At 71.1% G+C, this 57,671-nt stretch carries 48 protein-coding genes and 1 pseudogene (2 of these 49 only partly in view); 7 read left to right on the top strand and 42 right to left on the bottom strand.

Features of this window, described 5'->3' with window-relative positions:
- The 5 genes from ACZ56E_RS21850 to rpe form a co-directional block, all read right to left on the bottom strand.
- Positions 1-1,351, bottom strand: partial view of a GuaB1 family IMP dehydrogenase-related protein gene (locus ACZ56E_RS21850; protein WP_471216378.1) — the 5' portion only. Its footprint begins 92 nt before the window's first position; only the first 1,351 of its 1,443 coding nucleotides appear in the window; its start codon is at positions 1,349-1,351; its stop codon lies off the left edge, out of view.
- 174 nt (positions 1,352-1,525) lie between these two features.
- Complete coding sequence (locus ACZ56E_RS21845) at positions 1,526-1,948, bottom strand: barstar family protein (RefSeq protein WP_471216376.1); 423 nt, start codon at positions 1,946-1,948, stop codon at positions 1,526-1,528.
- Entirely contained in the window at positions 1,948-2,334 is a 387-nt protein-coding gene (locus ACZ56E_RS21840) for a guanyl-specific ribonuclease (protein ID WP_471216374.1), read from the bottom strand. The genes ACZ56E_RS21845 and ACZ56E_RS21840 overlap by 1 nt, the downstream gene beginning before the upstream one ends.
- Positions 2,335-2,432: 98 nt before the next feature.
- A complete protein-coding gene (locus ACZ56E_RS21835; protein ID WP_150165561.1) occupies positions 2,433-3,485 on the bottom strand; it encodes a sugar-binding transcriptional regulator in 1,053 nt (350 codons plus the stop codon).
- Between the two features lie 78 nt (positions 3,486-3,563).
- Positions 3,564-4,250, bottom strand: coding sequence for a ribulose-phosphate 3-epimerase (rpe, locus tag ACZ56E_RS21830; RefSeq protein ID WP_468612920.1), 687 nt, complete (start codon positions 4,248-4,250; stop codon positions 3,564-3,566).
- A 134-nt stretch (positions 4,251-4,384) separates the two neighbouring features.
- Here rpe and ACZ56E_RS21825 point away from each other — a divergent pair, with 134 nt between their 5' ends.
- Entirely contained in the window at positions 4,385-6,550 is a 2,166-nt protein-coding gene (locus ACZ56E_RS21825; protein WP_471216372.1) for an MMPL family transporter, read from the top strand.
- 110 nt (positions 6,551-6,660) lie between these two features.
- Positions 6,661-9,294 carry an ATP-binding protein gene (locus ACZ56E_RS21820; protein WP_471216370.1) on the top strand — a complete coding sequence of 878 codons (2,634 nt, stop codon included), beginning with the start codon at positions 6,661-6,663 and terminating at the stop codon, positions 9,292-9,294.
- A gap of 4 nt (positions 9,295-9,298) precedes the next feature.
- On the opposite strand, the gene ACZ56E_RS21815 is transcribed toward ACZ56E_RS21820, so the two are convergent.
- Together ACZ56E_RS21815 and fmt are read right to left on the bottom strand one after the other, a co-directional pair.
- Positions 9,299-10,798: an RsmB/NOP family class I SAM-dependent RNA methyltransferase gene (locus ACZ56E_RS21815; protein WP_471216369.1), complete on the bottom strand. Its 1,500-nt coding sequence runs from the start codon at positions 10,796-10,798 to the stop codon at positions 9,299-9,301.
- A gap of 34 nt (positions 10,799-10,832) precedes the next feature.
- A complete protein-coding gene (gene fmt, locus ACZ56E_RS21810; RefSeq protein ID WP_471216367.1) occupies positions 10,833-11,777 on the bottom strand; it encodes a methionyl-tRNA formyltransferase in 945 nt (314 codons plus the stop codon).
- 296 nt (positions 11,778-12,073) lie between these two features.
- On the opposite strand from fmt, the gene ACZ56E_RS21805 reads away from it, so the two are divergent.
- Complete coding sequence (locus tag ACZ56E_RS21805) at positions 12,074-12,652, top strand: hypothetical protein (protein ID WP_468611545.1); 579 nt, start codon at positions 12,074-12,076, stop codon at positions 12,650-12,652.
- Between the two features lie 120 nt (positions 12,653-12,772).
- On the opposite strand, the gene ACZ56E_RS21800 is transcribed toward ACZ56E_RS21805, so the two are convergent.
- The 14 genes from ACZ56E_RS21800 to pyrR form a co-directional block, all read right to left on the bottom strand.
- The gene (locus ACZ56E_RS21800; protein WP_471216365.1) at positions 12,773-14,959 is read right to left on the bottom strand and encodes a primosomal protein N'; all 2,187 of its coding nucleotides are present in this window, start codon (positions 14,957-14,959) and stop codon (positions 12,773-12,775) included.
- A gap of 100 nt (positions 14,960-15,059) precedes the next feature.
- Positions 15,060-16,268 (bottom strand): methionine adenosyltransferase, encoded by a 1,209-nt coding sequence (gene metK / locus ACZ56E_RS21795; protein ID WP_055564207.1) that lies wholly within the window; start codon positions 16,266-16,268, stop codon positions 15,060-15,062.
- A gap of 326 nt (positions 16,269-16,594) precedes the next feature.
- Positions 16,595-17,800 carry a bifunctional phosphopantothenoylcysteine decarboxylase/phosphopantothenate--cysteine ligase CoaBC gene (gene coaBC, locus ACZ56E_RS21790; protein WP_468611547.1) on the bottom strand — a complete coding sequence of 402 codons (1,206 nt, stop codon included), beginning with the start codon at positions 17,798-17,800 and terminating at the stop codon, positions 16,595-16,597.
- 122 nt (positions 17,801-17,922) lie between these two features.
- Positions 17,923-18,195 carry a DNA-directed RNA polymerase subunit omega gene (gene rpoZ, locus ACZ56E_RS21785; protein ID WP_005319902.1) on the bottom strand — a complete coding sequence of 91 codons (273 nt, stop codon included), beginning with the start codon at positions 18,193-18,195 and terminating at the stop codon, positions 17,923-17,925.
- Positions 18,196-18,247: 52 nt separating this feature from the next.
- Complete coding sequence (gene gmk / locus ACZ56E_RS21780; protein WP_468611548.1) at positions 18,248-18,841, bottom strand: guanylate kinase; 594 nt, start codon at positions 18,839-18,841, stop codon at positions 18,248-18,250.
- A gap of 38 nt (positions 18,842-18,879) precedes the next feature.
- A complete protein-coding gene (locus ACZ56E_RS21775; RefSeq protein WP_055564204.1) occupies positions 18,880-19,206 on the bottom strand; it encodes an integration host factor in 327 nt (108 codons plus the stop codon).
- Between the two features lie 223 nt (positions 19,207-19,429).
- The gene (gene pyrF / locus ACZ56E_RS21770; protein ID WP_471216362.1) at positions 19,430-20,275 is read right to left on the bottom strand and encodes an orotidine-5'-phosphate decarboxylase; all 846 of its coding nucleotides are present in this window, start codon (positions 20,273-20,275) and stop codon (positions 19,430-19,432) included.
- Complete coding sequence (locus tag ACZ56E_RS21765; protein ID WP_471216360.1) at positions 20,272-21,387, bottom strand: quinone-dependent dihydroorotate dehydrogenase; 1,116 nt, start codon at positions 21,385-21,387, stop codon at positions 20,272-20,274. The genes pyrF and ACZ56E_RS21765 overlap by 4 nt, the downstream gene beginning before the upstream one ends.
- 84 nt (positions 21,388-21,471) lie before the next feature.
- Positions 21,472-24,780, bottom strand: a complete 3,309-nt coding sequence (gene carB / locus ACZ56E_RS21760) for a carbamoyl-phosphate synthase large subunit (RefSeq protein WP_471216358.1) — start codon at positions 24,778-24,780, stop codon at positions 21,472-21,474.
- Positions 24,773-25,915, bottom strand: a complete 1,143-nt coding sequence (carA, locus tag ACZ56E_RS21755; protein WP_471216356.1) for a glutamine-hydrolyzing carbamoyl-phosphate synthase small subunit — start codon at positions 25,913-25,915, stop codon at positions 24,773-24,775. The genes carB and carA overlap by 8 nt, the downstream gene beginning before the upstream one ends.
- Positions 25,912-26,484 (bottom strand): PH-like domain-containing protein, encoded by a 573-nt coding sequence (locus tag ACZ56E_RS21750; RefSeq protein WP_471216435.1) that lies wholly within the window; start codon positions 26,482-26,484, stop codon positions 25,912-25,914. Before ACZ56E_RS21750 ends, carA begins: the two co-directional genes overlap by 4 nt.
- 5 nt (positions 26,485-26,489) lie before the next feature.
- Positions 26,490-27,776, bottom strand: coding sequence for a dihydroorotase (locus tag ACZ56E_RS21745; protein ID WP_468092858.1), 1,287 nt, complete (start codon positions 27,774-27,776; stop codon positions 26,490-26,492).
- Positions 27,777-27,781: 5 nt separating this feature from the next.
- Positions 27,782-28,768 carry an aspartate carbamoyltransferase catalytic subunit gene (locus tag ACZ56E_RS21740; protein WP_468611553.1) on the bottom strand — a complete coding sequence of 329 codons (987 nt, stop codon included), beginning with the start codon at positions 28,766-28,768 and terminating at the stop codon, positions 27,782-27,784.
- 85 nt (positions 28,769-28,853) lie between these two features.
- Complete coding sequence (gene pyrR / locus ACZ56E_RS21735) at positions 28,854-29,426, bottom strand: bifunctional pyr operon transcriptional regulator/uracil phosphoribosyltransferase PyrR (protein WP_362994752.1); 573 nt, start codon at positions 29,424-29,426, stop codon at positions 28,854-28,856.
- 224 nt (positions 29,427-29,650) lie between these two features.
- Here pyrR and bldD point away from each other — a divergent pair, with 224 nt between their 5' ends.
- Entirely contained in the window at positions 29,651-30,151 is a 501-nt protein-coding gene (gene bldD / locus ACZ56E_RS21730) for a transcriptional regulator BldD (RefSeq protein WP_030787240.1), read from the top strand.
- A gap of 218 nt (positions 30,152-30,369) precedes the next feature.
- Here the strand turns inward: bldD and nusB are convergent, their stop codons facing one another.
- The 13 genes from nusB to ACZ56E_RS21665 all read right to left on the bottom strand — a co-directional run bounded on the left by nusB (position 30,370) and on the right by ACZ56E_RS21665 (position 43,425).
- On the bottom strand, positions 30,370-30,804 hold the full coding sequence (nusB, locus tag ACZ56E_RS21725; protein WP_468611554.1) for a transcription antitermination factor NusB: 435 nt from the start codon (positions 30,802-30,804) through the stop codon (positions 30,370-30,372).
- A gap of 2 nt (positions 30,805-30,806) precedes the next feature.
- Complete coding sequence (gene efp / locus ACZ56E_RS21720) at positions 30,807-31,373, bottom strand: elongation factor P (protein WP_468611555.1); 567 nt, start codon at positions 31,371-31,373, stop codon at positions 30,807-30,809.
- 57 nt (positions 31,374-31,430) lie between these two features.
- Complete coding sequence (locus ACZ56E_RS21715; protein ID WP_468611556.1) at positions 31,431-32,537, bottom strand: M24 family metallopeptidase; 1,107 nt, start codon at positions 32,535-32,537, stop codon at positions 31,431-31,433.
- Between the two features lie 88 nt (positions 32,538-32,625).
- Positions 32,626-33,591: a Pro-rich N-terminal domain-containing protein gene (locus tag ACZ56E_RS21710; protein WP_471216353.1), complete on the bottom strand. Its 966-nt coding sequence runs from the start codon at positions 33,589-33,591 to the stop codon at positions 32,626-32,628.
- A 161-nt stretch (positions 33,592-33,752) separates the two neighbouring features.
- Positions 33,753-34,850: a 3-dehydroquinate synthase gene (gene aroB / locus ACZ56E_RS21705; RefSeq protein WP_471216351.1), complete on the bottom strand. Its 1,098-nt coding sequence runs from the start codon at positions 34,848-34,850 to the stop codon at positions 33,753-33,755.
- Complete coding sequence (locus ACZ56E_RS21700) at positions 34,847-35,329, bottom strand: shikimate kinase (RefSeq protein ID WP_471216433.1); 483 nt, start codon at positions 35,327-35,329, stop codon at positions 34,847-34,849. The genes aroB and ACZ56E_RS21700 overlap by 4 nt, the downstream gene beginning before the upstream one ends.
- A 29-nt stretch (positions 35,330-35,358) precedes the next feature.
- Complete coding sequence (gene aroC / locus ACZ56E_RS21695) at positions 35,359-36,543, bottom strand: chorismate synthase (protein WP_471216349.1); 1,185 nt, start codon at positions 36,541-36,543, stop codon at positions 35,359-35,361.
- 181 nt (positions 36,544-36,724) lie between these two features.
- Positions 36,725-37,555, bottom strand: coding sequence for a shikimate dehydrogenase (locus tag ACZ56E_RS21690; RefSeq protein WP_471216347.1), 831 nt, complete (start codon positions 37,553-37,555; stop codon positions 36,725-36,727).
- Positions 37,552-39,324: an endolytic transglycosylase MltG gene (gene mltG / locus ACZ56E_RS21685; RefSeq protein ID WP_471216345.1), complete on the bottom strand. Its 1,773-nt coding sequence runs from the start codon at positions 39,322-39,324 to the stop codon at positions 37,552-37,554. Before mltG ends, ACZ56E_RS21690 begins: the two co-directional genes overlap by 4 nt.
- Before the next feature lie 124 nt (positions 39,325-39,448).
- Positions 39,449-39,943 (bottom strand): Holliday junction resolvase RuvX, encoded by a 495-nt coding sequence (gene ruvX, locus ACZ56E_RS21680; RefSeq protein ID WP_468611562.1) that lies wholly within the window; start codon positions 39,941-39,943, stop codon positions 39,449-39,451.
- The gene (gene alaS / locus ACZ56E_RS21675) at positions 39,943-42,612 is read right to left on the bottom strand and encodes an alanine--tRNA ligase (protein ID WP_468611563.1); all 2,670 of its coding nucleotides are present in this window, start codon (positions 42,610-42,612) and stop codon (positions 39,943-39,945) included. Before alaS ends, ruvX begins: the two co-directional genes overlap by 1 nt.
- Positions 42,612-42,959 carry a DUF6167 family protein gene (locus ACZ56E_RS21670; protein ID WP_398310836.1) on the bottom strand — a complete coding sequence of 116 codons (348 nt, stop codon included), beginning with the start codon at positions 42,957-42,959 and terminating at the stop codon, positions 42,612-42,614. The genes alaS and ACZ56E_RS21670 overlap by 1 nt, the downstream gene beginning before the upstream one ends.
- A gap of 7 nt (positions 42,960-42,966) precedes the next feature.
- The gene (locus ACZ56E_RS21665) at positions 42,967-43,425 is read right to left on the bottom strand and encodes a DUF948 domain-containing protein (RefSeq protein WP_468327092.1); all 459 of its coding nucleotides are present in this window, start codon (positions 43,423-43,425) and stop codon (positions 42,967-42,969) included.
- A gap of 174 nt (positions 43,426-43,599) precedes the next feature.
- Here ACZ56E_RS21665 and ACZ56E_RS21660 point away from each other — a divergent pair.
- Positions 43,600-45,694: pseudogene (locus tag ACZ56E_RS21660) on the top strand (ATP-binding protein); the annotation flags it as partial.
- Positions 45,695-45,719: 25 nt separating this feature from the next.
- Here the strand turns inward: ACZ56E_RS21660 and rpsD are convergent.
- The 5 genes from rpsD to ACZ56E_RS21635 all read right to left on the bottom strand — a co-directional run bounded on the left by rpsD (position 45,720) and on the right by ACZ56E_RS21635 (position 50,884).
- Entirely contained in the window at positions 45,720-46,334 is a 615-nt protein-coding gene (gene rpsD / locus ACZ56E_RS21655; protein ID WP_125511570.1) for a 30S ribosomal protein S4, read from the bottom strand.
- Positions 46,335-46,675: 341 nt separating this feature from the next.
- Positions 46,676-48,037, bottom strand: a complete 1,362-nt coding sequence (locus ACZ56E_RS21650; RefSeq protein ID WP_468611564.1) for a replication-associated recombination protein A — start codon at positions 48,035-48,037, stop codon at positions 46,676-46,678.
- Positions 48,038-48,083: 46 nt separating this feature from the next.
- Positions 48,084-48,725 carry a vitamin K epoxide reductase family protein gene (locus ACZ56E_RS21645; protein ID WP_471216340.1) on the bottom strand — a complete coding sequence of 214 codons (642 nt, stop codon included), beginning with the start codon at positions 48,723-48,725 and terminating at the stop codon, positions 48,084-48,086.
- 166 nt (positions 48,726-48,891) lie between these two features.
- A complete protein-coding gene (gene hisS, locus ACZ56E_RS21640; protein ID WP_471216337.1) occupies positions 48,892-50,157 on the bottom strand; it encodes a histidine--tRNA ligase in 1,266 nt (421 codons plus the stop codon).
- A 13-nt stretch (positions 50,158-50,170) separates the two neighbouring features.
- Positions 50,171-50,884, bottom strand: coding sequence for an MBL fold metallo-hydrolase (locus ACZ56E_RS21635; RefSeq protein ID WP_471216335.1), 714 nt, complete (start codon positions 50,882-50,884; stop codon positions 50,171-50,173).
- A 167-nt stretch (positions 50,885-51,051) separates the two neighbouring features.
- On the opposite strand from ACZ56E_RS21635, the gene ACZ56E_RS21630 reads away from it, so the two are divergent.
- Together ACZ56E_RS21630 and ACZ56E_RS21625 are read left to right on the top strand one after the other, a co-directional pair.
- Positions 51,052-51,873, top strand: coding sequence for a peptidylprolyl isomerase (locus ACZ56E_RS21630; protein WP_471216332.1), 822 nt, complete (start codon positions 51,052-51,054; stop codon positions 51,871-51,873).
- 134 nt (positions 51,874-52,007) lie between these two features.
- Positions 52,008-53,240 carry a DUF349 domain-containing protein gene (locus ACZ56E_RS21625; RefSeq protein WP_471216329.1) on the top strand — a complete coding sequence of 411 codons (1,233 nt, stop codon included), beginning with the start codon at positions 52,008-52,010 and terminating at the stop codon, positions 53,238-53,240.
- Between the two features lie 69 nt (positions 53,241-53,309).
- On the opposite strand, the gene ACZ56E_RS21620 is transcribed toward ACZ56E_RS21625, so the two are convergent.
- The 3 genes from ACZ56E_RS21620 to secF all read right to left on the bottom strand — a co-directional run.
- Positions 53,310-55,850 (bottom strand): RelA/SpoT family protein, encoded by a 2,541-nt coding sequence (locus ACZ56E_RS21620; RefSeq protein ID WP_471216325.1) that lies wholly within the window; start codon positions 55,848-55,850, stop codon positions 53,310-53,312.
- A 228-nt stretch (positions 55,851-56,078) separates the two neighbouring features.
- Positions 56,079-56,627, bottom strand: coding sequence for an adenine phosphoribosyltransferase (locus ACZ56E_RS21615; RefSeq protein ID WP_468611570.1), 549 nt, complete (start codon positions 56,625-56,627; stop codon positions 56,079-56,081).
- A protein-coding gene (gene secF, locus ACZ56E_RS21610; protein ID WP_471216321.1) for a protein translocase subunit SecF crosses the window boundary here: on the bottom strand, positions 56,624-57,671 show its 3' portion. The gene runs 77 nt beyond the window's last position; the window shows 1,048 of its 1,125 coding nt (coding positions 78-1,125); its start codon lies off the right edge, out of view; it ends in the stop codon at positions 56,624-56,626. The genes ACZ56E_RS21615 and secF overlap by 4 nt, the downstream gene beginning before the upstream one ends.

The raw sequence follows: 57,671 nt of genomic DNA, 5'->3' as shown, positions 1-57,671 counted from the left end.
ACGCCGCACCCGCGTAGGTGCAGGAGGAGCGGACGCCCGCGATGATCGAGTCGATCAGGTCCTCGACGCCCGGACGGGTCGGGTCGAGGAACATGCGGGAGGTCGAGATGCCCTCCTCGAAGAGCGCCTTGCGGGCACGGTCGTACGCGGACTCCTCGGACGTGCGGTTGCGCACCGCACGGGCGGAGGCCATGCCGAAGGACTCCTTGTACGCACGGCCCTGGGCGTCGTGCTGGAGGTCGCCCGGGGACTCGTACGTCCCCGCGAACCAGGAGCCGATCATGACGTTCGACGCGCCGGCGGCGAGCGCCATGGCGACGTCGCGCGGGTGGCGGACACCGCCGTCGGCCCAGACGTGCTTGCCGAACTTCTTGGCCTCGGCGGCGCATTCGAGCACCGCGGAGAACTGCGGGCGGCCGACGCCGGTCATCATGCGCGTGGTGCACATGGCGCCGGGACCGACACCCACCTTGATGATGTCGGCGCCGGCCTCGATGAGGTCGCGCACACCCTCGGCGGCGACGATGTTGCCCGCGACGATCGGCACCTGCGGGTCGAGCGCGCGCACGGCCCTGACCGCGGAGATCATCGACTCCTGGTGGCCGTGCGCGGTGTCCACGACGAGCGTGTCGACGCCCGCGTCGAGGAGCTGCTTGGCCTTGCCCGCCACGTCGCCGTTGATGCCGACGGCGGCGGCGATGCGCAGGCCGCCCTTGGCGTCGACCGCGGGGGTGTAGAGCGTCGCGCGGAGGGCGCCCGTGCGGGTGAGGATGCCCGCGAGGCGGCCGTCCTTGTCCACGGCCGGGGCGTACCGGCGGTTGGCGTGGTCCAGCTTGTTGAAGGCGTCGCGCGGGTCGATGTCGGCGTCCAGGAGCAGCAGGTCCCTGGACATGACCTCGGAGAGCTGCGTGAAGCGGTCGACGCCGCTCAGGTCGGTGTCCGTGACGACGCCGATGGGCTTCTGGTCGGCGTCGACGACGACGCCCGCGTTGTGCGCGCGCTTGGGCAGGAGGGCCAGCGCGTCGGCGACGGTCTGCGACGGGGCCAGGACGATCGGGGTGTCCAGGACGTGGTGGCGCGTCTTGACCCAGGAGATGACGTCGGTGACGACCTCCATCGGGATGTCCTGCGGAATGACGACGAGGCCGCCGCGGCGGGCGACGGTCTCGGCCATGCGCCGGCCGGCGATCGCGGTCATGTTGGCGACGACCAGCGGGATCGTGGTGCCGGTGCCGTCGGGCGAGGAGAGGTCCACGGCCTGGCGGGAGCCGACGGCGGAGCGCCTCGGGACCATGAAGACGTCGTCGTACGTCAGGTCGTACGCAGGCTGGATGTCATTGAGGAAGCGCACGTGCTGCTCATCCCAGTCGATCAGAGGTGGCCCCCGGACAGTTAGGCCGAGGGAAAAGCACGTACTTCATTCTCCCATGCCGACCGGGATGTGCCGCCTGGGACGATCACCCAGGGGGGCCGTACGGGCGGTGGTCGGATCATCCAAGCCCCGGCCGGAAGCGGAACAGTCCGTTCAGGACTCGGCACGCTCTGTGTCGGCAGGGTCGGGGGCGGGTGCGGGGGCCGGTCCGAGCGCGAGGACGATCTCCAGACCGGTCTCCGCGTCCCGCCAGTGCTCGACGGCCGCGGAGAACACCTCCTGCGCGATCCGCCACTCCCCCGGCGCCCCCCGCGCGTACTCCTGCCACCCGGAGACGACGAGCAGCCGTCCCCGCGCGGCGGGCGCCCACGACAGGTCGGTGAGGCAGTCGGCGAGGGCGTCCCAGTTGTGCCCGAACCAGTCGGGCAGGCCGAGACCGCGGGCGCAGCGCTCCATGAACGCGGCCTTGTCCGTCACGCCCGCCAGGGAGAGCGTCGCGGTGGTCCAGCCCGCGCCGCGCGCCGCGTCGAGCACGGGGGCGAGGGGGTGGGATGAGCTGTCAGTACCGTCGGGCATTACCTCAGCACCGCCTTGAAGGACGCGTAGTGGTCGTCGGTGTAGTAGATCTCGCCCCCGCCGCCGGTGACGATCCGCCGGGCCCCGCGGTCGCGCTCACCGGGCGTGCGGACGGTGTACTCGCGGTAGTAACCGCGCTTCTCGCGCGGCAGCTCCCGCTCGAAGTTCCCGAAGACGGCGCCGTCCTTCTCGTACGGGAAGGGCCCCCCGTCATCGATGCGCCGCAGCGTGCGCCGCGCCTCGGCAGGCAGCCGGTCGGCCTGTACGGTCTCCATGCCGCGCGCCCAGCCGGGGACATCCCTCCCGGCATCCGACGAACACCCGCTCACCAGTACGACGAGACAGACCAGCACCGCCAACACGCGGGGCACAAACCGGTTCGCCATGCATCAGACCCTGCCATAGCGCCCCTTGAGGGGCGCGGGGCTGTGGCATATGCGGCTCCGCCGCGCGGGCGCGACCAGCCCCCACGGCCCGCAGAAACTCAGCTACCGTCCGGGTCCGCCCGATTGAGCGCGGGCCGAGGCGCAGCCCCGGCGACGAGCAGCTGATCGGCCGCCGCCGTGTCCGTCACCAGGCTGGTGACGAGCCCGGACCGCAACACCGCGTCGATGGCGGCAGCCTTCCGCTGCCCACCCGCGATGGCGACGACCTCAGGAATCCGTCGCAGCCGATCCGCTTCGACGGTGATGCACCGCTCCCCGAGGTCCCGCCCGACCCGACGCCCCTCGGCGTCGAACAGGTGCGCGGACATCTCGGCGGCCACGCCCAGCGAGGCGTAGTGCGCGCGCTCCTCGTCGCTGAGCATGTCGTGGACGGTGGAGATGCCCGGCTCCCAGGAGCCGATGGAGACGCAGGCGACCGTGACCTTGTCGAAGTACTCGAAGGCGCGGGCGATACCGGTCTGGTTGCGCAGCGCCGCCGCGGTCGCGGGGTCCGGGAGCAGCATCGGCGCGTAGATGGGGTGGGCCTCGCCGCCGGAGACCTGGGCGGCACGGCGGACGGCCTCGACGGAGCCGCGCTCCGCGGTACCCGCGTCGTACACCCCCGTCAGCTGCACGACCGTGCAGGGCGGCAGCTGGTCGAGCGCGGCCGCCATGTGGATCGTGGAGCGGCCCCAGGCAAGGCCGAGGACATCGCCCTCGTTGACGAGCTCGCCGAGCAGATCCGCCGCGACCTCGCCGAGGTTCTCGGGGTCGGGCGAGTCCTCGATCTCGTCGGTGGGCGCCGGGGACTCCACGACGACCGCGTGCCGCAGACCGTAGCGGGCGCGCAGCGCGTCCGAGCGCTCGGCGTCCAGTTCCGCTGGGACCCGGATCTCGATGCGCACGAGATCCCGCTCGAGGGCGGTCTCCAGGACCCGGGCCACCTTGAAGCGGCTGACGCCGAACTCCTCGGCGATCTGGATCTTGGACTTGCCCTCGAGGTAGAAGCGGCGGGCCATGGCCGCCGCCTGCACCAGCTCCGCGGGTCCCATCCGCATGGCTGACCGACCCGCCGACATGGCCGACACGGCGCTCTCCTCACTGCTGTTCACAAACTGGGTTCGCCGTTCATCCTTGCAGATCCGGCCTAGTCGATCAGCCCTGAGGGACTGCGTTCACGTTCCCGTGGCTCAGTGGTCGCACGCCCAGCCGCTTGACGCGGTCTTTGCCTGCGCTTGGGCGCGCAATGAACGTACCGCTTCCGCCGGATCCTTGGCGCCGTAGACGGCCGAGCCCGCGACGAAGACATCGGCGCCGGCCTCGGCGCAGCGCTCGATCGTCTCGGCCGAGACACCGCCGTCGACCTGCAGCCACATCTCCAGGCCGTGCTTGGCGATGAGCTCACGGGTGCGGCGGATCTTGGGCAGCATGATGTCCAGGAACGCCTGGCCGCCGAAGCCCGGCTCGACCGTCATGATCAGCAGCATGTCGAGCTCGGGGAGCAGGTCCTCGAACGGCTCGATGGGCGTCGCCGGCTTCAGTGCCATGGAGGCGCGGGCACCCTTGGCACGGATCTCGCGGGCGAGACGGACCGGCGCGGCGGCGGCCTCGGCGTGGAAGGTGACCGATCCGGCACCCGCCTCGACGTACTGCGGAGCCCAGCGATCGGCGTCCTCGATCATCAGGTGGCAGTCCAGAGGCGTGTCCGTCGCACGGGCCAGTGACTCTACGATCGGCACACCGAGCGTCAGGTTCGGGACGAAGTGGTTGTCCATCACGTCGACATGGAGCCAGTCGGCGCCTTCGACGGCCTTTGCCTCCTCGGCAAGACGGGCGAAGTCCGCGGACAGGATGCTGGGGTTGATCTGCACGGCCATGCCCCAAGCCTGCCATGCCCGGGGCCCGCCGCTGACCGCAGTCCACCGCATGGGCACAGCGGCTGCCGCGCGCGCCCGCCGAGTGCCATGCTGGACGGTCCGACGGCACCGCGCACGGCGAGCGGGGGGAAGCCATGGCGGACGAACGGCGGCAGGAGCGGCGCGGGGTCGCGTGGCTGGTGTGCGGGCGGCGCACCAAGTGGCTGGTGGTGCTGTTCTGGCTGCTGGTGCTGATCGTCGCCGCGCCGCTCGCCCAGAAGCTCACCGACGCCCAGGAGAACGACGCGGAGTCCTGGCTGCCCGGCTCCGCGGAATCGACCCAAGTCCTGGACGTCTCCGCCGACTTCAGGCCCGAGGTGATCCCGGTCGTCGTCGTGTACGCCCGCGAAGGCGGCCTCACCGCGGCGGACCGCGCACAGATCGCCGAGGACGTACGGCAGGCGAAGGCGCTGCGCGACCACGGGACCCGGGGCGCGGAGACCCGCGGCCCCGTCTACGACAAGAAGTCGGGCGCCGAGGCGGCCCAGGTCTTCGTCCCCGTCACCATGGACGCGGAGGGCTGGGAGCGCATCGGTCCGGCCGTCGACGCCGTCCGGGAGCGGGTCGGCGAAGGCGGCGGCGGGCTGGCCGTGCACGTCACCGGCCCTGGTGGCACGGCCGCCGACTCCGCAGAGGCCTTCGAGGGCATCGACTCGACGCTGCTGCTCGCGGCGGCGGGGATCGTCGTCGTGATCCTGCTGTTCACCTATCGCAGCCCGACGCTGCTCCTGGCGCCGCTGCTCGCCGTGATCACCGCGCTGTTCACGGCCCAGGCCTTCATCTATCTGCTCGCCGAGCACGCGGACCTCACCGTGAACGGCCAGAGCGCGGGCATTCTGACGGTGCTCGTGTTCGGCGCGGGGACCGACTACGCGCTGCTTCTTGTCGCTCGCTATCGCGAAGAACTGCGCCGCCACGAGGACCGCCACGAGGCGATGGCGCTCGCCCTGCACCGGGCCGGGCCCGCGGTCCTCGCGTCGGGCGCGACCGTCGTCCTGAGCATGCTGGTGCTGCTCGCCGCCGAGATGAACTCGACGAGCGGTCTCGGCCCGGTCGCCGCGATCGGCGTCGCCGTGGGGCTGCTCGCGATGCTGTCGCTCTTCCCGGCCCTCCTGGTGATCTTCGGCCGGTGGTTCTTCTGGCCGCTCGTCCCGCACGTCGGCTCCGCCGAACCGACCGAGCGCGGCGTGTGGGCCCGCACGGGCCGGCGCATCGACCGCCGCCCGCGGCTGATCTGGGGCGTCACGGCGGCGGCCCTCGCCCTGCTCTCGCTGGGGCTGCTGCAGCTGCGGGCCGAGGGGCTGAGCAACGCCGACGCGTTCACCGACAAGCCGGACTCGATCACCGGCCAGGAGGTGCAGGCGAGGTACTTCCCCGCGGGCTCCGGCGACCCGCTGGTCGTCGTGGCGGCCGCGGCGCGGGGCAACGAGGTCGCCGAGGCCGTCCGGGAGACCCGGGGCGTGGTGCCCGACAGCGTCGCCCGCCCACCGGGGGCCAAGGCCGAGCACGACGGCAAGGTGCTGTTCGAGGCGACGGCGACCGACCCGCCCGACAGCGCGGCCGCCAAGGAGACCGTGGAGCGGGTGCGCGACGCCGTCCACGCCGTCCCGGACGCGGACGCGCGGGTGGGCGGCGGCACGGCGGCCCTGCTCGACATGGACCGCGCCACGGCCCACGACAACAAGCTGATCATCCCGCTGGTCCTGGTCGTGGTCCTGCTGATCCTCGCCGTGCTGCTGCGCGCGGTGGTGGCCCCGCTCCTCCTGATCGCCACGGTGGTCCTGTCCTTCGCCACCGCGCTCGGCCTGAGCGCGCTCGCCTTCCGCCACCTCTTCGACTACGCGGGCGAGCCGACCGACTTCCCGCTCTTCGTCTTCGTGTTCCTGGTGGCGCTCGGCATCGACTACAACATCTTTCTGTCGACCCGCATCCGCGAGGAAGCGGGCCACCAGGGCACCCGCGCGGGCGTCCTGACGGGCCTCGCCGCGACCGGCGCGGTGATCACCTCGGCAGGCCTGGTCCTCGCAGGCACGTTCGCCGCACTCGGCACACTCCCGATGGTGGCCTTCACCGAGATCGGCTTCGCGGTGGCCCTCGGCGTCCTGCTCGACACGTTCGTCGTACGGTCGGTCCTGGTCACGTCACTGTTCCTGGACGTGGGGCCGAAGGTGTGGTGGCCCCACCCATTGGCGAGGCGTCCGGAACCGGCCGCTCCACCCTCGGACGCCACCATCCGGGCGCCCCAACTCCCGCACGACTAGAACCTGTTGAGGCAGATGGCGTCCTTCCACTGCCCCGGCGGGCGGCCGCGGCCTATCCTGCCGAAGGCAGCGGGGCAGGGTGACACGGGGGTGAGGCAGGTGGGCCGTCAGTGACGCCGGCACGCGGTCCGGAGCAGCCGGCCGTCCGTCAGAGCGCCTCCGCCGCCACGGGCGGAAGAAACCTCCAGGCAGGCCGCGACCTGACCGTCCACGAGGTGCACCACCACCGGGGGGCCACCGAGACGGCCGTCCTGGTGGAGCCCGTCCTGCCGACGGCGGAGACGGTGTCGGAGGTCTTCGTCGGCCGTGACGCCGAGGTGGACGCGGTGCTCGCGATCCTGGCCCCTGACACGGACACCTCCGGCATGGTCGTCGTCTCGGCGGTGGCCGGGCTCGCCGGCATCGGCAAGACGGCACTCGCCCGGGTGGGTGCCGCCGAGGCGGTCGCCCGGGGCTGGTTCCGTGGCGGCGCCGTCTTCGTGGACCTCAACGGCTACGCACCCGACCCGGACAACCGGATCCGCCCCCACCAGGTGTACACGCCCCTGCTCCACGCCCTGGGCCGGGAAGGCCCGCTCGACGCGGTCCCGCAGGGACAGGCGGCGCAGTACCACCGCTTCCTCGCGGACCTGGCCGCCAAGGACCGCCCGGTCCTGCTCGTCCTGGACAACGCCTCCACCACCGACCAGATCGCCGACCTGCTCCCCCGCTCCCGCAAGCACCGCGTGGTGGTGACCTCACGGCACACCCTGGCGGCGCGCGGCTCGCGCACCCTCGACCTCGGAACGCTCGCGTCGGGCGACTCGGCGTCCCTGATCGGCGACCAACTGGACCTCCTGTCGGCACAGGACACCCGTCTACGCGACGACCCGGAGGGCACGGGGCGCCTGTGCGAACTCTGCGGACACCTCCCCCTGGCCCTGCACATCGTCACGGCCCTGCTGGCCCGCGACCCCGGCCTCACACCGACCGAACTCGCCGACGACCTCGCGCGGGCCCGCCACAGGCTCGACCTCCTGAACGACGGAGAGCGAGCGGTACGCGCCGCGTTCGACCTCTCGTACCAACGCCTGACCGAGGACCAGGCGCGCCTCTTCCGCCTCCTGCCGATCAACCCCGGACCCCACTTCGGCGCCCTGACCGCAGCCCGCCTGCTGAACGTGGCCCCGCGCTACGCGAGGCCGCTCCTGCACGAGCTGGCCCGCGCCCATGTGATCGAACAGGCGGGCCCCGGCAGATGGCGCCAGCACGACCTGATCCGCGCGTACGCCATCGAACACCTCGGCAAGCACGGGGACAGCCAGGCGGAGCCCGCCGGACGGCTACTGAGCTCGTACGCGCGCGAGGGCGGGCGTGCCGGGGAAGTACTGCGCGCCGCCGGGCGCGACCGGTCCACGGACCCGGCCGCCGTCCGGCAGGCCCTTAACTGGTTCGACCAGGAGCAGCCCAATCTGCAGGCCGCGATCGCGATGGGCCTGACCTTCGGCGACACGGGCAACGTCCTGCCGATGCTGGAGGCACTGGTCAGGTACCACCGTTGGCTGCGGCAGACCACCGAGCTGATCGAGACCTGCCGCAAGGTCATGACGGTCGCCACGGGCGCCGAGGGCGACGAGAGGACGTCGTGGGTTCTGCTGGGTCTGGCCTGGACGCTGGGGGCGCTCGACGGTGAGCGGAGTGGACCGCCGGGGCGCGTGGGGCTCGATCACCTGCTCGATGTCGGCGCGACGCCTGCCGGCTCCGGTCGTCTCCCGCCGGAGCTGACGCTGTGGAACCTGCTGGGTGCCGTACGGAAGTACGCCGAGTCACCGCCGTCCGCGGACGGGCTCACCGCCGTCCCCCTGCTGCACGAGATCGCCCGTACGGCCGCCCTGACGGACACCGACAACACGACGGGCATACAAGCCCTCCTCACGGCTGTCCGCATCAGCGACCTCCACGGTGCCGCCCACCTGCTCACGCTGTCCTGGGCCCTGCTGGGTAGGGAACGGCTGCGCCTGGACCGTCGGCCCGCCGCCGAGAGGTCCCTCGGGCAGGCGTTCCGCTCTCTGGAGAAATCCTGCGATCCGCGATCCGCCGACTGGCGGGAGACGTGCGCCCTCGTGGTCTCCCTGGCGACCGACATCGCGACACCGTACGCGCAGCGGATCTCCGGCGAGGCGCGGGTGCTCGCGGGCAACCCCGACGACCTCGCGGCGTCTCGGGACGCCCTGGGCACCGCACGCTACGAAGCGGAGGACTATCCGGCGGCGGTCGCGCATCACCAGCACGCCCTGCGGCTCCGCGAGCAGCATCGGGCGGATGACCGGGAGGCCATCGGCCACACGCTCGTCAAGTTGTCCCTGGCCCACTTCGGCGTCGGCGACCAGCGGGCAGCGGCCGCCGCGGCCGAACGCGCCGTCGGCATCCTCGACGAGGAGGGCGTGGAGCAGGCCGCGGCGCGCGCCCGCGAGCTGCTCGTCTACGCCCTGCTCGGTCTGCGCCGCGCCGAGGAGGCCGTCACCGTCGCCCACCGGGCGGAACAACGGGCGAGCACCGCCGGCGACGTGAACGCCCACCTCTCCGCGACCCTGCTCCACGCACTGGCCCTGCGCGACGCCGGCCGCCGCAGCCCCTCGTACCAGGTCACACGCCGCGCACTGCGCCTGGCCCGGGCCCAGCAGGACCCGGACCTCTACGCCTACACCCGCGCCTGGCTGCGCAGAGAAGGCCTGCCGACCCCGGAACTCGGCAGCACGGACTGACCCGTCAGGCGGTCCGTCGGATCAGCGCCAGATACATCGCGTCCGTCCCGTGCAGATGCGGCCACAACTGCACGTCGGGCCCGTCCCCCAGCGCCGGGACGCCCGGCAGCAGCGGCCGTGCGTCGATGAGTTCGGCGCCGCCGGTCTGCTTGAGCACGTCGTCCACGACGGCCCGTGTCTCGGCGAGGTGCGGCGAGCACGTGGCGTATCCGACGATGCCGCCGACGCGGACGGACTCCAACGCCGTGCGCAGCAGGCCGCGTTGGAGCGGTGCGAAGCCGTCGAGGTCCTGCGGGCGGCGGCGCCAGCGGGCCTCGGGGCGGCGGCGCAGCGCGCCGAGTCCCGTGCACGGCACGTCCATCAGGACGCGGTCGAAGGTGCCGGGCCGCCACGGCGGACGGGTTCCGTCGGCCGCGATGACCTGGTAGGGGCCGGGGTTGCCGGCGAGCGCCTGCGCGACGAGACCGGCCCGGTGCGGCTGCTTCTCGGCGGCGAGCAGCGCGGCACCGCGCCCGGCGGCGAGCCCGGCGAGCATGGCCGCCTTGCCGCCGGGGCCCGCGCAGCCGTCGAGCCACTTCTCGTCGGGGCCGTCGAGCGGCGCGTTCGCCAGCGCGAGCGCGACCAGCTGGCTGCCCTCGTCCTGCACGCCCGCGCGCCCCTCGCGGACCGCCTCGAGCGAGCCCGGCTCGCCGCCCTCGCTGAGCCGCACGGCATACGGCGACCAGCGCCCCGGCAGCGCGGAGTCCTCGCCGACGGAGTCGAGGAGGTCGTCGGCGGTGGTACGCCCCGGCCGCGCCACGAGCGTCACCTCGGGCCGTTCGTTGTCCGCCTCCAGCAGGTCCTCGATGCCGGCGCGGCCGCCGCCGAGCGCATCCCACAGCGCCGAGACGACCCAGCGGGGGTGCGAGTGGACGACGGCGAGATGCTCCTCGGCGTCCTCGTCGTAGGGCGGCGCGACCTTCTCCACCCAGGCGTCGAGGTCGTGCTGCGCGACCTTGCGCAGCACGGCGTTGACGAACTTGGCCCGCCCGTCGCCGAGCACGACGCGCGCCAGCTCCACGGAGGCGGAGACGGCGGCGTGCGTCGGGATGCGCGTGCCGAGCAGCTGGTGCACGCCGAGGTTGAGCACGTCGAGGACCGGCGGGTCGACCTCGCGCAGCGGCCGGTCGATGCAGGCCGCCACGATCGCGTCGTACGTCCCCTGCCTGCGCAGCGTGCCGTAGACCAGCTCGGTGGCGAGCGCCGCGTCGCGCGCGTCGAAGTTCTCGTCCTTCTCCCTGGCCTTGCGCAGCAGGGGCGGCAGGACGAGGTTCGCGTAGGCGTCGCGCTCGTCCACGGCCCGCAGCGCCTCGAAGGCGAGGATGCGGACCGGGTCCTTCTGCGGACGGCGGTAGGGCTTGCCCTGCTTGCCGGGCTTCCCCTGCTTGCCGGGATTTCCCTGCTTTCCGGACTGGCCCGGCTTGCCTGCCGGGTTGCGGGGTCGCCGGTTCGGCTGGTCGTTCACAAGGTGCTCCGCTGCTGGTGTGGGTCGAACCCACCTAGCCTACGTCGCCCGCGCCCACCCGCTCGCCGGAGGCGATCCGCACCCCGCGCGCCCAGTCCGCGCCGCGCATCGGCTTCTTGCCCTGCGGCTGGACCCAGAGCAGCTCGACGGCGTGCGATCCGGAGCCCACGTACACGTTGTTCTTGGCGGCCGACAGCTCACCGGGCGCGAGGTCCGTGCGGTCGTGGACCAGCGCGGCCTGGATGATCTTCAGCCGCTCGCCGCGGAACACGGTCCAGGCGCCGGGCGCGGGGGTGCAGCCGCGGACGACCCGGTCCACCCGCAGCGCGGGCGCCGCCCAGTCGACCTGCGCGTCCTCGACCGTGATCTTGGGGGCGAGGGTGACGCCGTCGGCGGGCTGCGGCACCGCCTTCAGGCTGCCGTCCTCGATGCCGTCCATGGTCGCGACGAGCAGCCCCGAGCCCGCGAAGGCGAGCCGGGTGAGCAGGTCGCCGCTGGTGTCGGTGGGCCGCACCTCCTCGGTGACCGTCCCGTACACCGGACCGGAGTCGAGGCCCTGCTCGATCAGGAAGGTGGAGGCGCCGGTGATCTCGTCGCCCGCCATCACCGCGTGCTGCACCGGCGCGGCGCCGCGCCAGGCCGGCAGCAGCGAGAAGTGCAGGTTGACCCAGCCGCGGGCCGGGACGTCCAGGGCGGCCTTGGGCAGCAGCGCGCCATAGGCGACGACGGGGCAGCAGTCGGGGCCGATCTCGCGCAGCCGCGCCAGGAAGTCCTCGTCGCGCGGCTTCGCGGGCTTGAGCACCTCGATGCCGGCCTCCTCCGCGCGCTCCGCGACCGGGCTCGCCACCAGCCTGCGGCCCCGGCCCGCGGGCGCGTCCGGGCGGGTCACGACGGCGGCCACCTCGTGCCGGTCGGAGGCGATCAGGGCGTCCAGGGCGGGGACGGCGACCTCGGGAGTGCCTGCGAAGACGAGCTTCACTGGTGGGTACCTCGGATCTCTGGTCAAGGGTGGGGCGACGGCAGCGCACCAGTCTATGGGCCGCCCCGGGAACCCGCCCCGGGCGGCCATCCGGAGGGCCGCGGTCGGGGTCCTCGGTCGAGGACCGGGGTTGACGCCCTTGGGGGCGTACGAAGCGGCGCGCGCCCCGTGCATATGCGCATACGCCCCTGCACCGTGACCCCACACGAGCTAGCGCGTTGGTCAAGAAAGAGTTGACCACAACGGGCCACCGATGCGGCCCGATCCTTTTCAACGCCGGTTCGAGAGGCTTGTTCATGGCCGACCACGCAACCCACGACGCCCAGGCACGGGCCAGCCTGCACCTTCTGGTGCGGGACATCGAGCGGGTCCGCCGGCAGGTGGATGCACTGCGCACCCTGACCGCCCAGCTCGGCAACGTCTACCGCCCGCGCCGCTCCAGCCCCTCCGCGGGCTTCGTCGTGTACGGGCGGGCTCCCGCCCCGACCGTCCGCCTCGCCCAGGAATTGCGGGACAGTGTCGAGACGCTGGTCACCGCGGCGGTGGACTTCGACCGTTCGCTCGGCTTCTCGTGGGACGCGGTGGGCTCAGCCCTCGGCGTCACCAAGCAGGCGGTCCACCGCCGGTACGGCGCGCGCCGGGCCACCACGCAGGCGGCGGCCGAGGCGGAGCGCGCCGCGGAGGCCCCGGCTCCGGCCGTGACGTCCACAGTGACGTCGACATCCACCGTCACGGCCACGCGCCCGCTCCCCGTCGGCGTCCCGCTGCCGTCCGTCCCCGCCGCCCGCGCGATGCCGACCCAGCCCACCGCGGGCAGCCCCACCCTCCGCGACGAGCCCAGGCCGAACGCCTTCCCCGGCCCCCGCAACGGCTGACCCACCCCAACCGCTGCCCCCTCGCGCCTCCGCCAAGACCGAGGGGGCAGCTCCACATCACCACGCACCGCACGGCGGCCACGCGCCCGCACGCACACGCGCGTGGCGCCCCCACACGGCTCAGCCGATGTCCAACGGATCCACCCGAACCCGCACCGCCTCGCCCCCCGCCTCCCGAGCCCCCTTGGCCCCCCGGGCCATCCGCGCGGCCTGTGCCACCTTCAAGGAGGTGGCGAGAGCGGAACCGCTGCCCGGCGGGACCCGGATCAGCACCCGCTCCCACGCCTCTCCGGCAGGCGCACCCGCGCCCGCACCCCGCCGCGAACCCCCGGAGCCGGCGGCGGGACCCCCGCCCCACATCGGAACAGGCCCCAACACCACCGCGTCCGGCGGCAGTTCGGCGGCGGAGAGGAAATCCGCGAGCGCCTCGGGCGGTCCGGACACCGCCGCCATCCGTGACACCGGCGGAAACCCGAGCTCGGCCCGCTCGGCGAGCTCCCGCACCGCGTGCCCCACGGGATCCCACCGCACCAGCGCCTGCACGGGCCGCAGCGTCGGCTCGGCGACCACCACCACCGTGCCGCCCGCGCCCTGCGGCCGGACGAGCGAGGAGGCCCCGATCCACCGGCGCAACGCGTCCTCCCCCGCCCGCAGATCGGGCCGCCCGAGCATCGCCCACCCGTCGAGCAGCAGCGCGGCGGCATAACCGCCCTCGGCGACCGGCTCCGCTCCCGGCGTACTGACCACGAGCGCCGGCACGTCCGGCACCGTGTCGAGGACCTGCTCCCGGCCCGACGTCCGCACCGGCACCGCGGGAAACGCCCGCCCCAGCTCCTCGGCGGTCCGGCGCGCCCCGACGACCTGCGCCCGCAGCCGGAAGGCGCCACAGGCCTCGCAGTGCCAGGCGGCTTCCTCCACCCCGCACCAGCCGCACCGCAGGGCGGCCCCGCTCTCCTGCGCCTCCAGCGGTCCGGCACACCGTCGACAGCGCGCGGGCTCACGGCACCGCTCGCAGGCGAGCCGCGGCACATAGCCACGCCGGGGCACCTGCACCAGAACGGGACCGTGCTTCAGCCCCTCCCGCGCGACCCGCCACGCCAGCGAAGGCAGCCGCGCGGCCCGCGCCGCCTCGTCCCGCGCCAGGTCTCCGTCGCCCACGGTCCGCACGAGCGGGGCGGCCCCCCGCACCTGCTCGCGGTCGGCGACGAGCGGCGCGGCCCACCCGCTCTCGACGAGCTGCGCCGCCTCCACGGTGCAGCTCCAACTCCCCAGCAGGAAACCGCACTTGTCCCGCGTGGCCCGAAGCTCCAGAACCTCCCGCACATGCGGAAAGGGCGCACGGTCGTCGCTGTGGCTGGAGTCCCCGTCGTCCCAGACGACGACCAGACCCAAGTCCCGGACCGGCGCGAACATGGCGGCCCGGGTGCCGACGACGGCCCGCACGGCCCCGCGCCGCACGGAGAGCCACTCCTGATACCGCCGCTCCTGCCCGGCGTCCGCGGTCAGCAGGGCGTGCTGCCCCGCACCGAGCAGCTCGGTCAGCGCGGCGTCCACGCGCGCGGCGGGCCGCCCGGTCGGTACGACGACGAGCGCGCCGCGCCCCGAGGCCAGCGTGGCCTGCACGGCACGGGCGATCTCCTCCGCCCACTGCGGCCCAGGCAGAGCGGTCCACACGGCACGCGGCGCACCTCCCGTGGCCAGCGCCCGCAGAAATTCGGGCCCGTGCCCATACCGCCCCCAGCTCCCCGCTTCGGGCGCGGTCGGCGGAGCCGGCGGCTCGGGCGACACCCGCGACTCGGCCCGCGCGTGCCGCGGCGGAACCGCCAGCTGCAGCACATCGGCCAGGCTGCCCGCATACCGGTCGGCGACGGCCCGGGCCAGCTCGAGCAGCTCCGGAGAGAGCACGGGCTCGGGCGACACGACCTGCGCCAGAGCGGCCAGCGGCCCCGTGTACTCGGACTCGGCGCACCGCTCGACGATGAACCCGTCGATCAGCCCGCCGCCCTCGCGCCGCCCGTCCCGCACATTCCGCGACCCGGCCCCGAACCGGACCCGCACCCGCACCCCGGGCTGCGCCTCGGCGTCGAGCTCCTCGGGCACGGCGTAGTCGAAGTACCGGTCGAGATGCAGCACGCCCTTGTCGACGAGCACCCGCGCGACCGGCAACTCCTTGGCCAGCGCGGCCCCCCGCCACGTCCGCGGCTTGGCCCGCGGCACCTTGGCCCTGCGCACCGACTCCCGAATGAGCGCAAGCTGCTCCGGCTCCTCGTCTCCCCCCACCCCGGACCCTTCGTTCTCCCTGCTCACAGCTGCATTCCTACCAGACCCCACTGACACGCCCGGAAAACGCCGAGGCCCGGCACCCCCGCAGGGGTACCGGGCCTCGCCGAGCCTGGAAGTGCCGGGACTAGAGCCCCGCCGCCTTCCGCAGCGCGTCCACACGGTCCGTGCGCTCCCACGTGAAGTCGGGGATCGCCCGGCCGAAGTGGCCGTACGCGGCGGTCTGCGAGTAGATCGGGCGGAGCAGGTCGAGGTCGCGGATGATCGCGGCCGGGCGGAGGTCGAAGACCTCGCCGATGGCCGTCTCGATCTTGTCCGTGTCGATCGTGGCCGTGCCGAAGGTCTCGACGAAGAGACCGACCGGCTCGGCCTTGCCGATGGCGTACGCGACCTGGACCTCGCAGCGGGCCGCGAGGCCGGCCGCGACGACGTTCTTGGCGACCCAGCGCATCGCGTACGCCGCCGAGCGGTCCACCTTGGACGGGTCCTTGCCGGAGAAGGCACCGCCGCCGTGGCGGGCCATGCCGCCGTACGTGTCGATGATGATCTTGCGGCCGGTGAGGCCGGCGTCACCCATCGGGCCGCCGATCTCGAAGCGCCCCGTGGGGTTGACCAGCAGGCGGTAACCCTCGGTCTCCAGCTTGATGCCGTCCTCGAGGAGGGCCTTCAGCTCGGGCTCGACCACGAATTCCCGGATGTCGGGAGCGAGGAGCGAGTCCAGGTCGATGTCGCTCGCGTGCTGCGAGGAGACCACGACCGTGTCGAGGCGGACGGCCTTGTCGCCGTCGTACTCGATGGTGACCTGGGTCTTGCCGTCGGGGCGCAGGTAGGGAATCGTCCCGTTCTTGCGCACCTCGGAGAGGCGGCGCGAGAGACGGTGCGCGAGGTGGATCGGGAGCGGCATGAGCTCCGGGGTCTCGTCGCAGGCGTAGCCGAACATCAGGCCCTGGTCGCCCGCGCCCTGCTTGTCGAGCTCGTCCTCGTCGCCCTCGACACGCTTCTCGTACGCCGTGTCGACGCCCTGCGCGATGTCGGGGGACTGCGAGCCGATGGACACCGAGACGCCACAGGAGGCGCCGTCGAAGCCCTTCTTCGAGGAGTCGTAGCCGATCTCGAGGATCTTGTCGCGCACGAGCTGCGCGATCGGCGCGTACGCCTTCGTCGTGACCTCGCCGGCCACGTGGACGAGGCCGGTGGTGATCAGCGTCTCCACGGCGACGCGGGAGGTGGGGTCCTCCCGCAGAAGCGCGTCGAGAATGGTGTCGCTGATCTGGTCAGCGATCTTGTCGGGGTGACCCTCGGTCACAGACTCCGAGGTGAAGAGGCGCCGGGACACATCGCTCCCTGTGGTTGCAGCGGCTGCTGGCTGATCATGGGTGGACGGCCGGGAGCTGCGCCCGGCGTCGTCCGAGACCAGTTTATCGGTCACACTCGGCCGCCGGTCCACATGTCTCGCCACTTGGGAGGCCTGTGACCTGCGGCACTGTCTTGCGCGGTACGACGATCGTCCTCCTTCGGACGGTCTCGCGCCCGTTTTCCCCGGGTTTGAGGCGCCCGATGGGGCGAAGGTGACATTGAGCCCTGCCTGCGCAGACCTCGTCAAGAGAGGCGTCAGAATGTGGCCAAGTTCCGCCAAGAGGCGAAACGGGAATGCGAGAGCTGTCATCGCAGCCGCTGTGCGACCAGGTCCCAGACCGTGTCCGCGAGGGCTTCCTTGGGGCCGTGGGGCACCGGCGTCTCGCTGCCGTCGGCGCCGAGCACGACGGCTTCGTTCTCCTCGGAGCCGAATGTCTTGCGCTCGCCGACCTCGTTGACGACCAGCAGGTCGCAGCCCTTGCGGGCGAGCTTGGCGCGGCCGTTGGCCAGGACGTCGTCCGTCTCCGCGGCGAAGCCGACGATCACCTGGCCGGGGCGTGGCCTGTCCCCCGCGATCTCCGCGAGGATGTCGGGGTTGCGGACCAGGGCGATCGGCGCCGGTTCCTGGCCGTCCTTCTTCTTGATCTTCCCGGTCGCGTACGTCTCGGGGCGGAAGTCGGCCACGGCGGCCGCCATCACCACGGCGTCGGCGTCGGGCGCGGCCTTCAGGACGGCCTCGCGCAGCTGCACGGCGGTGCCGACCGGTACGACGTCCACGCCGGCCGGGTCGGGCAGCGCCGCGTTGGCCGCGACGAGCGTCACACGGGCGCCGCGCGCGGCCGCGCTGCGGGCGAGCGCGTAGCCCTGCTTGCCCGAGGAGCGGTTGCCGAGGAAGCGGACGGGGTCCAGGGGCTCGCGGGTGCCGCCCGCGCTCACGACGACGTGGCGGCCCGCGAGGTCCTGGGCCAGGTCGCCCCGGGCGAGGACGCGGCGTACGACTTCGAAGAGCTCGACGGGGTCGGGGAAGCGGCCCTTGCCGGTGTCGACACCGGTGAGGCGCCCGACGGCGGGCTCGACGACCAGCGCCCCGCGGCGGCGCAGCGTGGCCACGTTCTCCTGGGTGGCCGGGTGCTCCCACATCTCCGTGTGCATGGCCGGGGCGAAGACCACCGGACAGCGGGCGGTGAGGAGCGTGTTGGTGAGGAGGTCGTCGGCGAGACCGTGGGCCGCCTTGGCGAGCATGTCGGCGGTGGCGGGGGCGACGATCACGAGGTCGGCGTGCTGCCCGATGCGGACGTGCGGCACCTCGTGGACGTCGGACCAGACCTCGGTCGACACGGGGTTGCCGGACAGCGCGGACCAGGTCGCGGCGCCGACGAAGTGCAGCGCCGACTCGGTGGGCACGACGCGCACGTCGTGGCCCGACTCGGTCAGCCGCCGCAGCAGCTCGCACGCCTTGTAGGCGGCGATGCCACCGGTGACCCCCAGGACTACCTTCGGCTTCTCGGCCACTGCCTCTGTCTCCCCGCGCTCGGTGCGTACGACGCTCGGATGCGTACGACTCCATGACACACCACAGGCCCGGCAGCCGTGCTGCCGGGCCTGTGGTGAAAGAACCTGAGGGTACGGACCGCTTACTGGGCCGGGCCCTCGATGGCCTCGGACGTCAGCAGACCCGCGTTGATCTCGCGGAGCGCGATCGAGAGCGGCTTCTCGTGGACGTGCGTGTCCACGAGGGGGCCGACGTACTCCAGGAGGCCCTCACCGAGCTGCGAGTAGTACGCGTTGATCTGGCGCGCGCGCTTGGCGGCGTAGATCACGAGGCTGTACTTCGAGTCGGTGGCTTCGAGCAGCTCATCAATCGGCGGGTTGATGATGCCCTCGGGCGCGGTGATGGAAGAGGACACTCTTCGCCTTCCGATGGGGTCAAGACCAGAAGGGTCAAGACAGGGGTAAAGATCAAAGAACCTTCATCAAGGCTAGCAGCTCACGAGCCACGTCCTCGACTGAGGTGTTGACCAGGGTCGTGTCGAACTCGGCCTCCGCGGCCAGCTCCACCTTGGCGGCGCCGAGCCTGCGCTCGATCACCTCGGGCGCCTCGGTCCCGCGGCCGGTGAGCCGGCGGACCAGCTCGTCCCAGCTCGGCGGGGCGAGGAAGACCAGCTGTGCCTCGGGCATCGATTCGCGCACCAGGCGCGCGCCCTGCAGGTCGATCTCCAGGAGGACGGGCTCGCCGGCCTCCAAGCGCTCGAGCACGGCGTGCCGCGGCGTGCCGTAGCGGTTGCCGGCGAACTCGGCCCATTCGAGCAGTTCGCCGTTGGCGATGAGCTTGTCCATCTCCTCGTCGGAGACGAAGAAGTACTGGACACCGTGCTTCTCACCGGGCCGCGGCTTGCGGGTGGTGGCGGAGACCGAGAGCCAGACCTCGGGGTGTTCTTTGCGCATATGAGCGACGACCGTGCTCTTGCCGACCCCGGAGGGGCCGGAGAGCACGGTCAGCCGCGGACGTACGTCCGGGGGCGCGGGGGTCGTCCCCCGGGATGTTGCAGCCATGCAGCGATTATCCAGGTTCTCAGGAGTGCCTGAGAACATCAGCCCGCGGCACCGCCACCGAACTCTCGCTCGAGCGACGCGATCTGGTTGGAGCCGAGACCGCGCACACGGCGGCTCTCGGAGATGCCAAGACGCTCCATGATCTGCTTGGCGCGGACCTTGCCCACGCCAGGCAGGGACTCCAGGAGGGCGGAGACCTTCATCTTGCCGATGACATCGTTCTCCTGGCCCTGCTTGATGACCTCGTGGAGAGAGGCACCGGAGTGCTTGAGTCGATTCTTGACCTCGGCCCGCTCCCGGCGAGCCGCGGCGGCCTTTTCGAGCGCGGCTGCGCGCTGTTCAGGGGTAAGGGGCGGAAGAGCCACGCCTACGTCACCTCGGATGTCGAACTGTCGGATACGGACCGGTGAGGAACCTAGTCGCCCCACACCTGGTGAGCAACGTGCAACGCGCTTGCCCGTTCGCTCTCGTCGGAGACTAGCGGGCATGGCCGCTGGAGTCAGCGAGAACAGACGAAAAGTCCTGGTCAGCCTGCACCGAGCCGTACATATCGGGCATTTCTCCCCGGATTTGAGCCGGCGGTCGCTCTCAGGCCGCTCCGACCGCCGCCCTGATCTCGTCCGCGAAGCGCTCCGCGGAGTCGCGCAGGGCCGTGACATCGGGTCCGTGCCGCAGCACACCCCGGCTGACGTTGGGGACGACATTGCGCACGGCCGCGCCGAAGACACCGGGAAGATCGGCCGGCGTCGCGCCCTGCGCCCCGATGCCGGGGGCGAGCAGCGGGCCGTTGATCCCGAGGTCGTACGAGGACAGGTCGCCCAGCGTCGCCCCGACGACGGCCCCGAAGGACCCCAGGGGCGTCTGGCCGGCGTTCTCAGCGGCGAGGTGCCCGAGGACGGTGGCCGCGACGGTCCGCCCGTCCTCGCGCACCGCGTGCTGCACCTCGGCGCCCTCCGGGTTGGAGGTGAGGGCGAGCACGAAGAGCCCGGCGCCGTTCTCACGGGCGAGGTCGACGGCCGGCTTCAGGGAGCCGTAGCCGAGGTAGGGCGAGACCGTGAGCGCGTCGCTGAAGAGCGGCGAGTCCTTGTGCAGGAAGGTCTCGGCGTACGCGGCCATGGTCGAGCCGATGTCGCCGCGCTTGGCGTCCATGACGACCAGGGCGCCGGCCGCCCGCAGCTCCTCGACCGCCTTCTCCAGGACGGCGATGCCCCGCGAGCCGAAGCGCTCGAAGAAGGCGCTCTGCGGCTTGAAGACGGCGACGGTCCCGGCCAGCGCCTCGACGACGGTCCGCGTGAACCGCTCCAGGCCCGCGATGTCGTCGTTCAGGCCCCACGCGGTCAGCAGGGAGGCGTGCGGGTCGATGCCGACGCACAGGGGGCCGCGCTCGTCCATGGCGTGGCGCAGGCGCGTGCCGAAGGGCTCCAGGGGGCTCATGCGGTGACCTCGGGCTTCCTGACATCGGCGCCGACGGCGTCGGCGAGGGTGGCGTACGGGCTCGTCCGCAGGCGTGCGGCGAGGCCCTTGTGGATCGCGCGGCCCCAGAAGGGCCCTTCGTAGATGAAGGCGCTGTAGCCCTGCACAAGGGTGGCGCCCGCGAGGATGCGCTGCCAGGCGTCCTCGGCGTTCTCGATGCCGCCGACGCCCACGAGCGTGATCCGGTCGCCCACGCGCGCGTAGAGGCGGCGCAGGACCTCCAGGGAGCGCTCCTTGAGCGGCGCGCCCGAGAGGCCGCCGGTCTCTCCGTAGAGGGCGGGTTCGGATTTCAGACCGAGGCTCTCGCGCGCGATGGTGGTGTTCGTGGCGATGATGCCGTCCAGGCCGAGCTCGACGGCGAGGTCGGCGACCGCGTCGATGTCCTCGTCGGCCAGGTCCGGCGCGATCTTGACGAGCAGCGGGACGCGACGGCCCTCGACGCTGCGGTCCGCGGCCTCGCGGACGGCGGTCAGGAGGGGCCGCAGCGACTCGGTGGCCTGGAGGTTGCGCAGGCCCGGGGTGTTGGGCGAGGAGACATTCACCACGAGATAGTCGGCGTGGCGGGCGAGGCGCTCGGTCGACTTCACGTAGTCGGCGGCGGCCTCCTCCTCGGGGACGACCTTGGTCTTGCCGATGTTGACGCCCACGACGGTCTTGAAGACCGCCGTGCGGGCCGCCAGACGGGCCGCCACGGCCTCCGAGCCCTCGTTGTTGAAGCCCATGCGGTTGATCAGCGCGCGGTCCTGCACGAGGCGGAACAGCCGCTTCTTGGGGTTGCCGGGCTGCGGCTCGCCCGTGACGGTGCCGATCTCGATGTGATCGAAGCCGAGCATCGACATGCCGTCGATCGCCACGGCGTTCTTGTCGAAGCCCGCGGCGAGCCCGAAGGGGCCGTGCATCCGCAGCCCGAGGGCCTCGGTGCGCAGCTCCTTGTGGCGCGGCGCGAGGACGGCCGCGACGAAGGTGCGCAGCACGGGGACGCGGGCCGCGAGGCGGATCCAGCGGAAGGCCAGGTAGTGGGCCCGCTCCGGGTCCATGCGCTTGAAGACGAGGTTGAAGAAGAGCTTGTACATGAAGGGGGTCCTCGGTGTCCTCACCGGAAGTCGGTGTTCTCACCAGAAGGGGGACACCGTCTCCGGTGTCCCCCTCGTGGGCTGCTAGTCGCGGGTCGCGGTCAGGTGTTCCGCGTGTTCCTGGAGCGAGCGGACGCCCACGTCCCCGCGGCCCAGCGCGTCGATGCCCTGGACGGCCGCGGCGAGCGCCTGGACCGTGGTCAGGCACGGCACGGAGCGTGCCACGGCGGCGGTGCGGATCTCGTAGCCGTCGAGGCGGCCGCCGGTGCCGTACGGGGTGTTGACGATGAGGTCGACGCCGCCGTCGTGGATGAGCTGGACGATGGTCTTCTCGCCGTTCGGGCCCTCGCCCTCGGACTGCTTGCGCACCACCGTGGCGTTGAGGCCGTTGCGCTTGAGGACCTCGGCCGTGCCCGACGTGGCGAGCAGTTCGAAGCCGTGCGCGACCAGTTCACGCGCCGGGAAGATCATCGAGCGCTTGTCGCGGTTCGCCACCGAGATGAAGGCGCGGCCCTTGGTCGGCAGCGGGCCGTACGCGCCCGCCTGCGACTTGGCGTACGCGGTGCCGAACACCGAGTCGATGCCCATGACTTCGCCCGTGGAGCGCATCTCCGGGCCGAGGACGGTGTCGACGCCGCGGCCGTGGATGTCGCGGAAGCGCGACCACGGCATGACGGCCTCCTTGACGGAGATCGGCGCGTCCATGGGGAGCGTGCCGCCGTCGCCGACGGCCGGCAGCATGCCCTCGGCGCGCAGCTCGGCGACGGTCGCGCCGAGCGAGATGCGCGCGGCGGCCTTGGCCAGCGGCACCGCGGTCGCCTTCGAGGTGAAGGGGACGGTGCGCGAGGCGCGCGGGTTGGCCTCAAGGACGTAGAGGATGTCCCCGGCCATCGCGAACTGGATGTTGATCAGACCGCGCACGCCGACGCCCTTGGCGATGCCCTCCGTGGAGGCGCGCAGGCGCTTGATGTCGAAGCCGCCGAGCGTGATCGGGGGCAGCGCGCACGCCGAGTCGCCGGAGTGGATGCCGGCCTCCTCGATGTGCTCCATGACGCCGCCGAGGTAGAGCTCCTCGCCGTCGTAGAGCGCGTCGACGTCGATCTCGATGGCGTCGTCCAGGAAGCGGTCGACGAGCACCGGCCGCGTGGGGCTGATCTCGGTCGACTCCTCGATGTACGCGGAGAGACGGGTCTCGTCGTACACGATCTCCATGCCGCGCCCGCCGAGCACGTACGAGGGCCGGACGAGGACGGGGTAGCCGATCTCGTCGGCGATGGCCTTCGCCTCCGCGAACGTCGTCGCGGTGCCGTGCTTCGGCGCGGGGAGCCCGGCCTCGGCGAGCACGCGGCCGAAGGCGCCGCGGTCCTCGGCGGCGTGGATGGCCTCCGGCGGGGTGCCGACGATCGGCACGCCGTTGTCCTTGAGCGCCTGGGCCAGGCCCAGCGGGGTCTGGCCGCCGAGCTGGACGATGACGCCCGCGATCGGCCCGGCCGCGGCCTCGGCGTGGACGATCTCCAGGACGTCCTCCAGGGTGAGCGGCTCGAAGTAGAGCCGGTCGGAGGTGTCGTAGTCCGTGGAGACGGTCTCGGGGTTGCAGTTGACCATCACGGTCTCGTAGCCCGCGTCGCTGAGCGCGAAGGAGGCGTGGACGCAGGAGTAGTCGAACTCGATGCCCTGGCCGATGCGGTTCGGGCCCGAGCCCAGGATGATCACCGCGGGCTTCTCGCGCGGGGCGACCTCGCTCTCCTCGTCGTACGAGGAGTAGAAGTACGGCGTCTTCGCGGCGAACTCGGCGGCGCAGGTGTCGACCGTCTTGTAGACCGGGCGCACGCCGAGTGCCTGGCGCACCTCGCGCACGACGTCCTCGCGCAGGCCGCGGATCTCGGCGATCTGGGCGTCGGAGAAGCCGTGCCGCTTGGCCTCGCCCAGCAGGTCGGCGTCCAGGCGCTCGGCGGCGGCCAGCTCGTCGGCGATCTCCTTGATGAGGAAGAGCTGGTCGACGAACCACGGGTCGATCTTCGTGGCGTCGAAGACCTCTTCCGGGGTCGCGCCCGCGCGGATGGCCTGCATGACGAAGTTGATGCGGCCGTCGGTGGGGCGCACGGCCTCTTCGAGGAGCTGCTTCTTGTCGCCGGGCTCGCCCACGAAGGTGAACTGCGAGCCCTTCTTCTCCAGCGAGCGGAGCGCCTTCTGCAGGGCCTCGGTGAAGTTGCGGCCGATGGCCATGGCCTCGCCGACCGACTTCATGGTGGTCGTCAGGGTGGAGTCCGCCGACGGGAACTTCTCGAAGGCGAAACGCGGGGCCTTGACGACGACGTAGTCGAGGGTCGGCTCGAAGGAGGCCGGCGTCTTCTCGGTGATGTCGTTCGGGATCTCGTCCAGCGTGTAGCCGACGGCCAGCTTGGCGGCGATCTTCGCGATCGGGAAGCCGGTGGCCTTGGACGCGAGCGCGGAGGACCGCGAGACGCGGGGGTTCATCTCGATGACGATGACCCGGCCGTCCTCGGGGTTCACCGCGAACTGGATGTTGCAGCCGCCGGTGTCGACGCCGACCTCACGGATAATCGCGATGCCGACGTCCCGCAGGATCTGGTACTCGCGGTCGGTGAGCGTCATCGAAGGGGCGACGGTGATCGAGTCGCCGGTGTGCACGCCCATCGGGTCGAAGTTCTCGATGGAGCAGACGACCACGACGTTGTCGTTCTTGTCGCGCATCAGCTCCAGCTCGTACTCCTTCCAGCCGAGGATGGACTCCTCCAGGAGCACCTCGGTGGTCGGCGAGAGGGTGAGGCCCTGCCCGGCGATGCGGCGCAGCTCCTCCTCGTCGTGCGCGAAGCCGGAACCGGCGCCGCCCATGGTGAAGGAGGGGCGGACGACGACGGGGTAGCCGCCGAGCTCGTCGACGCCCTTGAGGACGTCGTCCATGGAGTGGCAGATGTACGAGCGGGCGGACTCGCCGTGCCCGATCTTCTTCTTGACCTCTTCGACGACGCCCTTGAAGAGGTCGCGGTCCTCGCCCTTGTTGATGGCCTCGACGTTGGCGCCGATCAGCTCGACGCCGTACTTCTCCAGGACGCCCTGCTCGTGCATGGAGATGGCCGTGTTGAGGGCCGTCTGGCCGCCCAGCGTCGGCAGGAGGGCGTCGGGGCGCTCCTTGGCGATGATCTTCTCGACGAACTCCGGGGTGATCGGCTCGACGTACGTGGCGTCGGCGATCTCCGGGTCGGTCATGATCGTCGCCGGGTTGGAGTTGACGAGGATGACGCGCAGGCCCTCGGCCTTGAGGACGCGGCACGCCTGGGTTCCGGAGTAGTCGAACTCCGCGGCCTGGCCGATGACGATCGGGCCGGAGCCGATGACCAGGACGGACTGGATATCGGTGCGCTTAGGCACGCTGGCCCTCCATCAGGGAAACGAAGCGGTCGAAGAGGTACGCGGCGTCGTGGGGGCCGGCAGCCGCTTCGGGGTGGTACTGGACGGAGAAGGCCGGCTGGTCGAGCAGCTGGAGGCCTTCCACGACGTTGTCGTTGAGGCAGACGTGGGAGACCTCGGCGCGGCCGAAGGGGGTCTCGCTGGCCTTGTCGAGCGGCGCGTCGACGGCGAAGCCGTGGTTGTGCGCGGTGACCTCGACCTTGCCGGTGGTGCGGTCCTGCACCGGCTGGTTGATGCCGCGGTGGCCGTACTTCAGCTTGTACGTGCCGAAGCCGAGGGCGCGGCCGAGGATCTGGTTGCCGAAGCAGATGCCGAAGAGCGGCGTCTTCCGCTTCAGGACGGCGGTCATCAGTGCGACCGGGCCTTCGGCGGTGGCGGGGTCGCCGGGGCCGTTGGAGAAGAAGACTCCGTCGGGGGCGACGGCGTAGACGTCCTCCTCGGTGGCGGTCGCGGGCAGCACGTGCACCTCGATGCCGCGCTCGGCCATGCGGTGCGGGGTCATGCCCTTGATGCCGAGGTCGATGGCGGCGACGGTGAACTTCTTCTCGCCGACGGCCGGGACGACGTAGGCCTCCTTGGTGGCGACCTCCTCGTACAGGCTGGCGCCCTTCATCTGGGGCTGTGCCTGGACGCGGGCGGCCAGCTCGGCGTCCGATGCCAGTGCCTCGCCGGAGAAGATGCCGGAGCGCATGGAGCCGCGCTCGCGCAGGTGGCGGGTGAGGGCGCGGGTGTCGATCCCGGAGATGCCGACGACGCCCTGCCGCGACAGCTCGTCGTCGAGGGAGCGCGCGGAGCGCCAGTTGGAGGGGATGCGGGCCGGGTCGCGGACCACGTACCCGGAGACCCAGATGCGGTCCGACTCGTCGTCCTCGTCGTTCCAGCCCGTGTTGCCGATCTGGGGGGCGGTGGCGACGACGATCTGGCGGTCGTACGACGGGTCGGTCAGGGTCTCCTGGTAGCCGGTCATGCCGGTGGAGAACACCGCTTCGCCGAAGGTCTCCCCCACGGCCCCGTAGGCACGGCCGCGGAAGACGCGGCCGTCCTCCAGAACGAGTACGGCGGAAACCTTGCCGGTTCCCCTTGTGGAGGTCGTCATCGTGCGGTGCCTTCCGTAGTGCTGGTGTTGATCATGTTGCTGATGGCCTCGACCCACTCGGTGTGCTCGGCCGCGTGGTCCGAGCGGAAGCCGGAGTCGAGCAGCTTCCCGCCGTGTTCCCAGGTGACGATCAGGAGACCGCCCTCCGTGAGGACCTTGCCCGCGATGCCCTTGTCGAGACGGGCCTCGCGCAGCTGTGCGACCGGGATGAAGAAGTCGGTCGCGCCGGGGCGTACGACGTCCAGGCCCGCGTCGGTGAGCGTCAGCTCGACGCGGCTGCGGGTGCCCAGGCCGTGCGCCACGATGCGGTCGAGCCACTGCCCTGCCGTGGTCGAGCCGTGGTAGCGGCCGCTCAGCTCAAGTTTCGCCGGACCCGGGTCGCTCGGCGCGTCGGGCAGCTCGGGCAGGTCGCCCTGGAGGGTGCCGCGCCACTTCCAGCCCTCGCGCATCAGCCAGTAGACGAGCGCGATGAAGAGCAGGAGTCCGACGACCCAGCCGAGGCGCGCGGCCCAGTCGGTCACCTCCGCCGATTCCTTCTCGGCGGCCAGTTCCAGAAGAGGTGTTCCCAGAGATGTCACGTGAGCTTCCCGTCGTCGAGCGTGGCCCGACCCCGGAGCCACGTGTGCGTGACGCGGCCCGGCAGCTCACGGCCCTCGTAGGGAGTGTTGCGGCTGCGCGAGGCGAAGCCCGCGGGGTCCACTGCCCCACGGTAATCCGCGTCGACCAGGACGAGGTTCGCGGGCTCACCTGCCGAGACGGGGCGGCCGTGGCCGGTCGCCCGGCCGATCCGCGCGGGCTTGAAGGACATCCGGTCGGCGACGGCCTCCCAGGTCAGCAGGCCGGTCTCGACCATCGTCTGCTGGACGACGGAGAGCGCGGTCTCCAGGCCGACCATGCCCATGGCGGCTGCGGCCCACTCGCAGTCCTTGTCCTCGTGCGGGTGCGGGGCGTGGTCGGTGGCGACGATGTCGATCGTGCCGTCGGCCAGGGCCTCGCGGAGCGCCATGACGTCGCGCTCGGTGCGCAGCGGCGGGTTGACCTTGTAGACGGGGTTGTAGGAGCGCACCAGCTCATCCGTGAGGAGGAGGTGGTGCGGGGTGACCTCGGCGGTGACGTCGATGCCGCGCGACTTGGCCCAGCGCACGATCTCGACCGATCCTGCGGTCGACAGGTGGCAGATGTGGACGCGGGACCCGACGTGCTCGGCGAGCAGCACGTCCCGGGCGATGATCGACTCCTCGGCGACGGCGGGCCAGCCGCCGAGACCCAGCTCGGCTGAGACGACGCCCTCGTTCATCTGGGCGCCCTCGGTGAGGCGGGGCTCCTGTGCGTGCTGCGCGACGACGCCGCCGAAGGCCTTCACGTACTCCAGGGCGCGGCGCATCATCACGGCGTCGTCGACGCACTTGCCGTCGTCGGAGAAGACGGTGACGCCGGCGGCGGACTCGTGCATGGCGCCGAGCTCGGCGAGCTTCTTGCCCTCGAGGCCGACGGTGACGGCGCCGATGGGCTGCACGTCGCAGTAGCCGGACTCCTTGCCGAGGCGGTAGACCTGCTCGACGACGCCGGCGGTGTCGGCGACCGGGAAGGTGTTGGCCATGGCGAACACGGCGGTGTAGCCACCGGAGGCGGCGGCGCGGGTGCCGGTCAGGACGGTCTCGGAGTCCTCGCGGCCGGGCTCGCGCAGGTGGGTGTGGAGGTCGACGAGGCCGGGGAGCAGCACCTTGCCCTGTGCCTCGACGACGGTCGCGCCCTCGGCGGACAGGCCGGTGCCCACGGCCTCGATGGTCTCGCCGTCGATCAGGACGTCCTGCGCCTCGCCGCCGAGCACCTTCGCACCACGGATCAGGATCTTGCTCATGGGTTTTACTTCTCCTCGGAACCGGTGGGGCGGGTGTGGGTGACGGCGGGTTCGTTGCCGCCCAGGAGCAGGTAGAGGACGGCCATGCGGATGGAGACTCCGTTGGCGACCTGTTCGACGACCGTGCAGCGGTCGGAGTCGGCGACCTCGGCGGTGATCTCCATGCCGCGGACCATGGGTCCGGGGTGCATGACGATGGCGTGCTCGGGCATCTTCGCCATGCGCTCGCCGTCCAGGCCGTAGCGCCGCGAGTACTCGCGCTCGGTGGGGAAGAACGCGGCGTTCATGCGCTCGCGCTGCACCCGCAGCATCATCACGGCGTCGGACTTCGGCAGGACGCTGTCCAGGTCGTACGAGATGTCGCAGGGCCACTGCTCGACGCCGACCGGCACGAGGGTGGGCGGGGCGACGAGGGTGACCTCGGCGCCGAGGGTGTGCAGCAGGTCGACGTTCGAGCGGGCGACGCGGCTGTGCAGGACGTCGCCGACGATGGTGATGTGCCTGCCCGCCAGGTCCTGGCCGAGGCCCGCGTCGGGGCCGACGAGGCGGCGCCGCATGGTGAAGGCGTCGAGGAGGGCCTGGGTGGGGTGCTGGTGGGTGCCGTCGCCCGCGTTGATGACGGCGGCGTCGATCCAGCCGGAGGTGGCGAGGCGGTAGGGCGCGCCGGACGCGCCGTGCCGGATGACGACGGCGTCGACGCCCATCGCCTCCAGGGTCTGCGCGGTGTCCTTGAGGGACTCGCCCTTGGAGACGCTGGATCCCTTGGCGGCGAAGTTGATGACGTCGGCGGAGAGGCGCTTCTCGGCGGCCTCGAAGGAGATCCGGGTCCGGGTCGAGTCCTCGAAGAAGAGGTTGACCACGGTGCGGCCGCGCAGGGCGGGAAGTTTCTTGATCGGCCGGTCGGCGACCCGCGCCATCTCCTCGGCCGTGTCGAGGATGAGGACGGCGTCGTCGCGGGAGAGGTCGGCGGCCGAGATGAGGTGTCGCATCATCTGCGTGTACTCCGGTGTGTGGAGGTCTGCGGGCGCGCGGGCGCACAGGGGTGTGCCCCTGGGCCCGTGAGGGAGGAAACCGGTCTTACGCGGAGGCGGGCTTGGCGCCGAGCAGCACGGCGTCGCGGCCGTCCTCCTCGGCGAGCTGCACCTTGACCGTCTCCCGCAGCGACGTGGGGAGGTTCTTGCCCACGTAGTCGGCACGGATGGGCAGTTCGCGGTGGCCGCGGTCGACGAGGACGGCGAGCTGCACGGCGCGGGGGCGGCCGATGTCGTTCAGCGCGTCGAGGGCGGCGCGGATGGTGCGGCCGGAGAAGAGCACGTCGTCGACGAGGACGACCAGGCGGCCGTCGATGCCCTCACCGGGGATCTCGGTGCGGGCCAGCGCGCGCGGCGGATGCATGCGCAGGTCGTCGCGGTACATGGTGATGTCGAGGGAGCCGACCGGGATCGTGCGGCCGGTGATCTCTTCGAGCTTCTCGGCGAGCCGACGGCCGAGGAAGACGCCCCGGGTGGGAATGCCGAGGAGCACCACGTCGTCGGCGCCCTTGGCGCGCTCGACGATCTCGTGGGCGATGCGGGTCAGAACCCGCGCGATGTCGGGCCCTTCGAGCACGGGCCTGGCGACAGCGGAGTCTTTGGTGTCCTGCGTGTCCATATGAAAACGGACCTCCTTCTCCGCCTCACGGGACGGACCTTAAAGGACGTCGAAATTGCGCCAGTCATGCTACCAGTACCCGGCCCCCGGCACGTCATCGGCCTCCACCGAAGGGGCGGTAAGGACCTTTCGGCTTGACGCAGGCAAGTAACGCTGCGTAACCTCACAGTGAGTTACCAGCCACGCGGCGGAGCCGCATGATGTCGCAGCGTCCGGGGAGCTATATGTCCAGCGAATACGCCAAGCAGCTCGGGGCCAAGCTCCGCGCGATCCGTACCCAGCAGGGCCTTTCCCTCCACGGAGTCGAGGAGAAGTCCCAGGGACGCTGGAAGGCGGTCGTCGTGGGGTCGTACGAGCGCGGCGACCGTGCCGTGACCGTGCAGCGCCTCGCCGAGCTGGCGGACTTCTACGGCGTCCCGGTGCAGGAGCTTCTTCCCGGCACGGCCCCCGGTGGTGCCGCCGAGCCGCCGCCGAAGCTCGTCCTCGACCTGGAGCGTCTGGCGCACGTCCCGCAGGAGAAGGCCGGCCCGCTCCAGCGGTATGCCGCCACGATCCAGTCCCAGCGCGGTGACTACAACGGCAAGGTGCTCTCGATCCGCCAGGACGACCTGCGCACCCTCGCCGTGATCTATGACCAGTCGCCCTCGGTCCTGACCGAGCAGCTGATCAGCTGGGGCGTCCTGGACGCGGACGCGCGTCGCGCCGTCGCCCACGAAGAGGTCTGACCGCCGCGCGACACATCAGCAGAAACGTGCCGCCGGGGTGGCCGCAGCCGAAAGGCCGCGGCCACCCCGGCGGTTTTCTGCTCTGTCCCCGGATTTTTCCCCGGCATTTCTCCCCGGAGCATTTCCTTGAGAAACCAGCTTGGAGAAACCGGCCCGGAGAAACCGGAGGGCCCGCAGCGGATTGCTGCGGGCCCTCCGGTTTGGCGTACGACGACGCCTTACGACTCGTCGCGGCGCAGGGACGGCTTCAGGTCCTTGAAGCGTCCGAGCAGACCGTTGATGAACGACGGCGACTCGTCCGTGGAGAACTCCTTGGCGAGTTCGACGGCCTCGTCGATCACCACGGCGTCCGGCGTCCCGTCGACCCATACGAGTTCGTAGGCGCCGAGCCGCAGGATGTTCCGGTCGACGACCGGCATGCGGTCCAGGGTCCATCCGACGGCGTACTGCGAGATGAGTTCGTCGATGCGGCGCTCCTGCTCCGCGTACCCCTCGACGAGCTCCATCGTGTACTCGCTCACCGGCGGCTGCCGGGTGTCGGACCGCGAATGGCGTACCCAGTCCGCGAGGACCGTCAGGACGTCCGTACCGCGCTGGTCCGCCTCGAAGAGGATCTGGAAGGCGCGCTTGCGGGCCGTGTTACGAGCAGCCACGGTTAGCTGTTCACCCGACCGAGGTAGCCGCTGTCACGGGTGTCGACCTTGATCTTCTCGCCGGTGGTGATGAAGAGCGGCACGTTGATCTGGTGACCGGTCTCCAGGATGGCCGGCTTGGTGCCGCCCGTGGAGCGGTCGCCCTGGACGCCCGGCTCGGTCTCCTGGATGGTGAGCTCGACGGCGGCGGGCAGCTCGACGAAGAGGACTTCGCCCTCGTGCTGCGCGACGGTGGCGGTGAAGCCCTCGATCAGGAAGTTGGCGGCGTCACCGACGGCCTTCTTGTCGATGTGCAGCTGGTCGTAGGTCTCCATGTCCATGAAGACGAAGTACTCGCCGTCCATGTAGGAGAACTGCATGTCGCGCTTGTCAATCGTGGCCGTCTCGACCTTGACGCCGGCGTTGAACGTCTTGTCGACGACCTTGCCGGAGAGCACGTTCTTGAGCTTGGTGCGCACGAAGGCCGGGCCCTTGCCGGGCTTGACGTGCTGGAACTCGACGACGGACCAGAGCTGGCCGCCTTCGAGCTTGAGCACCAGGCCGTTCTTGAGGTCGTTCGTGGAAGCCACGGTTGCGGAATCTCCTGCACTGACTGACTGGTGGACGACCCCGGGCGGGCACGCGCGCTAGAGCGCGAGCAGTTCCTTGGTCGTGATGGTGAGTAGCTCGGGTCCGCCGTCCGCCTCGGGGCGCACGACGAGCGTGTCATCGATCCGGACACCACCCCGGCCAGGGAGGTGAACCCCCGGTTCGACGGTGACCGGCACGCAAGCGTCCAGTTTACCCATGGCCGCGGGCGCCAATTGAGGGTCCTCGTCGTTTTCGAGCCCCACACCATGTCCAGTCAGCGGAGCAAGGGCCTCCGCATAGCCCGCGGAGTCCAGTACGTGGCGTGCCGCGCGGTCCACATCGCGGCAGGCGGCACCGGGTACCAGGGCCTCGCGGCCGGCCCGCTGCGCGGCGAAGACCAGGTCGTACAACTCGATCTGCCAGTCGGCGGGCGACGTACCGATGACGAACGTACGGCCGATCTCGCAGCAGTAGCCGCGGTAGCTCGCCCCCAGACAGACGGAGAGGAAGTCGCCCTCCTCCACCCGCCGGTCCGAGGGCCGGTGGCCGCCCTTCCCGGAATTCGGGCCGGTGGCCACGGAGGTCGGGAACGCGGGGCCGTCCGCGCCGTGGTCGACGAGCCGCCGCTCCAGCTCCAGCGCCAAGTGGCGTTCCGTGCGCCCCACGAGAATGGACTCGAGGAGCTCCCCCAGCGCCTGGTCGGCGATCTCGGCGGCGATCCGCAGACAGGAGAGTTCGTCGGCGTCCTTGACCAGACGCAGCTGTTCGACCGCCGTTCCGAGATCCGTCAGGCGCAGTCGGGGCGCGACGGAACCGAGTGCCCGGTGCCGGGCGACGGTCAGGTGGTGCTCCTCGACGGCCAGCGCCCCGACGCCCGCGGCAGCCGCGAGGCCGGCTCCGGCGACGGCCGGGTCGGCACCCGGCGCGGGCAGCACCTGCACCTTCAGCGCTTCGTCGGGCCGCCCCTCGCCCTGCTGCGCACCGGGCGGACGCCCGCACAGCAGTACGTCCTCGGCGGTGCCGACGAGCAGCACGGCGCCGCGGGGCGCCGCACCGGCGAGATAGCGGACATTGGCGGGCCGGGAGATCAACGCCGCCGCGCCACCACCGGCGGCACACCGCTCCCGAACCCGCTCCCTGCGGACCGCGTACACCTCTGACATGGGGCGAGCCTACGAGCGCCGCCACCACACGGCCCGGCGGGCGCGTCCGACCGGGCGGCGCCCCCACCGCTCCGGGCCTACCTGCGGGCTACCACTTCGGAGGGCTGGCGATGGCGCGGGCCAGGACGTCGTCCAGGACTCGGGCCGTGGCGGGGACGTCCAGCTGGGAGTTGTCGATGATGGGGAGGCCCGAGCCGTACCAACCCGCCATGCGGCCGTGGATGCGGGCCACTTCCTCGTCGGAGAGGCGGCGGTTGCCGCTGCGCTCCGCGTTGCGCTCCAGGACGATCTCCAGGCCGGGGAGGAGGACGACCGGCAGGAGGCCGGGGCCCACGTGCCGCTTCCAGCCGCCGAGGCCGACGACCGGGCGGTCGGGGAAGACGGCGTCGTCGAGGATGCAGGAGATGCCGTTGGCCAGGAAGTTCCGCGCGGCGAAGCCGCAGGTGCGGCGGGCCAGGCGGTACTGCGCCTCCGAGTGGTCGTTCCACCCCGACTGGGGGTCGGCGAAGCCCGAGCGCACCCACTCGCGTACGTCGTCGAGGCTGATGTGGGCCGTCGGCACACGGCGGTGCTCGGCCCAGTACTTCGCGACGCTCGTCTTGCCCGCGCCGGCGGGCCCGATGAGCAGCACGGCGAGTGTCGTGCCGCCGGTGTCGGTCTGTGCCGTGCCCGGCGGAGGGCTCGGCATCGCCACGGGGCCGCCCGGCGGCAGTTGTATGTGGCCCGTCTGCCCCGAGGTGTCCGGCGGCGGAGGCACGGGGCCTGGCCCGTGCTGCGGGGGCTGGGGCTGGGGTGCCCCGTGCGGGGCCGCAGGAGCGTGCGGCATCGGCGCCTGCCCCGGCGCGTGAGCAGCCTGCGGCGGCTGCCCCTGCGGGCGCGGGGCGGACGGCGGGACGGGTCCGCCCGTGAATCCGGGCGCGGGAGGCACCGCTCTGTGCGGCGCCGCGCCCGGAGGCGGCGCGCTCGGGTGGTGTGCGGCCGGCGTCCAGCCGGTGGCCGGTCCGTGCCCCGGCTGATGGGGCGGCGGCAGCGGAGATCCCACTGCGTGCTGCATCCGGTGCCACTCCGTCTCGTGCGACTGACGCTGGTCGGGCGGCGGCCGGGCCGCCCGTTACCGAACGGTACCGTCCCCGGCCGCCGTTGTGTGAACGGCCGGGGACGCCGAGAGGTGCCCGTGGCCGGATCCGGCAGCTCCGGCGGCCACGGAGGAGCCGGTTACTGGCCCACTTCGCCGTACGCGGCGAGCAGCACCGCCGGGTCGGGACCCTCCAGGACGGTCGGCTTGCCGAGGCCGTCGAGGACGATGAAGCGCAGCAGGTCACCGCGGGACTTCTTGTCGACCTTCATGGTCTCCAGAAGCTTGGGCCACTGGTCGTAGCGGTAGGTGAGCGGCAGCCCGACCGATTCGAGGACCGTGCGGTGCCGGTCGGCCGTCGCGTCGTCCAGACGGCCCGCCAGACGGCCGAGTTCGGCCGCGAAGTGCATGCCGACGGAGACCGCGGCGCCGTGCCGCCACTTGTAGCGCTCGTTCTTCTCGATGGCGTGCGCGAGGGTGTGACCGTAGTTGAGGATCTCGCGGAGGCCCGCCTCCTTGAGGTCGCCGGAGACGACCTCGGCCTTGACCCTGATGGAGCGCTCGATGAGCTCGGCGGTGTGCGGTCCCGCGGGCGTACGGGCCGCCTCCGGGTCCGCCTCGATGAGCTCCAGGATCACCGGGTCGGCGATGAAACCGGCCTTGATGATCTCCGCGAGCCCGGACACGTAGTCGTTCGCGGGGAGCGATTCCAGTGCCGCCAGGTCGCAGAGGACCCCGGCCGGCGGGTGGAAGGCGCCCACGAGGTTCTTGCCCTCGGCGGTGTTGATGCCGGTCTTGCCGCCGACCGCCGCGTCCACCATGCCGAGCACCGTGGTCGGTACGGCGATCCACCGCACCCCGCGCAGCCAGGTCGCGGCCACGAACCCGGCGAGGTCGGTGGAGGCGCCGCCGCCGACGCCGACGATGACGTCGCTGCGCGTGAAGCCGGACTGGCCGAGGGCCTTCCAGCAGTACGCCGCGACCTCCGCCGTCTTGGCCTCCTCGGCGTTCGGGATCTGGATGGCGACGGCTTCGTAGCCCTGGTCGGCGAGGTCCTGCCGGAGCGCGTCGCCGGTCTCGGCGAGCGCCTCGGGGTGGATCACGGCGACCCGCTTGGCCTGGTCGCCGATGAGGCCGGGCAGCTCGCCGAGGAGCTGCCGACCGACCAGGACCTCGTACGGATCCGTGCCGGCGGTGCCACCGACCTGGATACGGGTGGGGGTCTGCTCCGTCGTCATGCTTCCTTCAACTCCAGTGCGTCGAGGACCGCCTGGGCGACCTCATCGGGGGTGCGGCCGTCGGTGGCGACGACCGCGCGGGCGACTTCGGCGTACAGCTGGCGGCGGGCGTCCATCAGCTCGCGCCACTGCTTGCGCGGGTTGACGGCCAGCAGCGGGCGCGCCTGGTTGAGGCCGGTGCGCTTGACGGCCTCCTCGACGTCCATCGAGAGATAGACGACCGGGTGGACGCCGAGCAGCCCGCGCGTCGTCTCGTCGAGGATCGCGCCGCCGCCGAGAGCGAGCACCCCGTCGTGTTCTGCGAGGGCGCTCGCCACGGCGGCCTTCTCCAGGCCACGGAAGTACGGCTCGCCCTCGTCGACGAAGATGTCGGAGATCTCCCGCCCCTGGGCGGCGACGATGTCGGCGTCGGTGTCCCGGAACGTGACACCCAGCCGCTCGGCCAGCAGCTCACCGACCGTCGTCTTGCCCACACCCATCGGGCCGACGAGGACGATCTGCGGACCGCTCACCGGATCTGGAGGTTGTCGAGGTACGACTCCACATTGCGCCGCGTCTCGGGCACGCTGTCGCCACCGAACTTCTCGGCAACGGCATCGGCCAGAACCAGCGCCACCATGGCCTCGGCGACAATCCCGGCCGCCGGCACCGCACACACATCCGAGCGCTGGTGATGCGCCTTCGCCGCCTCACCGGTGGTCACGTCGATGGTGGCCAGCGCGCGCGGCACGGTCGCAATCGGCTTCATCGCGGCACGTACGCGCAACAGCTCGCCCGTGGTCAGACCACCCTCGGTGCCACCGGACCGGCCCGACGTGCGCTTGATGCCGTCGTCCGTGGTGACGATCTCGTCGTGTGCCTTGGAACCCGGCACCCGCGCCAGATCGAAGCCGTCCCCGACCTCGACACCCTTGATCGCCTGGATGCCCATGAGCGCGGCCGCCAGACGGGCATCGAGCCGCCGGTCCCAGTGCACATGCGAGCCCAGACCCACCGGCACCCCGTACGCGAGGACCTCGACGACACCGCCCAGGGTGTCACCGTCCTTGTGGGCCTGGTCGATCTCCGCGACCATCGCCTTCGACGCATCCGCGTCCAGACAGCGCACCGGATCCGCGTCCAGCTTCTCGACGTCGGCGGGGGTGGGGTAGACGCCGTAGGGGGCCTTCGCCGCCGCCAGCTCCGTGACGTGCGAGACGATCTCGATCCCCGCCGTCTCCTTCAAGTACGAACGGGCCACCGCGCCAAGGGCCACCCGGGCCGCCGTCTCACGGGCCGAAGCGCGCTCCAGGACGGGTCGCGCCTCGTCGAAGCCGTACTTCTGCATACCGGCAAGGTCCGCGTGACCGGGCCGGGGACGCGTCAGCGGCGCATTGCGCGCCAGATCGGCCAGGACCGCCGGATCCACCGGATCGGCCGACATGACCTGCTCCCACTTGGGCCACTCCGTGTTGCCCACCATCACCGCGATCGGCGAACCCATGCTCAGCCCGTGCCGCACACCACCCAGGAACGTGACCTCATCACGCTCGAACTTCATCCGCGCACCACGGCCATACCCCAGCCGCCGCCGCGCCAGATGATCCGCCACCATCTCCGTCGTGATCGGCACGCCGGCGGGAAGACCCTCCAACGTCGCGACAAGCGCGGGTCCGTGCGACTCCCCCGCGGTCAGCCAACGCAACCTGCTCAACGGTGTGCTCCTCATGCTCGCGCCTCGAACTGCGGTCTTCGACGGCGCGGCCGGGTGCGCGGCCCTGGCCCGCCACCCCCGATCCTCCCACGACCTGAGGCGCGACCTGCCGTCCGGTCCATCTGACGGACGTCCTCGGGCCACCCCTCGGCCACGCCTCGACCACGGCGCGACCAGGGATTTACCGGGCGGCGAGCGCGCGCTCCCCCGCCCTGCGCATGGCGGCGAGCGGCGCGGGCGCGCGACCCGTCATCTGCTCGACCTGGAGCACGGCCTGGTGGACGAGGAGGTCGAGTCCGCTGACGACCGCCCCGCCGTACGCCGACCAGCGCGCCGCGAGATCGGTGGGCCACGGGTCGTACAGCACGTCGAAGAGGGTGGCGGGCCGCTCGGGGACCAGGCCGGCCAGCGCGTCCGTGGTGCCCGCCGGGGTCGTGGCGATCACCAGGGGGGCGGTCAGCGCCTCGCGGGCGTCCTCCCAAGCCTCGGTCCTGACCTCCACGTCGAGCCGCTCGCCCCACTGCCGCATCTCGGCGGCGCGGGCGTCGCTGCGCACGTACACGACGACCTCGCCCGTGCAGATCCGCGCGAGCGCGGCCAGCGCCGACGACGCGGTGGCGCCCGCGCCAAGGATCGCGGCGGACTCGACCTGCTCGATGCCGTGCTCGCGGAGCGCGGCGACCATGCCCGGGATGTCGGTGTTGTCGCCGGTGCGCCGGCCGTCGGGGCCGAACACCACCGTGTTCACCGCCTCGACGGACGCGGCGGTCTCACTGATCTCGTCGAGCAGCGGCATGATCGCCCGCTTCAACGGCATGGTCAGCGAGAGCCCCGCCCATTCGGGGCCGAGTTTCCCGACGAATTCGGGCAGTGCCGCCTCGTCGGTCTCGAAACGGTCGTACGTCCAGTCGCTCAGGCCCAATTCCTCGTACGCCGCGCTGTGCAGCACCGGGGAGAGTGAATGGGCGATCGGAGAGCCGAGGACTGCGGCTCGTCGCTGCTGCGCGCTCATTGTCCCTTCAGGTATTTCTCGCGGTTCCGGTTCTGTTCCTCGTTCGTTTCGGCGAAGAGCGTCTTGTCCTCGCTGACGGAGACGAAGTAGTACCAGTCGCCCTCGGCGGGATGCAGTGCCGAATTCAGCGCCACCTCGCCCGGGTTTCCGATCGGCCCGGGCGGCAGACCCTTGATCTTGTACGTGTTGTACGGGTCCTTGAGCTTGCGGAGCTCGTCGACCGAGCCCGTCGCCAACTCGGACTTCCCGCGCAGGTAGTTCACCGTCGAGTCGAAGTCCAACAGACCGTACGTCTCGGTGTTGTTGGGCTTCAGGCGGTTGTAGACGACCGTGGCGACCTTCTCGAAGTCGTGCTTGTACTTGCCTTCGGCCTGGACCAGGCTCGCCACGGTGAGAAGTTCGAGCGGATTCTTGAGGTTCAGGTCCTTGGCCTTGGAAGCGAGGCCGAGCTCGTCGTACTTCTCCGTCGCGTGGGCGACCATGTTCTTGAGGACGTCCGCGGGCTTCTGGCCCTTGGCGACCGGATAGCTGGAGGGATAGAGGAACCCTTCCAGGGGGTCCTTGATGTCCTTGTTCGTATTGGCCCAGGCGGGAAGTCCGAGGCTCCGCCATTCCTTCTTGGCCACGTTTTCCGTGGTGCCCTTGGCCACGTCGAGGCGGTCGTCGATCTGTTCGTAGACCCAGACGTTCCGCCGGCCCTCGGGAATGATGAGGTTGCTGCGGCTCTTCGGGTTGAGCATCAGCGCGACGGCGCTCTTCGCGGACATGTGCTTCTTGAGCGTGTAGACGCCCGACTGAATGGACTTGCCCTGCTGGTGCTGCCCCTGGGCGGAGACGAACGCGTCGACGCTCTTGACGACGCCCGCGTCCTTCAGCTTCTGCCCGATCGCGTATCCGCTGGAGGCCTTGGGGATCTCGACGACGGCCGTCCCCGAGCCCTCGCCCGCGTAGTCCGGCGCCGTGCCGAAACGATCCTGATAGAACTGGTAGCCGAAGTAGCCGACTCCGCCGAGGCCGCCGCCGAACACCAGCGTGACGACCAGACAGGCGCAGCCGTTGCGGCGCTTCTTGGGCTTCTTTCCGCCACGGCCGCCGCGCCGGTCGCCCCGGCGGCCGGCCCCGTCGTCGTCCTCGGCGTCGTCGCCCGCGAAGAAGGCGTGCTCGCCCTGGTCGGGGCCCGGGTCCCAGTCCGTCTCGGCTTCGGGCCCGGATTCGGACTCGGGGGGCTCGGGCGAGCGGCGGCGGCCGGGCGGCTCCGGCGGCGAGTAGGCGTCCGGCGTGGAGTAGTAGTCGTGGCTCTCCGAGCCGTAGCCGGCCTGCTGGCCGCCGTAGGGGTCCATGGGGTCGGCGCTGTACGGGACCTGGCCCTGCTGACCGGTGTCCCAGCCACCGTTGCCACCGTTGTAGCCGTGCTCGGGGCCGCCGTTGTAACCCTGGCCGGAGTTGCCGTCGTAGCCCTGGCCCGAGCCTCCGTTGTAGCCCTGCCCGGGGTCGCCGTTGTACTGCTGCTGGCCGCCGTACTGCTGTTGCTGACCGTAGGCCTGCTGCTGTCCGGTGCTCCAGTCACCGCCGTACTGGGACTCGTGCGACGGCTGCTGCTGGTGGTGCGGCTGCTGATGCTGGTGCGGCTGCTGAGGGTGGTACTGCCCCTGGCCGCCGTAGGTGGACGTGCCGCCCGAAGGCTCCTGTCCTCCCCATCCGCGGTCCCCGTACAACGGGTCCTCCGGATGCCACGGTTCGGAGCCTGGACCCCGGCCATACTCAGTCATCGATCCCCTACATGCCGCGAGGCGGGGCCGCCGTCGGGATGGCCGGGCAACCGTTCCGCCTCTTGATGCCGTGCGGCGGCTGTTCGAACGCCGCCGCATCGCGCGGAACGTTACCGTATCGCGATCAGATGACCACTTCGACGCCCTCGCCGGGAGCTTTACCTGACGCCCGTTCGGACTCCAGGGCCTGCTGAAGGATGATCACGGCCGCCGCCTGATCGATGACAGACCTGCCCTTTTTGGACTTCACGCCGGAGGCGCGCAGCCCCTGACTGGCCGTCACTGTGGTCATCCTCTCGTCCACGAGCCTCACCGCAATGGGGGCGACCATGCGGGCGAGGTCCCGGGTGAACGCGCGGACCTTGGCGGCCGCCGGGCCCTCGCCCCCGTTGAGGGAGCGAGGGAGGCCGACGACGATCTCGATCGGCTCGTACTCGTCGGCGAGCTGCTTCAAGCGGCGCTGGGCGGCCGGGACATCGCGCCCCGGCACCGTCTCCACCGGCGTGGCGAGGATCCCGTCGGGGTCGCACGAGGCGACCCCGATCCGGGCGTCCCCGACGTCGATGGCGAGGCGGCGGCCGCGGCGCATGCCCCCCGACCGGCCTGCCGGCTCCGTCATCAGGCCGTCTCGGTGACGAGGCGCTCGACGGCGGCGATGGCGTCGCCGATGGCGGCCGGGTTCTGGCCGCCGCCCTGGGCGACGTCCGGCTTGCCGCCGCCACCGCCGCCGAGGGTCTTGGCAGCCGTACGGACCAGGTCGCCGGCCTTGAAGCCGCGCTCACGGGCGGCTTCGTTGGTGGCGATGACCGTCAGCGGCCGGCCGTTGGCCGTGGTGAAGAGCGCGACGACGGCCGGGCGGTCGCCCTGGATGCGGCCGCGCACGTCGAGGACCAGCTTGCGCAGGTCGTCGGCGCCCGTGCCGTCCGGCACCTGCCCGGTGACGAGGGCGACACCGCGCACGTCCTTGGCGGACTCGACGAGACCGGCGGCGGCCTGGAGGACCTTCTCCGCGCGGAACTTCTCGATCTCCTTCTCGGCGTCCTTCAGCTTGGCGAGCATGCCGGAGATCTTCTCGGGCAGCTCCTCGGGGCGGCCCTTGACCAGCTCCTGGAGCTGGGCGACGACCGTGTGCTCCTTGGCGAGGAAGTTGTACGCGTCGACGCCGACCAGCGCCTCGATGCGGCGCACGCCGGAGCCGATGGAGGACTCGCCGAGGAGCTTCACCAGACCGAGCTGGGCGGTGTTGTGGACGTGCGTACCGCCGCACAGCTCCTTGGAGAAGTCGCCGATGGTGACGACGCGCACGCGCTCGCCGTACTTCTCGCCGAACTCGGCGATGGCGCCCTGCTTCTTGGCGTCGTCGATCGACATGACCTCGGCCTGGACGTCCAGTTCCCTGGAGAGCACCGAGTTGATCTTCTGCTCGACGTCCGTCATCACGGCCGTGGGCACGGCGGACGGCGAACCGAAGTCGAAGCGGAAGCGGCCGGGCTGGTTCTCGGAACCGGCCTGGGCGGCCGTCGGGCCGAGCGCGTCGCGCAGCGCCTGGTGGGTGAGGTGCGTGGCGGAGTGGGCGCGGGCGATGGCGCGGCGGCGGTGGGCGTCGATCGACGCCCACACCGGGGCGCCCACGGTGATCTCGCCGACCTGGACGACACCCTTGTGGACGTGCACGCCGGGCACCGGCTTCTGCACGTCACGGATCTCGACGATCGCGCCGCTGTCCAGGCGGATGCGGCCGGTGTCGCCGATCTGGCCGCCGCCCTCGGCGTAGAACGGGGTGCGGTCGAGGACGATCTCGACCTCGTCGCCCTCGGTGGCGGCGGGCGAGGAGACGCCGTTGACCAGCAGGCCGACGATCTGGGCCTCGTTCTCCGTGAGGGAGTAGCCGGTGAAGTCGGTGGCGCCGGAGGTGTCGGCGATCTCGCGGTAGGCGTGCAGGTCGGCGTGGCCGGTCTTCTTGGCCATGGCGTCGGCCTTGGCGCGGTCCCGCTGCTCCTTCATGAGGCGGCGGAACCCGTCCTCGTCCACGGAGAGGCCCTGCTCGGCGGCCATCTCCAGGGTGAGGTCGATGGGGAAGCCCCACGTGTCGTGCAGCAGGAACGCCTTGTCGCCGGAGAGGACCTTGCCGCCGGCGGCCTTGGTCTCGGTGACGGCGGTGTCGAGGATGTTCGTGCCGCCCTTGATGGCCTTGAGGAAGGCGGCCTCTTCGGCGAGGGCGACGGTCTCGATGCGCTTGCGGTCGGTGACGAGCTCCGGGTACTGCTGGCCCATCGTCTCGATCACGACGTCGACGAGGTCCTTGACGACAGGACCGGTGGCGCCGAGCAGACGCATGTTGCGGATGGCGCGGCGCATGATGCGGCGCAGCACGTAGCCGCGGCCCTCGTTGCCGGGGGTGACGCCGTCGCCGATGAGCATCGTGGACGTACGGATGTGGTCGGCGACCACGCGCAGGGAGACGTCCGTGCCGTGCTCGGCGCCGTAGCGCACGCCGGTGAGCTCGGTGGCCTTGTCCATGACGACGCGCAGGGTGTCCGTCTCGTACATGTTCTGTACGCCCTGGAGGATCATGGCGAGACGCTCGAGACCGAGACCGGTGTCGATGTTCTTGGTCGGCAGCTCGCCGAGGATCTCGAAGTCCTCCTTCGAGGTGCCCTCGCCGCGCTCGTACTGCATGAAGACCAGGTTCCAGATCTCCACGTAGCGCTCGTCGTTGACGGCGGGGCCGCCCTCGACGCCGAACTCCGGGCCGCGGTCGTAGTTGATCTCCGAGCAGGGGCCGCAGGGTCCGGGCACGCCCATGGACCAGAAGTTGTCCTTCTTGCCCAGGCGCTGGATGCGCTCGGCGGGGACGCCGACCTTCTCGCGCCAGATCTGCTCGGCCTCGTCATCGTCGAGGTAGACCGTGATCCACAGCCGCTCGGGGTCGAGGCCGAAGCCGCCCTTCTCGACGGGGCTGGTCAGCAGCTCCCAGGAAAGCGTGATGGCGCCTTCCTTGAAGTAGTCGCCGAAGGAGAAGTTGCCGCACATCTGGAAGAACGTGCCGTGGCGCGTGGTCTTGCCGACCTCTTCGATGTCGGGCGTGCGCACGCACTTCTGCACGCTGGTGACGCGCGGCGCGGGCGGCTTGACCTCACCCAGGAAGTAGGGCTTGAAGGGCACCATGCCGGCGGGGACGAGCAGCAGAGTCGGGTCGTCCGCGATGAGCGACGCCGAAGGGACGACGGTGTGCCCGCGCTCCTCGAAGAAGCTCAGCCAGCGGCGGCGGATTTCAGCCGACTCCATCAGTGGTCCTCATTCCAGTTGTACTGCGTCTTCTTGTGGTTCGTGTTACTGCTGGGGTTCTTGCTGAGATGGTTCTCGATGACCGCGAAGCGGCGCGAGGCGGGCAGCTCGGCGTCGGGGTGGTCCCGCAGCCCCAGCGCCTCGTCCAGTTCGGCCTCGCGCTCGGCCATGCCGTCGCGGATGTCGAGCGCGAAGTCCTTCAGGCGGTGGCCCGTCTCGATCGCCTTGTTCGCGGCCTGCGCGGCGAGGCTCTCGGGGGTCAGCTGCTTGAGCTTGCGGTTGACCTTGGTGGTGGCCCATACGCCGGCGGCTGCGCCCGCGGTGAACCAGAACGTACGGCGGAACATCGCTGCGTCAGTCCCTCTTACTCCGGTTGGCCCGCTTGGTCCGCCGTGCGGACGGGACGGTTCGGCCCACGATCACCGTACGACGGGACGGCTTGGCGGGCATTTCCTCTGCCGCGGGGGCGGCCTTGCGGCTGATGGCCCTGCGCACGCCGTACCCGAAAGCGGCCACCTTGACCAGCGGGCCGCCGAAGGTGGAGGCGACCGTGGTGGACAGCGCCGACGCGTTCGACGTGACCTCCTGGACGTCGGAGGCGATGGCGTCGACGCGGTCGATCTGCGTCTGCGCGGAGCGCACCGCGGTGGAGGCGTCCGCCAGCAGGGGCACCGCCTGCTCGGTCACGTCCGCGACGAGCTTGGTGGTCGCCCTGAGCGTCTGGGCCAGCCTCGCCAGTGCCACCGCGAGGAAGGAGACCAGGATCGCCCAGAAGACGGCCACCAGGATCCCGGCAACCTCTCCACCGGACACTTGGCACCGCTCCCTGAATCTCGTCCCTGAACTTCGTACCTGAACATCAAAAAAGTCGTCCTCCGACCCTATCGCGCCGGTGGCATCGCTCTGTACCGCATTCCCCGCCGCTTGCCCAGGAGTTGCCCGGCGTGATTGTACGGAGCGCATTCGACTGGGTACGCTCCGTACCCCATGCGACCTTCTCAGCCCGGCAATCTCCCCCTGGAACTGAACGCCTTCGTCGGGCGCGAGACCGAACTCACCGAGCTCGCCGCCGCGTTGGAGGCCGGGCGGCTGGTCACGGTCACCGGGGTCGGCGGGGTCGGGAAGTCCCGGCTGGCCGTGCGGGCCGCGGCGCGGCACGGATCGCGCGACGGCGCCTGGCTGGTGGATCTCACGGCGCTCCGGGACCCGGACCTGCTCGATCACGCGGTCGTCGAGGCCCTGGAGCTGACGGACCACACGAAGAGGCCGCCGCGCCAGGTGCTGCTCGGGCACCTCGCGGAGCGGGAACTGCTGCTCGTCGTCGACGGTTTCGAGCACCTCGTCGACGCCTGCGCCCCGCTGGTGCGCGATCTGCTGGTGCACTCCCCCGGGCTGCGGGTGCTCGCCGTGGGGCGCAGGCCGCTGGAGACCGAGGGCGAGCGGCTCTTCCCGCTGGCGCCGATGCCGGACCCGGAGGCGGCCGCGCTCTTCACCGACCGTGCGACGGCCGGTCTGCCCGGTTTCGTCCTCGACGACGGCAACCGCGCGGACGTCATGGAGCTGTGCCGGCGCCTCGACGGCATCCCGCTCGCCGTGGAGCTGGCCGCGGGACGGCTGCGGGCGCTCTCGCCCGCGCAGCTCCTCGCCCGGCTCGACGACCGGTTCCGGCTGCTCACCGGCGCCCGGCGCGACACCCCGGCGCGTCACCAGACGCTGCGGACCGCGATCGGCTGGAGCCACGAGCTGTGCGCGCCGCGGGAGAGGCTGCTGTGGTCACGTCTCTCGGTGTTCGCCGGACAGTTCGACCTGGAGGCCGCCGAATACGTCTGCGCCGGGAACGGGCTGCCCGCCGACGACGTGCTCGACGTACTGGACGAGCTCCTCGCGCAGTCGGTCCTCACCCGCGAGGAGGGGCCCTCGGGGGTGCGCTACCGCATGCTCGACACGGTCAGGGCCTACGGCGCCGACTGGCTGGAGGCGGCGGGCGAGGGCGCACGGATGCGGCGCAGGCACCGCGACTGGTACCTGGGGTTCGCCACCTGGTGCGAGCTGGACTGGTTCTCGCCGCGCCAACAGGAGATCGCCGCGCTCGTCGACGCCGAACTGCCCAATCTGCGGGCCGCGTTGGAGTTCTGTCTGGCCGAGCGGGACGAGACCCACCTGGGGCAGTACCTCGCCGGGACGCTGTGGTTCTACTGGGTCGGCTGCGGACGGCTCACGGAGGGCAGGCACTGGCTGGACCGGGCCCTGGAGCTCGACGGCGGCCACGAGGAGCCGCGGCTCAAGGCGCTGTGGGTGCTCGGCTATGTGGCGGTGCTGCAGGGCGACGCGGTCGCCGCGCTGGCTGCGCTGCACGAGTGCCGTGACGGCGCGCAGCACACGGGCAGCGCGATCGCGGCGGCGTACGCGGAGCACCGCATCGGCTGTCTGGCCCTGGTCACGGACGACCTGCCGCGCGCGGAGACACTGCTGCGCGCGGCGCTGGAGCGGTACCGGGAGATCGGCGAGCTCAACAGCAACGTCCTGATGGGACAGACCGAGCTCGCCATGGTGCTGGCCTTCCGCGGCGAGCTCGCCGCCGCGGTGGAGCTCTGCGAGGACGTGCGCCGGGTCTGCGAGGACCACGGCGAGCGCTGGACCCTCGCGTACGCCCTCTACGTCCTCGGCTACGCGGCGTGGACCCGCGGCGAGGCGGCGACGGCGCGCGAGCTGCTCACCGAGTCGCTGGATCTCGACCACCGCTTCCACGATCTGCTCGGCATGGTCCTGTCCATCGAGCTGCTGGCGCTGTTCACCGCGGCGGAGGGTGATCCGGTCGAGGCGGCGGTGCTGCAGGGCGCCGCGTCCCGTATCTGGACCGCGGTGGGGCTGCCGCTGTTCGGCTCGGTCCATTTCGGCGGGCCGCACGTGCTCTGTGAGCGGCAGGCCCGCGAGGCGCTCGGCGACGAGCGGTACGAGGAGTGCGTGCGCGCGGGGGCCGCGCTCGGCCTGGAGGCGGCGGTGGCCCGGGCGCTGCGCGGCGGCCCCGGGAACGACCGAACCCGCCGCCTCCCCCACCACGAAGGGCGGGGAGGCGACGGGCTGCGGAAGGGTGAGCTACGTCCGGGTCAGCGGGCGTAGTACTCGACGACGAGCTGCTCGTCGCAGATCACGGGGATCTCCTTGCGGTTCGGGTCGCGGTCCAGGCGGAAGGCCAGGGCCTTCAGGTTCACCTGGAGGTAGCGCGGGATCTCGCCGTCGGGGGCGAAGCCACCCTCGCGCGCGACCTGGAACAGCGGCTTCTCACGGCTGCGCTCGCGGACCATCACGACGTCGTCGGGACGGACGCGGTACGACGGCTTGTCGACCTTGCCGCCGTTGACCTCGATGTGGCCGTGCACGACCATCTGGCGGGCCTGGTAGATCGTGCGGGCGATGCCCGAACGCAGAACCAGGGCGTCGAGACGACGCTCCAGCTCGATGACCAGGGCCTCACCGGTCTTGAGCTGCGTCTTGGACGCACGCTCGTAGGCACGGACGAGCTGGCGCTCGGAGAGGTCGTACTGCGCGCGCAGCCGCTGCTTCTCGAGCAGACGGACCTTGTAGTCCGAGTTCTGCTTGCGCCCACGGCCGTGCTCGCCCGGCGGGTAGGGGCGGGCCTCGAAGTACTTGACGGCCTTCGGGGTCAGCGCGATGCCAAGAGCACGCGACTTCTTGACCTTGGGGCGGGACTGGTTCGGCATGAACCAACCTCTCTGTTCTAAGGAAATCGGCTTCACCAGTGGTTAGGGGAGGTCGCAATCCGCAGCCTGGGAAACCCGGCTCGTCCTGACGGACGGGCCCGGCAGCCGCTCCCTGGTCTGGGCACAATGTGCAGCACGCGAGTGGCCCACCGACCGATTCCCGGGGTTCCGGGGTGGTGGTGGGCTGCCCGCGACACCTTCGACGGTGCGCGACGCTCCTGGATCCCCCTTGCCTCGCGGCGGTGGGGCTCCGGCTGGATGTCCCGTTCTGGTGGTGCCGGTACGAGACCGGACACGGGACGCAGCGCTCCGGACAACTATACCGGGTGCGGCGAGATGCCTCAGCCCTCGGGCTGCTCGCCCTTGAGGCGGGCGCGGACCCGCTCGACCACGTCGGCGTATCTGGCCTCCGCCCCGTACCTCGTCGGCTGGTAGTAGCGCTTGCCCTCGATGGTGTCCGGTGCGTACTGCTGGGCGGCGATGCCGCCGGGGACGTCGTGCGGATACACATAGCCCTGGGCGTGGCCGAGCTTGGCCGCGCCCTTGTAGTGGCCGTCGCGCAGATGGGGCGGGACGGGTCCGGCGAGGCCGCCGCGGATGTCGGCCTGGGCCTGCTGGATCGCGATCGTCGCGGCATTCGACTTGGGGGCGAGGGCCAGGGCGATCGTGGCGTGGCTGAGGGTGAGCGCGGCCTCGGGGAAGCCGATCATGGCGACGGCCTGGGCGGCGGCGACGGCGATGGGCAGCGCGGTCGGGTCGGCGAGGCCGATGTCCTCGCTGGCGGAGATCATCAGGCGCCTGGCGATGAAGCGGGGGTCCTCGCCCGCCTCGATCATGCGGGCCAGATAGTGCAGGGCGGCGTCCACGTCCGAGCCGCGGATGGACTTGATGAGGGCGCTCGCGACGTCGTAGTGCTGGTCGCCGTCGCGGTCGTACTTCACGGCGGCCCGGTCGACCGACTCCTCCAAGGTCTGGAGGGTGATCTCCTGCTCGCCCTTGGCGAGGGCCGAGCCCGCGCCCGCCTCCAGGGCGGTGAGCACGCGGCGGGCGTCACCGCCGGCGATGCGGAGCAGGTGCTCCTCGGCCTCCTCGGGCAGCTCGACCGCGCCGGCCAGGCCCCGCTCGTCGATGAGCGCCCGGCGCAGCAGGGCGCGCAGGTCGTCGTCGGTGAGCGGTTCGAGGGTGAGGAGCAGGGAGCGGGAGAGGAGCGGCGAGATGATCGAGAAGTACGGATTCTCGGTGGTCGCCGCGATGAGCGTCACCCAGCGGTTCTCGACGGCGGGCAGGAGGGAGTCCTGCTGGGCCTTGCTGAAGCGGTGGATCTCGTCGAGGAAGAGGACGGTCTCCTTGCCGTGGCCGCCCATGGCCCGACGGGCGCCGTCGATGACCGCGCGCACTTCCTTCACGCCCGCGGTGATCGCGGACAGCTCGACGAAGCGCTTGTTCGTGGCCTTGGAGACCACGTACGCGAGGGTCGTCTTGCCGATGCCGGGCGGGCCCCACAGGAAGACCGACGAGGGTCCGGCGGGGCCGCCGCCGCCCTCGCCGACGAGGCGGCGCAGGGGCGAGCCCGGCTTCAGCAGATGCTGCTGGCCGACGACTTCGTCGAGGGTACGCGGGCGCATCCGGACGGCCAGGGGGCTGCTGGACGGATCCTTCTCCTGGCGGTCTTCGGCTGCGGCGGTGAACAGGTCGGGCTCCACGTTCAGAACCCTATGTCACCCCACTGACAATCCCTCCGGGCGCCGGTCAGGCCCAGAGGTCGGCGCCCCAGCGGGTGAGGATCAGCATCGCGATGACGCCGGTGTGCATCACCGGCAGCGCCCAGGTGAAGTCGGCAAGGAAGCTCTTGGCCCAGGCCGGTGCGGGCAGGAAACCGGCCCGGATGTTGAAGGACGTGATGTACCAGAACATCAGGAGCGTGGCGATCCAGGCCAGCGTGCACCAGAGGCAGAGCGCGTTGATGTGGTAGAGCGACTGGATCATCAGCCAGGTGCAGAACCCGACGCCGAAGAGCGCGCCCGCGTTGAACGTGAGCCAGTACCAGCGGGGGAAGCGGGCTCCGGCGAGGAGGCTCATGCCGACGCAGATCACGATGCCGTAGGTGACCAGGCCCAGCATCGGGTTGGGGAAGCCGAAGGCCTCGGCCTGCTCGCTCTTCATGATGCTGCCGCAGGCGACGACGGGGTTGATGCTGCAGCCCGGCTGGAAGTTCGGGTCCTTCAGGAGCTCGAACTTGTCGATGGTGATCACCCAGGAGGCGAGCAGCCCGGCGGCGCCCGTGATCACCAGCAGCAGGGCGAGCGCGCGACTGCCGCCGACGGCGCCGGGAGCGTCCGTGCGCTTCCGCTCGTCCGAGGCGTCGTCCTTCGCTGACATCGTTTTGCTCATCACGCCGTTCCGTCGCTCGAGGTGTCCGCGGGCACGCACATTGTGCCGTATGCGCCTGTGGGTCCACCGTTCGATGGACATAAGGAGGCACGGACGGGGGACGAAGGGGGTGAGGCCGCGGGCTCGCCCCGTGACCTCACCCCCGACCGCCGTCGTCCGTGTGGCGCTACTTTCCGAGCCGGTCCTTCAGGACCGTCACGATGTCGTCCACCGCCACGGCGTCCTGTTCCCCGGACTCCATGTCCTTGAGCTGGACGACGCCGTCCGCCAGGTCGCGCTCGCCGGCGACGACGGTGAAGCGCGCGCCCGAGCGGTTGGCGTTCTTCATCGCGCCCTTGAGGCCCTTCCCGCCGTACGAGAAGTCGGCCGCGACCCCGGCCCTCCGCAGCTCGGTCACCTTGGCGAAGAGGACGCGGCGCGCCTCGTCGCCGAGCGGTACCGCGAAGACGCTGGTCGACGCGGGCAGTTCGAGCTCGACGCCCTCCGCCTCCAGGGCGAGCAACGTGCGGTCCACGCCGAGCGCCCAGCCGACCGAGGGCAGCGACGGGCCGCCGATCATCTCGGACAGGCCGTCGTAGCGGCCGCCGCCGCCGACCGCGGACTGCGAGCCCAGGCCGTCGTGAACGAACTCGAAGGTGGTGCGGGTGTAGTAGTCCAGGCCGCGGACGAGCTTCTCGTCGTCCTCGAAGGCGACGCCCGCCGCCGTGATCAGCTCGCGGACCTGCTCGTGGTACGCCTTGCACGCGTCGCACAGGTACTCGCGCAGCGACGGAGCGCCCACCAGCTGCTTCTGGACCTCGGCGCGCTTGTCGTCGAGGACCCGGAGCGGGTTGATGTCGATACGTCGACGTGTCTCCTCGTCCAGGTCCAGGCCGCGCAGGAACTCCTGGAGCGCGGCGCGGTAGACGGGGCGGCACTCCTTGTCGCCCAGCGAGTTGAGCAGGATGCGGAAGTTCCGCAGGCCGAGGGCGCGGTAGGCCTGGTCGGCGAGGATGATCAGCTCGGCGTCGAGCGCCGGGTCCTCGGCGCCGATCGCCTCGGCGCCGACCTGGGAGAAGTGGCGGTAGCGGCCCTTCTGGGGGCGCTCGTACCGGTAGTAGGAGCCCGAGTACCAGAGCTTGACGGGGAGGTTGCCCGCCTTGTGGAGGTTGCCCTCCAGGGCCGCGCGCAGCACGGACGCGGTGCCTTCGGGGCGCAGCGCGAGCTCGTCGCCGCCCTTGGTCGTGAAGGCGTACATCTCCTTGGTGACGATGTCGGTGGACTCACCGACACCGCGCGCGAACAGCTCGACGTTCTCAAAGCCGGGCGTCTCGATGTAGCCGTAGCCGGAGTCGCGCAGCGGCGCGGCGATCGCCTCGCGCACCGCGAGGAACTTCGCGGAGTCGGGGGGAAGCAGGTCGTACGTGCCCTTGGGGGCCTTGAAGGTGCTCACGGGAGTTCTCTCGTCACATTCCTCGTCGCGGGGCGGACGTGTCGTCCGGACCCAGGCCGGCGGCCACCTGCCGCAGATACGGGTTGGTGGCGCGCTCCTGGCCGATGGATGTCTGGGGGCCGTGGCCGGACAGCACCACGGTCGAGTCGTCGAGCGGCAGGCACACGCGGGCCAGCGACTGGAGGATCTCGGGGTGGCTGCCGCCGGGCAGGTCGGTGCGTCCGATGGAGCCGGCGAAGAGCAGATCGCCCGAGAAGAAGACCGAGGGGATCTCGGCCGTCTCGGGCATCTGGAAGGTCACCGACCCCTTCGTATGGCCCGGCGCGTGCGCGACGGTGAAGTCGAGGCCTGCCAGCTTCAGCCCGGCGCCGTCGGTCAGCTCGCGCAGGTCGTCGGGCTCCCCCACCGTCAGCTCGCCCATGAGCGGCATCCCGATGGAGCGCCCGAGGGCCTTCTCCGGGTCGCTCATCATGTACCGGTCGGAGGGGTGGATCCACGCGGGGACGTCGTGCGCTCCGCACACCGGGACGACCGAGGCGACGTGGTCGATGTGGCCGTGGGTGAGGATGACCGCGACGGGCTTGAGCCGATGCTTCTTGAGTGCGTCCTCGACTCCCTGGGCGGCCTGGTGGCCCGGGTCGATGATCACGCACTCCTCGCCTGCGGCGGGGGCGACCACGTAGCAGTTGGTGCCCCAGGCCCCGGCGGGGAACCCGGCAATCAGCACGATCGTCCTTCATTCGTCGTCCGGTGGGAGGGAGCCGCGGCCCCTGGCGGGAGAACGCGGCAGATCAGAGCCTACCGGCGCTGCCGATTCCACAGGTAACCCATATACGGTACGGGGCACTACGCAGCGTATGACGAGACATGCGCGGGAGAAGGGGAGAAGAGCCGGTGGTCAGCCAGGAACAGCGGCGCAAGCAGCTCGCGCGGGAGAAGCGGCTGCGGCAGCAGGAGCGGCGCGAGGCCGCACGGCGCCGGGTACGGGCGCGCAACGCGGTGATCGCGGGGACGCTCGCGGTGGTCGTGGCCGGTGGCGCCGTGTCGTACGCGGCGGGGGCCTTCGACGGGGACGACACGAAGGACGACGCGAACGCGCAGGCGAGCAGCGCGCCCAAGGACCCGTGCGCGAAGGCGGCGCCGGGCAAGGTGAAGCCGCTCAGCTTCAAGAAGGAGCCGGCGCTCACGATCGACAAGTCCGCCGACTACACCATGAGTTTGAAGACGACGTGCGGTGAGATCGGCCTCGACCTCGACGCGGCGAAGGCCCCGCGCACCGTCAACTCCTTCAACTTCCTGGTGAACAAGGGCTACCTGGATCACACCAAGTGCCACCGCCTGACCACCGGCGGCATCTACGTCCTCCAGTGCGGCGACCCGCAGGGGACCGGGAAGGGCTCCCCCGGCTACACGATCCCGGACGAGAACCTGAAGGACAAGCGCCTGAAGGGGAACGTGTATCCGGCCGGCACGGTCGCCATGGCGAACCAGTACAACGCCCGGGCGAAGAAGGGCAGGAACACCGGCGGCAGCCAGTTCTTCCTCGTCTACCAGGACAGTCAGCTCCCGCCCGACTACACACCGTTCGGGACCATTTCCGATTCCGGGATGAAGGTCCTGAAGAAGATCGCCGCCGCCGGCGAGAGCAGCGGGCAGGGCGACGGCGCCCCGAACGCGACGGTCGTCATCGACAAGGCCACCGTCACCAAATCCTGAGCGCCGCCAGGCAAACTTCGGTCGTGCGGGATGCGGACAGCCGCCCCGCCGGTCGCCTATGTTGGCGGTGACGAAACTGTGGACGATGCCGGGGGCCCCGAGGGCCTGCGCAGGCATCATGTGGAGGAGGCGCTGTGAGCAGCGACCCGTGGGGCCGCGTCGACGAGACGGGGACCGTGTACGTGCGTACGGCCGACGGCGGCGAGCGAGTGGTCGGTTCGTGGCAGGCAGGATCTCCCGACGAGGCCCTTGCCTACTTCGAGCGCAAGTACGACGGTCTGGTCGTCGAGATCGGACTTCTCGAGCGCCGGGTGAAGACGACCGATCTGTCGGCCAAGGACGCGATGACCGCCATCGACCACCTGCGTCAGCAGGTCGACGAGGCGCACGCGGTCGGTGATCTGGACGCCCTGAGCAAGCGGCTCGACAAGCTGGTGGAGACCGTCGAGGCGCGCCGCGAGGAGCGCAAGGCGCAGAAGGCCAAGCAGTCCGACGAGGCGCGGCACGCCAAGGAGGCCCTGGTCGTCGAGGCCGAGGAGCTGGCCCAGAGCGAGCAGTGGCGGGCGGCCGGTGAGCGGCTGCGGGCCCTGGTGGACACCTGGAAGGGTCTGCCGCGTCTGGACCGCAAGTCGGACGACGAACTGTGGCACCGCTTCTCGCACGCGCGCTCGGCGTTCTCCAAGCGCCGCAAGGCGCACTTCGCCTCGCTGGACGCGCAGCGCGAGGAGGCCCGCAAGGCCAAGGAGAAGCTGGTCGCCGAGGCCGAGGCGCTGTCGAGCTCGACGGACTGGGGCCCGACGGCCGCGCGGTACCGCGAGCTGATGGCCGACTGGAAGGCGGCGGGCCGCGCCCAGCGCGAGCACGAGGACGATCTGTGGAACCGCTTCCGCGGCGCCCAGGACGTCTTCTTCGCGGCGCGCAGCTCGGTCTTCGCGGAGCGCGACGCCGAGCAGGGCGAGAACCTGAAGCTCAAGGAGGAGCTGGCCGCCGAGGCCGAGAAGCTCGTCCCGGTGACGGACCTGAAGTCGGCGCGTGCCGCGTTCCGGGCCATCAACGAGCGCTGGGAGGCCATCGGCCACGTCCCGCGTGACGCCCGCCCGAAGGTCGAGGGCCGCATGCACGCGGTGGAGCGGGCGCTGCAGGAGTCCGAGGAGGCCGAGTGGCGCCGGACGAACCCGGAGGCACGTGCGCGTGCCGAGGGTCTCACCGGGCAGCTGCAGGCTGCCGTGGACAAGCTGGTCGAGCAGATCGACAAGGCGCGCGCCGCGGGCAACAACGCCAAGGCCGACAAGCTCCAGAAGGAGCTGGACGGCCGTCAGGCGCTTCTCGACCAGGCGCTGAAGGGTCTGCACGAGTTCGGCGGCTGAGTTCTCCGGTTGCTACGTAGAGGGGCTCCCGCACATCGCGTGCGGGAGCCCCTCTACGTAGTACCGCGTTTACGGCCTGCGCGCCGACGTCACCCGGTAGACGTCGTACACGCCCTCCACTCCCCTGACGGCCTTGAGCACGTGACCGAGGTGCTTGGGGTCGCCCATCTCGAAGGTGAAGCGGCTGGTGGCGACGCGGTCGCGGGAGGTCTGCACGGCCGCCGACAGGATGTTCACGTGCTGGTCCGAGAGGATGCGCGTGACGTCCGACAGGAGGCGCGAGCGGTCCAGGGCCTCGACCTGGATGGCGACCAGGAAGACCGACGACTGGGTGGGGGCCCACTCGACTTCCAGGATCCGCTCGGGCTCGCGCGAGAGCGAGTCCACGTTCACGCAGTCGCTACGGTGCACCGACACTCCGCTGCCACGCGTGACGAAGCCGATGATGGGGTCGCCGGGGACGGGCGTGCAGCAGCGGGCCAGCTTGACCCACACGTCCTCGACGCCCTTGACCACGACACCCGGGTCGGCGTTGGAGCGGCGCTTGCTGCGGCCGCGCGAGGGCGGCGCGCTCTCGGCGATGTCTTCGTTGGCGGCTTCCTCGCCGCCGAGGGCCTGGACGAGCTTCTGCACGACGGACTGCGCGGTGACGTGGCCCTCGCCGATCGCGGCGTACAGCGATGAGATGTCCGGATAGCGCATCTCGTGGGCGAGGGTGACCAGGGAGTCGCCCGTGAGGATCCGCTGGATCGGCAGGTTCTGCTTGCGCATGGCGCGCGCGATGGCGTCCTTGCCCTGCTCGATGGCCTCGTCGCGGCGCTCTTTGGAGAACCACGCGCGGATCTTGTTGCGCGCCCGGGGCGACTTGACGAAGCCGAGCCAGTCGCGGGAGGGGCCCGCGCCCGCGGCCTTGGAGGTGAAGACCTCCACGAGGTCGCCGTTGTCCAGGGTCGATTCGAGCGGTACGAGGCGGCCGTTGACCCGTGCGCCTATGGTGCGGTGGCCCACCTCGGTGTGCACGGCGTACGAGAAGTCGACGGGGGTGGCGCCGGCCGGGAGCGCTATGACGTCGCCCTTCGGCGTGAACACGAAGACTTCGTTGCGCGACAGGTCGAAGCGCAGGGACTCCAGGAACTCGCTGGGGTCCTCGGTCTCCTTCTGCCAGTCGAGGAGCTGGCGCAGCCACGCCATGTCGTTGAGGTGGTCGTCCTTGCCGCCGGCCTTCCTCGGCACGTCGGTGCGCACCTTGGAGGCACCGGCGACGGCCTCCTGCTTGTACTTCCAGTGCGCGGCGATGCCGTACTCGGCGCGGCGGTGCATGTCGAACGTGCGGATCTGGAGCTCGACGGGCTTGCCGTTGGGACCGATGACCGTCGTGTGCAGCGACTGGTACATGTTGAACTTCGGCATCGCGATGTAGTCCTTGAACCGGCCGGGGACCGGGTTCCATCGCGCGTGGACGGTGCCGAGCGCGGCGTAGCAGTCGCGCACGGTGTCGACGAGTACCCGAATGCCCACCAGGTCGTAGATCTCCGCGAAGTCACGGCCGCGGACGATCATCTTCTGGTAGACGCTGTAGTAGTGCTTCGGGCGGCCGGTGACGGTGGCCTTGATACGGGCGGACCTGAGGTCGGCCTGGACCTCGTCGGTCACTATGGCGAGGTACTCGTCGCGCTTGGGGGCCCGCTCGGCGACGAGGCGCACGATCTCGTCGTACATCTTGGGGTAGAGGATCGCGAAGGCGAGGTCTTCCAGCTCCCACTTGATGGTGTTCATGCCCAGGCGGTGCGCCAGCGGAGCGTAGATCTCCAGGGTCTCGCGGGCCTTCTTCTCCTGCTTCTCGCGCTTGAGGTACCGCATCGTGCGCATGTTGTGCAGGCGGTCGGCGAGCTTGATGACCAGGACGCGCGGGTCCTTGGCCATCGCGACGACCATCTTGCGGACGGTCTCGGCCTGCGCGGCCTCGCCGAACTTGACCTTGTCCAGCTTGGTGACGCCGTCGACGAGCAGCGCGACCTGGTCGCCGAAGTCGCGCTTGAGGGTGTCCAGGCCGTACTCGGTGTCCTCGACGGTGTCGTGGAGCAGGCCCGCCATCAGGGTGGCGGGGTCCATGCCCAGCTCGGCGAGGATGGTCGTCACGGCGAGCGGGTGCGTGATGTACGGGTCGCCGCTCTTGCGCTTCTGGCCGCGGTGCCAGCGCTCGGCGACCTGGTAGGCCCGCTCGATCTGGCGGAGCGTGGACGTCTCGATCTTGGGGTCGTTGCTCCGCACTATGCGCAGCAGGGGCTCCAGGACCGGGTTGTACGGGTTCGAGCGCTGGACGCCGAGCCGGGCGAGCCGGGCCCGGACGCGGTTGGAGGAGCCCGTGCGCGCGGGCTGGCCGGTGGCGGGCCGGATCGCGGGGGCCGTCGGGTGGTGGTCGGCGGGCGGCTTCGGCCGGGGCTGCTCGGCCGGCTTGTCTCCCCGGGCGACCTCTCCCTGGGCGCGCTGCGCGGCCGTGCCGCCCTGCCCGCCTTCTGCCTTCTTCGCGGGCGCGCCTGACCCCGCCGAGGCCTGCTGGGCCTGCTGTGCGGCCTTGGCGGCGGTGAGTGGCTGGGACTCGTCTGGCAAGAGCGCTCCCTGTGCGCGATCCGGGGTCCCCCGGTCAGGCCCCGAAGTGTCCATGGTATCGATCCTGGACCGTCGGCTCGCCCTGGGCCGGTGAGACAGCTCTGTACTGGAGAAACGCGTGAGGCGATGGTCCGATTCCCGGAGCTGTCCGGCGGGAACCGGCCGGGACGACGACGGGCGCCCCGGTGGATACCGGAACGCCCGTCGTGCCGTCCTGCGGACCGTCTGTCAGACGGTGATCAGCGCCTCCAGCGGTGCCCCGCCCAGAGCCTGCGCCAGCCTCTGGCGGCCGTCGAGGAAGCCGAGCTCCATGAGGACCGCGACACCGGCCACCTCGGCGCCCGAGCGCCGGATCAGGTCCAGCGAGGCCGCCGCGGTGCCGCCGGTGGCGAGGACGTCGTCGATGACCATGACGCGGTCGCCCGCGTCCAGGTCCTCGGCGTGCACCTCGATCTCGGCGCTGCCGTACTCCAGGTCGTAGCTCTGCTTCAGCGTCGCTCCGGGGAGCTTGCCCGCCTTGCGTACGGGGATGAAGCCGAGCCCGGCGCGGAGTGCGACCGGGGCGCCGAGGATGAAGCCGCGGGCCTCCAGGCCGACGATCTTCGTGGCGCCGTGCCGCACGCTGAGGTCGGCGAGCGTCTCCGTGAGCGCGGAGAACGCCACCGGGTCGGCGAGCAGCGGCGTGATGTCCTTGAACATCACGCCCGGCACCGGGTAGTCCGGGACGTCACGGATGCGGCTGAGCAGCAGCTCCGTGACGCCTGCGAGCTCGGTCATCGGCGCTTCCCGGAAGGACGGCCCTTGCCGCGGCCGCGCGACGCGGGCTGCGTGCGGGGACCGACGACGGCCGGAGTGGCGTCCCCGACCACGGCGTCCTGCGGCTCCTCGTCACCGGCGAACTCCTGCGTCTCCGCGGACTCCCCCTTGGCCGCGGCCGCCGCGCGCTTGGCGAGCACCCGCTTCTTGAGGGCCTTCATCTGCGGCTCGCGCTCCTTGAAGTCGGCGACGAGCGGCGTGGCGATGAAGATCGAGGAGTACGCGCCGGCCGCGAGGCCGACGAACAGCGACAGCGAGATGTCGTTGAGCATGCCGGCGCCCAGGACACCGCCACCGATGAAGAGCAGGCCCGCCACCGGGAGCAGCGCGACGACCGTGGTGTTGATGGAGCGGACCAGGGTGCCGTTGATGCTGCGGTTGGCGAGTTCGCTGTAGGTGTACCTCGTCTGCTTGGTGATGTCCTTCGACTGCTCCTTCAAGCTGTCGAAGACCACCACCGTGTCGTAGAGCGAGTAACCGAGAATGGTCAGCAGACCGATCACCGTGCCCGGGGTGACCTCGAAGCCGACCAGCGCGTACACACCCACGGTGATGGTGATGTCGTGGATCAGCGCGATCAGTGCCGCGAGCGCCATGCGCCACTCGAAGGCGATGGCGAGGTAGATCACCACGAGCACCATGAAGATCGCCAGGCCCTGCCAGGCCTTGTTGGCGATCTGCTCACCCCAACTGGGGCCCACCAGGTCGGCGTTGATGTCGCCGGCCTTGACGTCCAGGTCCTCGGCGAGCGTCTTCTTGATCTGGTCGGACTTCTTGATGTCCACGCCGGCGATCTGGATGCGCATCTCGCCGTCGCCCAGCTTCTGGACGATCGCGTCGTGGCCGGACGCCTGCTCCGCGGACTCCTCGGCCTGGGAGACCGAGACGCTCGTCTTCGGGGTGTTGAAGACGGCGCCGCCCTCGAACTCGATGCCCATGTTCAGGCCGCGCACCGCCAGGCCGACGATGGCCGTGATGGTGATCAGTATCGAGATGCCGTACCAG

It is taken from the genome of Streptomyces sp. NPDC039480 (assembly GCF_055597165.1).
The sequence above is the reverse complement of the archived record's forward strand: the minus strand, read 5'-3'. Positions and strand labels throughout refer to the sequence as shown.

Excerpts from the sequence above, each read along its gene's own strand:
- ACZ56E_RS21845 (WP_471216376.1), bottom strand. The coding sequence starts at position 1,948 with ATGCCCGACGGTACTGACAGCTCATCCCACCCCCTCGCCCCCGTGCTC.
- ACZ56E_RS21840 (WP_471216374.1), bottom strand. The coding sequence starts at position 2,334 with ATGGCGAACCGGTTTGTGCCCCGCGTGTTGGCGGTGCTGGTCTGTCTC.
- rpe (WP_468612920.1), bottom strand. The coding sequence starts at position 4,250 with ATGGCCGTGCAGATCAACCCCAGCATCCTGTCCGCGGACTTCGCCCGT.
- ACZ56E_RS21825 (WP_471216372.1), top strand. The coding sequence starts at position 4,385 with ATGGCGGACGAACGGCGGCAGGAGCGGCGCGGGGTCGCGTGGCTGGTG.
- ACZ56E_RS21805 (WP_468611545.1), top strand. The coding sequence starts at position 12,074 with ATGGCCGACCACGCAACCCACGACGCCCAGGCACGGGCCAGCCTGCAC.
- gmk (WP_468611548.1), bottom strand. The coding sequence starts at position 18,841 with ATGGCTGCAACATCCCGGGGGACGACCCCCGCGCCCCCGGACGTACGT.
- pyrF (WP_471216362.1), bottom strand. The coding sequence starts at position 20,275 with ATGAGCCCCCTGGAGCCCTTCGGCACGCGCCTGCGCCACGCCATGGAC.
- ACZ56E_RS21765 (WP_471216360.1), bottom strand. The coding sequence starts at position 21,387 with ATGTACAAGCTCTTCTTCAACCTCGTCTTCAAGCGCATGGACCCGGAG.
- carA (WP_471216356.1), bottom strand. The coding sequence starts at position 25,915 with ATGACGACCTCCACAAGGGGAACCGGCAAGGTTTCCGCCGTACTCGTT.
- ACZ56E_RS21745 (WP_468092858.1), bottom strand. The coding sequence starts at position 27,776 with ATGAGCAAGATCCTGATCCGTGGTGCGAAGGTGCTCGGCGGCGAGGCG.
- ACZ56E_RS21740 (WP_468611553.1), bottom strand. The coding sequence starts at position 28,768 with ATGATGCGACACCTCATCTCGGCCGCCGACCTCTCCCGCGACGACGCC.
- pyrR (WP_362994752.1), bottom strand. The coding sequence starts at position 29,426 with ATGGACACGCAGGACACCAAAGACTCCGCTGTCGCCAGGCCCGTGCTC.
- bldD (WP_030787240.1), top strand. The coding sequence starts at position 29,651 with ATGTCCAGCGAATACGCCAAGCAGCTCGGGGCCAAGCTCCGCGCGATC.
- ACZ56E_RS21715 (WP_468611556.1), bottom strand. The coding sequence starts at position 32,537 with ATGTCAGAGGTGTACGCGGTCCGCAGGGAGCGGGTTCGGGAGCGGTGT.
- ACZ56E_RS21710 (WP_471216353.1), bottom strand. The coding sequence starts at position 33,591 with ATGCAGCACGCAGTGGGATCTCCGCTGCCGCCGCCCCATCAGCCGGGG.
- aroB (WP_471216351.1), bottom strand. The coding sequence starts at position 34,850 with ATGACGACGGAGCAGACCCCCACCCGTATCCAGGTCGGTGGCACCGCC.
- ACZ56E_RS21700 (WP_471216433.1), bottom strand. The coding sequence starts at position 35,329 with ATGGGTGTGGGCAAGACGACGGTCGGTGAGCTGCTGGCCGAGCGGCTG.
- ACZ56E_RS21690 (WP_471216347.1), bottom strand. The coding sequence starts at position 37,555 with ATGAGCGCGCAGCAGCGACGAGCCGCAGTCCTCGGCTCTCCGATCGCC.
- mltG (WP_471216345.1), bottom strand. The coding sequence starts at position 39,324 with ATGACTGAGTATGGCCGGGGTCCAGGCTCCGAACCGTGGCATCCGGAG.
- ruvX (WP_468611562.1), bottom strand. The coding sequence starts at position 39,943 with ATGACGGAGCCGGCAGGCCGGTCGGGGGGCATGCGCCGCGGCCGCCGC.
- alaS (WP_468611563.1), bottom strand. The coding sequence starts at position 42,612 with ATGGAGTCGGCTGAAATCCGCCGCCGCTGGCTGAGCTTCTTCGAGGAG.
- ACZ56E_RS21670 (WP_398310836.1), bottom strand. The coding sequence starts at position 42,959 with ATGTTCCGCCGTACGTTCTGGTTCACCGCGGGCGCAGCCGCCGGCGTA.
- rpsD (WP_125511570.1), bottom strand. The coding sequence starts at position 46,334 with ATGCCGAACCAGTCCCGCCCCAAGGTCAAGAAGTCGCGTGCTCTTGGC.
- ACZ56E_RS21645 (WP_471216340.1), bottom strand. The coding sequence starts at position 48,725 with ATGAGCAAAACGATGTCAGCGAAGGACGACGCCTCGGACGAGCGGAAG.
- ACZ56E_RS21615 (WP_468611570.1), bottom strand. The coding sequence starts at position 56,627 with ATGACCGAGCTCGCAGGCGTCACGGAGCTGCTGCTCAGCCGCATCCGT.